At 54.1% G+C, this 55,631-nt stretch carries 58 protein-coding genes, 5 tRNA genes and 1 riboswitch (1 of these 64 only partly in view); of the genes, 21 read left to right on the top strand and 42 right to left on the bottom strand.

Annotated elements, in window-relative coordinates:
* Both pstC and BMZ81_RS00270 read right to left on the bottom strand, forming a co-directional pair.
* Positions 1–99: the 5' end (the start) of a phosphate ABC transporter permease subunit PstC gene (pstC, locus tag BMZ81_RS00265; protein WP_242942523.1), read on the bottom strand. Its footprint begins 900 nt before the window's first position; only the first 99 of its 999 coding nucleotides appear in the window; the start codon lies at positions 97–99; its stop codon lies off the left edge, out of view.
* An 89-nt stretch (positions 100–188) separates the two neighbouring features.
* Entirely contained in the window at positions 189–1,073 is an 885-nt protein-coding gene (locus BMZ81_RS00270) for a phosphate ABC transporter substrate-binding protein (RefSeq protein ID WP_091127604.1), read from the bottom strand.
* A gap of 1,000 nt (positions 1,074–2,073) precedes the next feature.
* Here BMZ81_RS00270 and BMZ81_RS14340 point away from each other — a divergent pair.
* Together BMZ81_RS14340 and BMZ81_RS14345 are read left to right on the top strand one after the other, a co-directional pair.
* Positions 2,074–2,247, top strand: a complete 174-nt coding sequence (locus BMZ81_RS14340; protein ID WP_278308856.1) for a peptide-methionine (S)-S-oxide reductase — start codon at positions 2,074–2,076, stop codon at positions 2,245–2,247.
* Positions 2,248–2,276: 29 nt separating this feature from the next.
* Positions 2,277–2,588: a peptide-methionine (S)-S-oxide reductase gene (locus BMZ81_RS14345; RefSeq protein ID WP_278308857.1), complete on the top strand. Its 312-nt coding sequence runs from the start codon at positions 2,277–2,279 to the stop codon at positions 2,586–2,588.
* A 123-nt stretch (positions 2,589–2,711) separates the two neighbouring features.
* Here the strand turns inward: BMZ81_RS14345 and BMZ81_RS00285 are convergent, their stop codons facing one another.
* Both BMZ81_RS00285 and BMZ81_RS00290 read right to left on the bottom strand, forming a co-directional pair.
* A complete protein-coding gene (locus BMZ81_RS00285) occupies positions 2,712–3,146 on the bottom strand; it encodes a hypothetical protein (RefSeq protein WP_091127606.1) in 435 nt (144 codons plus the stop codon).
* Positions 3,147–3,337: 191 nt separating this feature from the next.
* Positions 3,338–4,474 carry a DUF4062 domain-containing protein gene (locus tag BMZ81_RS00290; protein WP_091127607.1) on the bottom strand — a complete coding sequence of 379 codons (1,137 nt, stop codon included), beginning with the start codon at positions 4,472–4,474 and terminating at the stop codon, positions 3,338–3,340.
* A gap of 140 nt (positions 4,475–4,614) precedes the next feature.
* On the opposite strand from BMZ81_RS00290, the gene BMZ81_RS00295 reads away from it, so the two are divergent.
* The gene (locus tag BMZ81_RS00295; RefSeq protein WP_091127608.1) at positions 4,615–5,754 is read left to right on the top strand and encodes an IS3 family transposase; all 1,140 of its coding nucleotides are present in this window, start codon (positions 4,615–4,617) and stop codon (positions 5,752–5,754) included.
* A 612-nt stretch (positions 5,755–6,366) separates the two neighbouring features.
* On the opposite strand, the gene BMZ81_RS00300 is transcribed toward BMZ81_RS00295, so the two are convergent.
* From BMZ81_RS00300 to BMZ81_RS00315, 4 genes are all read right to left on the bottom strand, one after another.
* The gene (locus BMZ81_RS00300) at positions 6,367–6,828 is read right to left on the bottom strand and encodes a hypothetical protein (RefSeq protein WP_091127609.1); all 462 of its coding nucleotides are present in this window, start codon (positions 6,826–6,828) and stop codon (positions 6,367–6,369) included.
* Positions 6,829–6,831: 3 nt separating this feature from the next.
* On the bottom strand, positions 6,832–7,266 hold the full coding sequence (locus tag BMZ81_RS00305) for a Panacea domain-containing protein (RefSeq protein WP_091127610.1): 435 nt from the start codon (positions 7,264–7,266) through the stop codon (positions 6,832–6,834).
* A gap of 377 nt (positions 7,267–7,643) precedes the next feature.
* Complete coding sequence (locus BMZ81_RS00310; RefSeq protein WP_143072711.1) at positions 7,644–7,967, bottom strand: hypothetical protein; 324 nt, start codon at positions 7,965–7,967, stop codon at positions 7,644–7,646.
* A 4-nt stretch (positions 7,968–7,971) separates the two neighbouring features.
* Positions 7,972–8,262 carry a helix-turn-helix domain-containing protein gene (locus tag BMZ81_RS00315; RefSeq protein ID WP_347498042.1) on the bottom strand — a complete coding sequence of 97 codons (291 nt, stop codon included), beginning with the start codon at positions 8,260–8,262 and terminating at the stop codon, positions 7,972–7,974.
* 283 nt (positions 8,263–8,545) lie between these two features.
* Here BMZ81_RS00315 and BMZ81_RS00320 point away from each other — a divergent pair, with 283 nt between their 5' ends.
* From BMZ81_RS00320 to BMZ81_RS00325, 4 genes are all read left to right on the top strand, one after another.
* Entirely contained in the window at positions 8,546–8,815 is a 270-nt protein-coding gene (locus tag BMZ81_RS00320) for a hypothetical protein (RefSeq protein WP_091127613.1), read from the top strand.
* 210 nt (positions 8,816–9,025) lie between these two features.
* Complete coding sequence (locus tag BMZ81_RS13970) at positions 9,026–9,190, top strand: hypothetical protein (protein ID WP_177187136.1); 165 nt, start codon at positions 9,026–9,028, stop codon at positions 9,188–9,190.
* A gap of 5 nt (positions 9,191–9,195) precedes the next feature.
* A complete protein-coding gene (locus BMZ81_RS13975; protein WP_177187137.1) occupies positions 9,196–9,351 on the top strand; it encodes a hypothetical protein in 156 nt (51 codons plus the stop codon).
* Positions 9,348–9,536: a hypothetical protein gene (locus BMZ81_RS00325; RefSeq protein WP_091127614.1), complete on the top strand. Its 189-nt coding sequence runs from the start codon at positions 9,348–9,350 to the stop codon at positions 9,534–9,536. Before BMZ81_RS13975 ends, BMZ81_RS00325 begins: the two co-directional genes overlap by 4 nt.
* Positions 9,537–9,958: 422 nt before the next feature.
* Here BMZ81_RS00325 and BMZ81_RS00330 read toward each other — a convergent pair whose 3' ends face one another.
* From BMZ81_RS00330 to BMZ81_RS00340, 3 genes are all read right to left on the bottom strand, one after another.
* Positions 9,959–10,507 (bottom strand): hypothetical protein, encoded by a 549-nt coding sequence (locus BMZ81_RS00330; RefSeq protein ID WP_091127615.1) that lies wholly within the window; start codon positions 10,505–10,507, stop codon positions 9,959–9,961.
* Between the two features lie 303 nt (positions 10,508–10,810).
* Positions 10,811–11,410: a sigma factor gene (locus BMZ81_RS00335; RefSeq protein ID WP_091127616.1), complete on the bottom strand. Its 600-nt coding sequence runs from the start codon at positions 11,408–11,410 to the stop codon at positions 10,811–10,813.
* Positions 11,411–11,863: 453 nt separating this feature from the next.
* Positions 11,864–12,130, bottom strand: coding sequence for a hypothetical protein (locus BMZ81_RS00340; RefSeq protein ID WP_091127617.1), 267 nt, complete (start codon positions 12,128–12,130; stop codon positions 11,864–11,866).
* Between the two features lie 494 nt (positions 12,131–12,624).
* Here BMZ81_RS00340 and BMZ81_RS13980 point away from each other — a divergent pair, with 494 nt between their 5' ends.
* Complete coding sequence (locus tag BMZ81_RS13980) at positions 12,625–12,834, top strand: hypothetical protein (RefSeq protein ID WP_177187138.1); 210 nt, start codon at positions 12,625–12,627, stop codon at positions 12,832–12,834.
* A gap of 357 nt (positions 12,835–13,191) precedes the next feature.
* Here BMZ81_RS13980 and BMZ81_RS00350 read toward each other — a convergent pair whose 3' ends face one another.
* From BMZ81_RS00350 to BMZ81_RS00365, 3 genes are all read right to left on the bottom strand, one after another.
* The gene (locus tag BMZ81_RS00350; RefSeq protein WP_091127619.1) at positions 13,192–15,108 is read right to left on the bottom strand and encodes an AAA family ATPase; all 1,917 of its coding nucleotides are present in this window, start codon (positions 15,106–15,108) and stop codon (positions 13,192–13,194) included.
* A gap of 4 nt (positions 15,109–15,112) precedes the next feature.
* The gene (locus tag BMZ81_RS00355; protein WP_091127620.1) at positions 15,113–15,487 is read right to left on the bottom strand and encodes a hypothetical protein; all 375 of its coding nucleotides are present in this window, start codon (positions 15,485–15,487) and stop codon (positions 15,113–15,115) included.
* Between the two features lie 182 nt (positions 15,488–15,669).
* Positions 15,670–15,828, bottom strand: coding sequence for a phosphatase (locus BMZ81_RS00365; protein ID WP_091127622.1), 159 nt, complete (start codon positions 15,826–15,828; stop codon positions 15,670–15,672).
* A gap of 139 nt (positions 15,829–15,967) precedes the next feature.
* On the opposite strand from BMZ81_RS00365, the gene BMZ81_RS00370 reads away from it, so the two are divergent.
* Together BMZ81_RS00370 and BMZ81_RS00375 are read left to right on the top strand one after the other, a co-directional pair.
* Positions 15,968–16,675 carry a helix-turn-helix domain-containing protein gene (locus BMZ81_RS00370; protein WP_177187139.1) on the top strand — a complete coding sequence of 236 codons (708 nt, stop codon included), beginning with the start codon at positions 15,968–15,970 and terminating at the stop codon, positions 16,673–16,675.
* Between the two features lie 106 nt (positions 16,676–16,781).
* The gene (locus tag BMZ81_RS00375) at positions 16,782–18,032 is read left to right on the top strand and encodes a tyrosine-type recombinase/integrase (RefSeq protein ID WP_091127624.1); all 1,251 of its coding nucleotides are present in this window, start codon (positions 16,782–16,784) and stop codon (positions 18,030–18,032) included.
* A gap of 100 nt (positions 18,033–18,132) precedes the next feature.
* Here BMZ81_RS00375 and BMZ81_RS00380 read toward each other — a convergent pair.
* From BMZ81_RS00380 to BMZ81_RS00415, 8 genes are all read right to left on the bottom strand, one after another.
* Positions 18,133–18,207, bottom strand: a tRNA-Cys gene (locus tag BMZ81_RS00380).
* Positions 18,208–18,295: 88 nt separating this feature from the next.
* Positions 18,296–18,371, bottom strand: a tRNA-Gly gene (locus tag BMZ81_RS00385).
* 3 nt (positions 18,372–18,374) lie between these two features.
* Positions 18,375–18,450: transfer RNA gene (locus tag BMZ81_RS00390), tRNA-Phe, on the bottom strand.
* Between the two features lie 34 nt (positions 18,451–18,484).
* Positions 18,485–18,561, bottom strand: a tRNA-Asp gene (locus BMZ81_RS00395).
* A gap of 26 nt (positions 18,562–18,587) precedes the next feature.
* Positions 18,588–18,664: transfer RNA gene (locus BMZ81_RS00400), tRNA-Val, on the bottom strand.
* Between the two features lie 76 nt (positions 18,665–18,740).
* Positions 18,741–19,631 carry an Hsp33 family molecular chaperone HslO gene (hslO, locus tag BMZ81_RS00405; RefSeq protein ID WP_091127625.1) on the bottom strand — a complete coding sequence of 297 codons (891 nt, stop codon included), beginning with the start codon at positions 19,629–19,631 and terminating at the stop codon, positions 18,741–18,743.
* A gap of 25 nt (positions 19,632–19,656) precedes the next feature.
* Positions 19,657–20,412: a class I SAM-dependent DNA methyltransferase gene (locus tag BMZ81_RS00410; protein ID WP_091127626.1), complete on the bottom strand. Its 756-nt coding sequence runs from the start codon at positions 20,410–20,412 to the stop codon at positions 19,657–19,659.
* Complete coding sequence (locus tag BMZ81_RS00415) at positions 20,409–20,705, bottom strand: YerC/YecD family TrpR-related protein (RefSeq protein WP_091127627.1); 297 nt, start codon at positions 20,703–20,705, stop codon at positions 20,409–20,411. The genes BMZ81_RS00410 and BMZ81_RS00415 overlap by 4 nt, the downstream gene beginning before the upstream one ends.
* A 201-nt stretch (positions 20,706–20,906) precedes the next feature.
* On the opposite strand from BMZ81_RS00415, the gene BMZ81_RS00420 reads away from it, so the two are divergent.
* Complete coding sequence (locus tag BMZ81_RS00420; protein WP_177187140.1) at positions 20,907–21,626, top strand: RsiV family protein; 720 nt, start codon at positions 20,907–20,909, stop codon at positions 21,624–21,626.
* Positions 21,627–21,672: 46 nt separating this feature from the next.
* On the opposite strand, the gene BMZ81_RS00425 is transcribed toward BMZ81_RS00420, so the two are convergent.
* The 6 genes from BMZ81_RS00425 to BMZ81_RS00450 form a co-directional block, all read right to left on the bottom strand.
* Complete coding sequence (locus BMZ81_RS00425; protein WP_091127629.1) at positions 21,673–23,370, bottom strand: [FeFe] hydrogenase, group A; 1,698 nt, start codon at positions 23,368–23,370, stop codon at positions 21,673–21,675.
* 3 nt (positions 23,371–23,373) lie between these two features.
* A complete protein-coding gene (locus tag BMZ81_RS00430) occupies positions 23,374–25,278 on the bottom strand; it encodes a (2Fe-2S) ferredoxin domain-containing protein (RefSeq protein ID WP_091127630.1) in 1,905 nt (634 codons plus the stop codon).
* The gene (locus BMZ81_RS00435; protein WP_091127631.1) at positions 25,275–25,757 is read right to left on the bottom strand and encodes an NADH-quinone oxidoreductase subunit NuoE family protein; all 483 of its coding nucleotides are present in this window, start codon (positions 25,755–25,757) and stop codon (positions 25,275–25,277) included. The genes BMZ81_RS00430 and BMZ81_RS00435 overlap by 4 nt, the downstream gene beginning before the upstream one ends.
* Positions 25,758–26,027: 270 nt before the next feature.
* The gene (locus BMZ81_RS00440) at positions 26,028–27,461 is read right to left on the bottom strand and encodes an alanine/glycine:cation symporter family protein (protein ID WP_091127632.1); all 1,434 of its coding nucleotides are present in this window, start codon (positions 27,459–27,461) and stop codon (positions 26,028–26,030) included.
* Between the two features lie 90 nt (positions 27,462–27,551).
* Positions 27,552–27,647: riboswitch (glycine riboswitch) on the bottom strand.
* Between the two features lie 208 nt (positions 27,648–27,855).
* Positions 27,856–29,130, bottom strand: a complete 1,275-nt coding sequence (locus tag BMZ81_RS00445) for an L-cysteine desulfidase family protein (RefSeq protein ID WP_091127633.1) — start codon at positions 29,128–29,130, stop codon at positions 27,856–27,858.
* Between the two features lie 74 nt (positions 29,131–29,204).
* Positions 29,205–29,999 carry a ZIP family metal transporter gene (locus tag BMZ81_RS00450; protein ID WP_091127634.1) on the bottom strand — a complete coding sequence of 265 codons (795 nt, stop codon included), beginning with the start codon at positions 29,997–29,999 and terminating at the stop codon, positions 29,205–29,207.
* Positions 30,000–30,150: 151 nt separating this feature from the next.
* Between BMZ81_RS00450 and BMZ81_RS00455 the strand changes: the two genes are divergently transcribed.
* Positions 30,151–30,516 carry a CoA-binding protein gene (locus BMZ81_RS00455; protein ID WP_091127635.1) on the top strand — a complete coding sequence of 122 codons (366 nt, stop codon included), beginning with the start codon at positions 30,151–30,153 and terminating at the stop codon, positions 30,514–30,516.
* Between the two features lie 3 nt (positions 30,517–30,519).
* On the opposite strand, the gene BMZ81_RS00460 is transcribed toward BMZ81_RS00455, so the two are convergent.
* Positions 30,520–30,801, bottom strand: coding sequence for a hypothetical protein (locus BMZ81_RS00460; RefSeq protein WP_091127636.1), 282 nt, complete (start codon positions 30,799–30,801; stop codon positions 30,520–30,522).
* Between the two features lie 103 nt (positions 30,802–30,904).
* Here BMZ81_RS00460 and BMZ81_RS00465 point away from each other — a divergent pair, with 103 nt between their 5' ends.
* Entirely contained in the window at positions 30,905–31,075 is a 171-nt protein-coding gene (locus BMZ81_RS00465; protein WP_347498043.1) for a ribbon-helix-helix domain-containing protein, read from the top strand.
* Between the two features lie 206 nt (positions 31,076–31,281).
* Here BMZ81_RS00465 and asnS read toward each other — a convergent pair whose 3' ends face one another.
* The 6 genes from asnS to BMZ81_RS00495 form a co-directional block, all read right to left on the bottom strand.
* The gene (gene asnS / locus BMZ81_RS00470) at positions 31,282–32,676 is read right to left on the bottom strand and encodes an asparagine--tRNA ligase (protein ID WP_091127637.1); all 1,395 of its coding nucleotides are present in this window, start codon (positions 32,674–32,676) and stop codon (positions 31,282–31,284) included.
* 120 nt (positions 32,677–32,796) lie between these two features.
* Positions 32,797–33,708, bottom strand: coding sequence for a hypothetical protein (locus tag BMZ81_RS00475; RefSeq protein ID WP_091127638.1), 912 nt, complete (start codon positions 33,706–33,708; stop codon positions 32,797–32,799).
* A gap of 17 nt (positions 33,709–33,725) precedes the next feature.
* Positions 33,726–34,190: a hypothetical protein gene (locus tag BMZ81_RS00480; RefSeq protein WP_091127639.1), complete on the bottom strand. Its 465-nt coding sequence runs from the start codon at positions 34,188–34,190 to the stop codon at positions 33,726–33,728.
* Positions 34,191–34,268: 78 nt separating this feature from the next.
* Positions 34,269–34,766, bottom strand: a complete 498-nt coding sequence (locus BMZ81_RS00485) for a hypothetical protein (protein ID WP_091127640.1) — start codon at positions 34,764–34,766, stop codon at positions 34,269–34,271.
* Positions 34,741–35,622: a hypothetical protein gene (locus BMZ81_RS00490; RefSeq protein ID WP_091127641.1), complete on the bottom strand. Its 882-nt coding sequence runs from the start codon at positions 35,620–35,622 to the stop codon at positions 34,741–34,743. Before BMZ81_RS00490 ends, BMZ81_RS00485 begins: the two co-directional genes overlap by 26 nt.
* Positions 35,619–36,059 carry a LytTR family DNA-binding domain-containing protein gene (locus BMZ81_RS00495; RefSeq protein WP_091127642.1) on the bottom strand — a complete coding sequence of 147 codons (441 nt, stop codon included), beginning with the start codon at positions 36,057–36,059 and terminating at the stop codon, positions 35,619–35,621. The genes BMZ81_RS00490 and BMZ81_RS00495 overlap by 4 nt, the downstream gene beginning before the upstream one ends.
* Positions 36,060–36,240: 181 nt before the next feature.
* On the opposite strand from BMZ81_RS00495, the gene BMZ81_RS00500 reads away from it, so the two are divergent.
* From BMZ81_RS00500 to BMZ81_RS00510, 3 genes are all read left to right on the top strand, one after another.
* Positions 36,241–37,320: a PfkB family carbohydrate kinase gene (locus tag BMZ81_RS00500; RefSeq protein ID WP_091127643.1), complete on the top strand. Its 1,080-nt coding sequence runs from the start codon at positions 36,241–36,243 to the stop codon at positions 37,318–37,320.
* Between the two features lie 108 nt (positions 37,321–37,428).
* Positions 37,429–38,355: a pseudouridine-5'-phosphate glycosidase gene (locus BMZ81_RS00505; protein ID WP_091127644.1), complete on the top strand. Its 927-nt coding sequence runs from the start codon at positions 37,429–37,431 to the stop codon at positions 38,353–38,355.
* A 78-nt stretch (positions 38,356–38,433) separates the two neighbouring features.
* Positions 38,434–38,802: a DUF1294 domain-containing protein gene (locus BMZ81_RS00510; protein WP_347498044.1), complete on the top strand. Its 369-nt coding sequence runs from the start codon at positions 38,434–38,436 to the stop codon at positions 38,800–38,802.
* Positions 38,803–38,943: 141 nt separating this feature from the next.
* On the opposite strand, the gene BMZ81_RS00515 is transcribed toward BMZ81_RS00510, so the two are convergent.
* The 3 genes from BMZ81_RS00515 to BMZ81_RS00525 form a co-directional block, all read right to left on the bottom strand.
* Positions 38,944–39,501, bottom strand: coding sequence for a hypothetical protein (locus BMZ81_RS00515; RefSeq protein WP_091127645.1), 558 nt, complete (start codon positions 39,499–39,501; stop codon positions 38,944–38,946).
* Positions 39,502–39,707: 206 nt separating this feature from the next.
* Entirely contained in the window at positions 39,708–41,450 is a 1,743-nt protein-coding gene (gene pyk / locus BMZ81_RS00520; protein ID WP_091127646.1) for a pyruvate kinase, read from the bottom strand.
* 106 nt (positions 41,451–41,556) lie between these two features.
* Positions 41,557–42,177, bottom strand: coding sequence for a TetR/AcrR family transcriptional regulator (locus BMZ81_RS00525; protein ID WP_177187141.1), 621 nt, complete (start codon positions 42,175–42,177; stop codon positions 41,557–41,559).
* Between the two features lie 171 nt (positions 42,178–42,348).
* On the opposite strand from BMZ81_RS00525, the gene BMZ81_RS00530 reads away from it, so the two are divergent.
* The 4 genes from BMZ81_RS00530 (at position 42,349) to BMZ81_RS00545 (ending at position 50,038) form a co-directional block, all read left to right on the top strand.
* Positions 42,349–44,958 (top strand): hypothetical protein, encoded by a 2,610-nt coding sequence (locus BMZ81_RS00530; protein ID WP_091127648.1) that lies wholly within the window; start codon positions 42,349–42,351, stop codon positions 44,956–44,958.
* Between the two features lie 34 nt (positions 44,959–44,992).
* On the top strand, positions 44,993–47,233 hold the full coding sequence (locus BMZ81_RS00535) for an efflux RND transporter permease subunit (protein WP_091127649.1): 2,241 nt from the start codon (positions 44,993–44,995) through the stop codon (positions 47,231–47,233).
* A 102-nt stretch (positions 47,234–47,335) separates the two neighbouring features.
* Positions 47,336–49,174 (top strand): asparagine synthase (glutamine-hydrolyzing), encoded by a 1,839-nt coding sequence (asnB, locus tag BMZ81_RS00540; protein WP_091127650.1) that lies wholly within the window; start codon positions 47,336–47,338, stop codon positions 49,172–49,174.
* 99 nt (positions 49,175–49,273) lie between these two features.
* Complete coding sequence (locus tag BMZ81_RS00545; RefSeq protein WP_242942524.1) at positions 49,274–50,038, top strand: sulfite exporter TauE/SafE family protein; 765 nt, start codon at positions 49,274–49,276, stop codon at positions 50,036–50,038.
* Between the two features lie 48 nt (positions 50,039–50,086).
* Here BMZ81_RS00545 and BMZ81_RS00550 read toward each other — a convergent pair whose 3' ends face one another.
* Both BMZ81_RS00550 and BMZ81_RS00555 read right to left on the bottom strand, forming a co-directional pair.
* Positions 50,087–50,467, bottom strand: a complete 381-nt coding sequence (locus tag BMZ81_RS00550; RefSeq protein WP_091127651.1) for a hypothetical protein — start codon at positions 50,465–50,467, stop codon at positions 50,087–50,089.
* Positions 50,460–50,828 carry an RNA polymerase sigma factor gene (locus BMZ81_RS00555; protein ID WP_242942525.1) on the bottom strand — a complete coding sequence of 123 codons (369 nt, stop codon included), beginning with the start codon at positions 50,826–50,828 and terminating at the stop codon, positions 50,460–50,462. The genes BMZ81_RS00550 and BMZ81_RS00555 overlap by 8 nt, the downstream gene beginning before the upstream one ends.
* A gap of 342 nt (positions 50,829–51,170) precedes the next feature.
* Here BMZ81_RS00555 and BMZ81_RS00560 point away from each other — a divergent pair, with 342 nt between their 5' ends.
* Positions 51,171–52,472, top strand: a complete 1,302-nt coding sequence (locus tag BMZ81_RS00560) for a cation:proton antiporter (RefSeq protein WP_091127652.1) — start codon at positions 51,171–51,173, stop codon at positions 52,470–52,472.
* A gap of 45 nt (positions 52,473–52,517) precedes the next feature.
* On the opposite strand, the gene BMZ81_RS00565 is transcribed toward BMZ81_RS00560, so the two are convergent.
* Both BMZ81_RS00565 and BMZ81_RS00570 read right to left on the bottom strand, forming a co-directional pair.
* Positions 52,518–52,958, bottom strand: a complete 441-nt coding sequence (locus BMZ81_RS00565; protein ID WP_091127653.1) for a signal peptidase II — start codon at positions 52,956–52,958, stop codon at positions 52,518–52,520.
* Entirely contained in the window at positions 52,955–55,630 is a 2,676-nt protein-coding gene (locus tag BMZ81_RS00570; protein WP_091127654.1) for a translation factor GTPase family protein, read from the bottom strand. Before BMZ81_RS00570 ends, BMZ81_RS00565 begins: the two co-directional genes overlap by 4 nt.
* Position 55,631: the final 1 nt, after the last annotated feature.

Genomic DNA, 55,631 nt, shown 5'->3' on the forward strand with positions numbered 1-55,631 from the left:
AGGTTTCCGCTCCGTCTTTCGGGATGCGGATGCCCGTCCGTGCTTCGACTGAGTGCCGGCAGCAAAAAAGCCGCGGGTTAGTTTACGTTCCATTTCCATATTGCAGTCAAACTCCTTCTGTTTGCGGGAACAGCCTCCACCCGATGGTGGGGTGGAGGCTATCCCGGAGAGGGTTAGAAATCCGCGGCTTATTTCGCAACGGGCACAGCGCCGGCAGCCTTGATCAGGTCGTTGGCAGCGGTGGAGGTGGCGAAGTCGAAGAATGCCTGGGCCTGCTCACTGAGCGCCGCGCCGTCCTTGGTCACCAGGACAAAGGGACGCTGAATGGCATAGCTGCCGTCCAGAACGGTGTCTTCGGTGCAGGCCACGCCGCCCACCGTCAGGGCCTTGATGCCATCCTGGCCCTCAACAGAGGACAGGGAAGCATAGCCGATGGCATTGGCGTTGCCCTTGACGGCCTCGATGACTGCGCCGGTGGAAGTCAGTTCCTGTGCCAGCACGCAGGCGTCCTTGGTACCGGTGATGGACTCAAAACCGTCCCGGGTGCCGGAACCGGCCTCACGGCCAACGCAGGAGATGGCACTGGCATCGCCGCCAACCTCGCTCCAATCGGTCACCGCACCGGTGAAAATCTGTGCAATCTGCTCCACAGTCAGGTCGGCTACCTTGCTGTCGGCGTTGACAATCACGGCAATGCCGTCCAGGGCCACAGTCGTTCCCACCAGGCCGCCGGCTACTTCCTCGTCCTTCAGTGCACGGGAGGACAGGCCGATATCGCAGGTGCCGTTCTTGGCGGCCTCAATGCCCGTACCAGATCCGGTTGCGTCATAGGTAACGGTCACACTGCTGTTGTCCGTCATAAACTGCTCGGACAGGACGCCGATCACTTTTTCCATAGAGGTGGAACCGTTTGTGGAAACACTGCCGCTCAGTGTAGTTTCCACAGGCTCCTGCGTCTGGGTGTTGTTGGAATTGTCGGCGTTGGCATCGCCGGCGGCATTGTTGCTGCCGCAGCCGGCCAGCATTGCCATGACCATGGTCAGGGCAAGCAGAGTCGCAAATATTTTTTTCATCTTTCAAAAGTCCTTTCATTCATATGTCTGTTGCTTTGTGCATGGTCCTAGTATAAACAGTCCAACGTAAAATCCGTCACCACCGGAATGTAAAGTCTGTGTAAAACCGTATATTTTTTTGTAAAGCCCTGTGTAGATGCCGCCGAAAAAGCATAGATGGCAAGAAGCTTTCCCGCTGCCGGTGCGCGCGCATCCAGCTCGGCGGCAAGTTTGGACGCTGCCATTCGGCGGCCGCGCGAAGTCACGCTCCAGCTTGGAGCAGCGCAAAATATCCCCCAGGAGCAGGCTCCCATAAAAAGCGGCAAGGCAGGTCCACTGCAAAAGCCCAAATAAAAGAACCAGTCTTCCGACTGGTTCTTTTATTTGGAGCGGAGCTCCGAATTGGAATTAGGCGCGGGCTCTAAAATACCCTATGATGCAATCTCCATTTATTTTCAGTGACTCCCTCAAAAGCTGTAAGAGAGCGGAAAAACGTCCGGTTTCCCGGACGTTCTCTTGCTTATTCCGCCAACTCGGGCGTTCTTTTAAAATGCCACACAGCCATAAAGACAGCTGGCAGAATCAGAAACACATGGAACGGCGGGAACAATACAGCAGCCATTCCATATGAGATTATCCCATATAAGCTGGCTCTGCTTTGCTGATTCAATATTCCGACAACGGTGCATGCCACCGCAAGCACTGTGCAAAGAAGGTGCGGAACTATCACAAAAACCGATATTCCGGGCCATACTATGCCGCCGCTCCCCGCTATGTAATACGCAATCCACAATAAATACGTACCGCCTATTGTAGCCGATAACCACGGCAGCCTGCTTTTCTCTTTTTCACACATCATTGCATTCCCCGCCTTACACACTAATTTTAGGGTTTATTAACAATATACGGCATTCTCCAGCAGCTTTCAAGACACGTACAGCAATTACCAGAACTTACATAAAATGAAGGTGCTTCCATTTCCGGCCGCTTTCCTTGAATTGTGTTTTTAATTGGTGACATAATGGTTTATATCGAAGCGCACGGGAGAAAAAACGCTGCGGAAACAATATACTTCGCAGGTGGATGTCTGTGGGGCGTTCAAGAATTTATAAAAACTTTAAGCGGAGTTGTGCCAACAGAAGCTGGGCGTGCGAATGGAACATCAAGCACTTTAGGCGGCGAATACGATGTGTAAAAGCTGTATTTGACCCCAGGAAAGTCTCTGTGGATCAGCTAATGCAATATTTCTTGGAAATAATTGACCCATACAGTTTAAACAAGCAAGGAATGGACGTTGGTAAAAAATATCGGACTGGTGTATACAGCGAAAACCAGCTGCATTTGGAAGAGGCAAAAAACTATATTTCAAATAGAGAGGATTGCTCAAAAATTGTAGTAGAAGTACTTCCTCTTAGAAATTATGTAAAGAGCACCGATGAACATCAAGATAGACTTGAACGTTTTCCCGAGGATTATCGGTATTGTCACATTCCAAAAAGTATGATGTATAAGTACAAAGAAAGCCTTCGGGACTGATAGTCCCGAAGGCTTTCTCTATTTGTCCGCATTTACAGCCAATACACAGCAAATCACCGCCCATTTGCATCCACGGCAGGCTTTCGTTCCGGGCAGTCTTGTATCTGACTATCGCAATATTACTTACAAGTAATTTTTTAAACTCTCGCCCAGCTGTTCCTCAATGGCAATTAGCTGCTTGCAAATATTCTTTGACTTCTCGTCTGCTGCCGGATACTGGTTCAGATATTTGTTAAGAGATTTTACACCCATATTACAGCCGTCAGTCATCAGATCTGCAATGGTAGCGTCACTTTCATCCACGCCCATCTTCCAGTTGGTTTTCAGCCAAGACATGCCCTTTGCCATGGGATTTGGGTCTTTGTCATCACTGCCATGCTGTTCCAGCAGCGAATGGATTTCATTGCCCAGCTTTGTATGGTGCTGCTTACTCTCGGTTAGAAGCTCGTTTAACTTTGAATCCTGTGTCTTGTCAAGCACCTCATCGATGGCAGATACCGCCATCTTTGATCCAGCGTCACATTCCTGCAGTAATTTCACCGTATCTGCATTGGTCATAGCACAACCTCCACAATATATTTTGTAATAGTATGTGAAAAACGCTTGGCAAAATACGGTGCAAGGCCATATTTGCTGCACCTCATCCGCGCTTTCGAACAGTAAAGTGAAAAGCTGTTCCACGCCATGCGGTTCTAAAACAAAAAAGCACACCGAATGGTGTGTCTTTTCATCTGGACTTTCAGGTCATTTTAAATTCCGTCTTTCGCGTCTCCTGTCCCAACCCGCAGCAAAGCCCGGCGGAGCGGGTTTGTCGCGAAGGCAAAGAAAGTCCCTGCCCGACTAAGAAGCCTCGCCGCAGGCGGGGATTCGTTTGAAACGAGGAATTTCCGAGCTGCCTTGTCCAAACAGTATAGATGCCAGCCGGAACCGGGACCCCACACAGTGGGGCGGTGCTTTTGCGCTGTACGAGCGTTTTGCCTAGGCAAAGCCTCGGTGCAGGGCGAATTCATTTCGCCCGAGCATGTTAAAATCCCTAGGTATCCATAAAAATGACCACACCTGTTTTTATCTCTCCAGATAATCCCACCATTACTATTGATATTTAGTTTTGAATGGTGAAGTGAGTATTGACCGGGAATGAGTTGGCTTGGAAAAAACGGTATATCGGGGATTAGGCCAATACTTGTCGTTTTTCCCTCACTGGTCAACGCCTTAATTTCATAGTTTTCTCCTGAAGAGATTGCTATTTTGAAATTGGAGTCATCTTCTAAGAACAATGGTTGCTCTGTGTGCTGCATCCTTACGGATACAAAAGTCCCAGGCGGTTCGAATTGGTATACATCAGGAGATTGGAGAGTGTTAGACTCTGTTCTATGCGTGGTTGCCCACGAAGCACGTATCCACCCTTCTCTCGGGATGTCAGTTTTCGCTCTGTTGATAGATGTAGCAATTTTAGTCTTTAAGTCATCAACCGATGAATACATTTTTGCCATAGTGTTCTTCAGGGCCCTATTTCTAAACTCTCTAAGCTTCTGCCTTCCGGCATCTGTTCCTTCACATTTTGAAACTGGCAGTAAGTCTATGTTATTATGGCAAAAAACTAATATTGGGATGGAATGTTCTTGAGCACAGATAAACTCTTTTTCTGTAAAGCCAATGCCATCTGAATCTAAACTTCCGTACCGCCCTGCCAAAATCAGAATGTAGTAGTCGCAGTCAATGAGGGATTTTTCAATGTATTCCATTATGCCAAGACCAGAAGCAGGAAATTGTTCCATTCCAACTGAAATACAACCGTTATCTAAAAGAATATTAATTGCAGCCAAACGCTCTTCTTTTAAATCGTCATAAGTCGAACTGACAAATACTTGATACTTCTTTTCCATATGGAAAGCTCCCATCACACCTATGAACGGATCATTTCTGTTTTGAATTCTGTAGAATTTATTATATCAAATGTCCCGCAATATAACAAGAATACAGGAACTTCAGTTAAAATAACCGTATTACACACAGAGGTTCGGTTATGCCTATACAATACCCAAAAATATTTATACAAACAGTCATCCAGCGTTACGAAAAAGGCGAAGAAATCAAATGCCTAAGTCAAGAACTACACATCTCGCAAAGCACTATCTACCACTGGCGCAAACTATACTGCTCGCTCCAAACTCCACAACGCACATATACGCCAAAAGAATTCGATGCGATTTCCCGGCGGCTGCAAAAGCCGGAACATATACTTGAAATTATCCGCCTTTCAGGATACCTGACGGAAATTCCTTTGCTGGAAAAGCTTACGACCTTGGAAAGCATCTATCATCAACTGGATAATCAGTACAGTGTCTATGAGCTATGCGAGGCTCTGGATGTTGCCCGCGGCATCTTTTACAACCATATCTTCCGGCGTGTGGATCGAAGCAGCCGTAAAGCGGAACAGGCGCAGCTCATGCTGAAGGTGCAGCAGATTTTCGATAATAACGGGCAACGGTTTGGCTCTGAGAAAATTCGCGCCATCTTAGCCGGAAGCGGCATCCGTGTCAGCGCAAAACGTATCTCGGCCATTATGAAGGAACTGGACCTGCACAGCATCCGTCCAGACGCAAAGAAGCAATTGAAGAAGCGGCAGCAGTATGTAAAGCAGAACTTATTGGAACGGCAATTTTCCGCAGAGCACCCGAATCAGATCTGGGTCAGTGACATTACATATTTCAAGGTCAATCCTTATTGGGTTTATCTCTGCACTATTCTTGACCTTTACTCCCGCAAAATTGTAGGCTACCGCGTTTCCCGCAATGCCAGCACCAATCTGGTCACAACTACTTTTCAGAACGCCTATCAGGAGCGCGGCAGGCCGAAAAGCCTGACCTTTCACAGTGACCGCGGAAAGCAATATACTTCCGCCGCTCTTACACAGCTGCTTCAAAAGCATGGCATGAAGCAGTCCTTTTCAGCTACGGCCCGGCCACATGATAACGCGATTGCCGAGGCATTCTTCGCCTCATTCAAAAACGAAGAGGCGTATCGCCAGGAATACACCTCAGAACAGAACTTCCGTATAAGTGTGGAGCAATATATTCAGTTTTACAACGAAGTCAGGCCGCACCAAACGCTGAAATATCAGACACCGCAGGCTTTTGAAGATGCCTATCAAGCCGTTTTATAGAAAAGCTGTTTTCAAATAGCGGCTGTTCATAAAAATAATCGTTCGGCGTTTTTGAAGTTTCGATGAAACGCTCCGTAAAAAGGAAAATCGGAAAGCCCTGATCCCACAAGGCTTTCCGAAAAAAAGAAGTCCGTTTTTCAACAAAAATGTTTGAAAAACGGACTTCATTCACTTGTCTTGTCTGAACACTTTAGATGCCGCTGCCAGACCCTCAAACGGCCCTTCTGGGCCGCGCCGCGAGTGCGGCGTAAATTCGGAGTGCAGTGGAGAATTGCGCAGGGGCAGCTTTGCCGACCCCGAGCATTTTAAAATTCCCAGGAATCCAAAAAGAAACACCAGCCAAATGGCTGGTGTTTCTTTTTGGAGGTGACACCCGGATTTGAATTGAACCAGGCGTGTAAAATGCAGTAAAGGGCAATTAGAGGAAGCCTGTATTTTCAATGCTTACAGGGCTTATACGTAAAATGCCGTAAAATGTTGAAAAAGCTGTAAGGGGTAAAAGATGGGGTAAATTTCTAAACGCACCACAACTATCCACATCTTAACCAACAAAAAATCTGGGGAAGACTTGCTGCCTTCCCCAGACATCTTTTGTTATTCAGAAAAAACACATCAGCCTTTGTGGCTTGGACAAAACTCGTGTTGAGGGTCGAACCACACTGCATGAAATTTCTCATCTTCTCTATATCCTATTATTCGGAGCTTATTCTGTAATGCGAACGAGAAGATTGAGTCAGAACGTTCTTCTAAACGCTTTGCACGAATACGACATGTCGCATCGCTACTTAGCGATTCAATATCCAAAAAATGGTGCTTTGACTTTCCGTTGTCATGAGTTTGCCTTTTCACTTCACTCCATGTCATATTGCTATATGAAATAATTTTTTGGAGAACTTCCCTATGATTAAAGTCGATTCTAGCCAAATCAAATGCAAACGCTCCGGCAGTATCCAAGTTGTCAAAACACCAGATAACCTTACTGTTGTCCGTGCTATATTTCCTTCCGGAAACTTCTTTTTTCCCTCGACTAGTTCTCGAACCAACTACTGTTTTTTCGTGCTTACGCTTGCTCATACCTTATAGGTTCCCGTAGTATTCGCCCATGCTTTCCTGTGTGATTTCATTGGAGCATGGTGCGCCGGCCGGCGTATCTCCTCTCGCAAGTCTCCAGGGATCTTCACTATGAGTTTGTTCTCTTAGTTCATAAGGTTCCCAGTCACCGTAGTGTGCTAAAACTTTGTCAATAGTATCTTTCTGATCACTATTTAAGTTTTTGACACCTCCCAAAGTAATATCTTTAGCGGAAACCATAAACTGGCCTCTATGCTCTCGAAAAAGTGCCGGACATACTGGACCGTTTGCCCACGCCTCTATTCTTTCTTGGAAAAGTGGGTGTTCTGTCCACGCAAGGGACCATGCTTGTGAATAGTAGCATAATTTCTGTAATTTCCATGTGCTAATGCTACCCATAGACTCTAAAATATATTTTGCGACATCAAATACTGTGGCCATTTCTCTCACCACCTATTAAAATTTGCACTTTTTTACTATAAATGTATTTATATGTTTTCCGTCATTACAATAACTCATGCGCTTTGCATCACAATATTGTATGGACCACCTCGCGCGGAATTGCATAGTATAATAGAAAAGGCTGAAAAAGTCAAGGAAAATCTTTCTCAATGTGATTATATGCATGGAATGCATCATCCGTCAATGTTTTTTTCTTGTTTTTGCAAATTTGTAAATCTTAGCAGTCTCAAAAATAGTATGCACTTATAGTTGCAAACGGCCAAGAATTGCACGTTTGTGTGCAACAAACTCAAAAAATTTGCCGGGGATGCTACTCCCCGGCTTTTTCGTTGTCCCGTTCGCTGTTATCAGTAATGTTAATTTCCATCGCTCTTCACATTCAAGCATTCCTCAGTTCTATATTCTGGGAACTGCGTAAAGAATTTAGGCAAAAACTGGATAGCCAGTTCTTTTAATCCAGGCTCAAGGTCGTTGATGTTTCTGCATCTTGCAACCTTATGCACCCAATAGCCATCAAACGATGTGTCATCGAAAAGGCTGTCTGGGTTCGATATTTCATAGTCAACCTCATAGGATGGCTTAATGCCGAATTTTCCGCCGCCGCGAGTTTTAAGTAAATAGTTATCGACATATTCTGCGAGACATCCAGAAAATCTGTCCCACAACACATCTGAGCTCATACTCTCACTCATTAACAACTACATCGTCCTGGACGTACTCCAACAAGTCCCCAGGCTGGCAGTTAAGCATAGAGCAAATACGGGATATATTGGCCCAGGATACTAAATCACCTTTGCGGAGCTGCTGGATTGTCGATTCAGCAAGTAGCTTTTCTTTCCGTAGCCGCGTGGTATTATATCCCGCTTCTTTTAGTGCTGGTAGAACATCAATTTTATACTTTACAGGCATAAAAGCGCCCCCTTTCCTGTTGTGGAGGGGCCTTTTCGTATTCGCCCTCTTTTCCACTGTACACATTATACGTCAATAATACACGAAATGCAAGTGTAATATTGCATAGTATTTACACTGAAAATATGTGTAATATGCCAATTGAATTACACCGAAATTTGATGTAATATATAATCACAGCAAGGGACAAGAGAGCTGCGACGGACGGGCCGAGGACGAATCGGATATTCCATCTACAATCTCTCAAGTCCAAAAGAAGCGCGGCGGGCCTGCCAAGTGAGGGCCGGTGACGTTCCGGAAAGTACCTGTACCGCCGCCGCACTTCCAAAATACGAAAGGAGCAAATGAAATGAGTATCAACGAAATCGAAGCGAAAGCCCGGGAGCTGCGCCAGCTCCAAGCCCTGATCGAGGAAGCACAGGCGGAAGCCGAGACCATCAAGGACGCCATAAAGGCCGCTATGGGCGATTCTGAGAGCATCCAGGCCGGGGAGTATAAAATCACATGGAAGGCCGTCACCTCCTCCAGAATCGACACCACGGCCCTTAAAAAGGCCCTGCCGGATGTGGCGGAGCGGTTCACGAAGGAAACCACCACCCGCCGTTTCTGCGTGGCATGATGGGGATGATAACATCCATCGCCGGAGCGATTTATCTCACTGGGCTGCTGTTCCGGCTGGTGGACTTCATCGAGCAGCCAAAAAGAAAGGCCCCTTGTGCTCACGCCGACCAAAGCAAAGCACAAGAGACCATCTAACCAGGCCACAGGGGGGCCGGGTGCTTACATTGTACCACGGCCCCTAGAAAATGTACAGAGAGAGTTGAAACACATGGAATATATAATTGAACGAATTCCTTTCCCTTATGATACCATCCCGGCCGTGGCGGCCATTAACAAGGATGGATCATACACCATCTACGAAAACGCCCTGTGCTCTGAAGCACGGTGCGAGAGGGCCGTCCGCCTGTTGGTGGATGAGATTACAAAGGAGTGAGCAAGTTGAAATTCCCGATTGATCAAGATGTTTTCCTCAAGATTGTCCGCAAAAATGGCGGAGATGACAATATGGTCGAGATTGCGCTTGCAATTGTTTCCATCGCAAACCGCGCTTATAAGCAGGGCGTTAAGGACGGCAAGAAGGAGGCGGCGGTATGAGCAATGAGAATCCGTTGCAGGCCGTTGAATCTGTCGATGTGCCGTATATCTATCAAATGGACTGGAATACGGCGCTGGCCATTCACAAATCTTCTGATGATGTGATGGAACGCATGCTGATGGCCTTTAAATATGGTTTTCTGCAAGGCCAGAGAGCCGCCGCCGGAAAGAGCGGCATTTGTTGATATACCAACCAGATGCACCATCGCCACACTGCGGACTTCTTTCAAGAATCGCTTGACTATTTTGGCATTTTTGCATATACTATTAACGAGGGAACTTGTTCCCGGAACGTGAGCCGAACCTCCGCCCGTTTTGGTGGGGGGGCGGCTCATTTTTTGTATTTTCGCGCAAACAAAACACGCTCACAGAGCGATTATATGCGAAAAGGGAGCTACCCCGTCGGGCGGCTCCCCTTTCTATGTTATGAGAACGACATGAGTTTGGCACTTCTCGCAAATCACCGGCACAGTACCTCGGACGGTGGCCCGGTAAGCTGCTTTATACCGGGGCTTTGGCGGCTGGGTTGGTAGCCCTGCCATATCGCGCCCAGGCTTTCCCTGGGGTGTTGACCTGCATATCACCTCACGTTGCATATCCCTCCATATCATTCTCCACGGATGGCGTCCGTCTGGATTTTGTCAAAATATTTGTCATCCGTAATAAACGATGCTCTCCAGGGGTCATCAAGGGCGCCCTCTGCGTAAAGGGCAAGCCTTTCAGCCGCAGTAATACGATCCTGCTCAGAGAAAAACGCGCGGGAAAAATCATTTACGCCGTGCTGTCTGGCGTATTCGCTTACAAGCCGCTGCATAGTCACGTTTCCCGGGTGTTTGTCGAAAATGCGCTCAAGATCGGTCTTGTCCAGCTTCATGCCAGAAGTCAAAACAGCGGCGTCCGGCGTGAGTTCGTCTCCGTTCGGCGTGTATCGGGCAATAACGTCATCCCGATACTGCTCAAGAAGATACTTAACAGCTTTCTTTCCGGCGTCCACGATGTCGGAACGCTTGCTTTTCAATGGCGCAATTCTCGCCTTGAAATATTCATCGGAATAGCAATGCTTCTCGCGGTTACAGGCTTCCAGTACCTCGTCAACCTCTGCAAGGTCTCCCAAGTGCTTTAAAGTGGTGGTTCTGAGAGTGTTTACAAAATACATTTTTGCTTCCTTTCTGCGTGTTTCCACGTCATAAAATAAAATGAGCCTACCAAAATCGGAATGGAAATCCGATTCGATAGGCTCACAGGCACACAACAATATTTTTTATTATATCACTTTTCTACCCCGAAATCAACACCTTTTTGCCGCTTATTGCAAGAAATTTTAACTTCAAAAACCCTTTTACATTGTTTGCAGGTGACAAAAATGCCATGACAAGCAGCATCGGGCGAAACAGGGAAAAACTTCTTGCCGCAATGCGGGCAGCAATACCATAATCTCCCATCGAAAAGATGAATCATATCATAAAAACCCCCGTAACCCTTTTGATATGCTCGGATGCCGGAGCGCCCGCAAGGCAGCGTTAAGGGCCTTACTGTCGGCTTTTTCATCCATGTAATATCTTTTCACAATGGCTGTTTTCTGCAGCTCTGGAAGCGTCTCAAGGGCAGTTTCAAGCGCTTCATGAAGCCGCTGCGCCATGTCTGCCGCCGCCACATCATCAAATGCCAATTCCTCCGCCGGGTCTATTATCAAATCTCCCAGAACATCGCCGTCTTCCTCGTCTGTGAGCGGTGTTTCAAGGCTAATCGAGTTATCTAAAGGCTCGTTGAATGCGCGTGCTGTGCGGCATCCTGTGGCCTCTGCAAAGCCTGTTTTCAATGACATAGAAAGCTGCCCGATAAATGAGCCGCCCTTTGCAGCATCGAATCTGTTAAGCGCTTCCAGCATTGAAACAAACCCGACCTGAGCAAGGTCAAAAACATCTACTCCGCGTTTACCATCAAGGGACGCGATTTTTCTCCTTGCCATCTTCCACACAAAACGCTCAACAGCCCGCCATAATTCAAGAATGTCAGCTTCCCCGGCCTGTACCGCCGCCGCGATCTCGTCCGTTGTCATTGCAATAGCACCCTCCCCGTGATAGAATGTGTTTGACAATAGCACATTACAGAAAGGGAATCACCTCACGCGGCGGAGGTGGTTCTTTTTTTATGTTCACACTTTCTTGCATTTTCAAGGAATTCGTGGTATATAATAATTACTGGAGCACATCGTTGTCGTCTGCGATCCTCTTAAATGGGGTGTGATGGCGGTAGGCTCCTTTTTTCATGTCATGGCCTACAATTATTTTTGTTACTTGCATTTTATTGTGATTTATGGTATGTCATAATCAGAGAGCCGGTCGCTGTCCAAGACCCCTTCTTTGAAGGGCGAGACGGTGTGTCGACTCTCTTTTTGTGCCACTTTCCTCAAATCGGCAAAACGCTTGAATCCATCCAGAAAATGTGGTATATAATAGGCATGGAGCTGGTCGTGTCCGCCATAGTCTCAGAAATGAGGCTCGGAATCGTGTCAGCTCTTTTCTTTTGGCATTTTCAGCCGTGCCGCCTTCTTCCGCTCCTCATTCACATACCGCTTGATAGCCGCGCGGTATTCCTCCCTGGTCTCCCGCGCCAGATCGGCCCCGGCCAGAGTCTCCACCATAGAAAGCCGCAGATCAGCCAGATACCTCCGACGCTCTCCGCTGGCGATACCGCCGCGGCGGGACAGCTCCCGGTGTTCCTCCGGCGAAAGCGTATTGAATGGGCGTAGATTTTCCTTCGTTCCTCCGTGGTTCAATCACGGTTCACAACCTCTCTTTTTAGGGCCTCGGAAATCTCCGATTTGGCGATTTCGGGTAAATTTACATTCTGGTCTCCTCCAGGGGATGTCGATTTGACCGACCCCCCTTTTCGGCTGTTTTTCCGAATAGGCACGTCGTGTTTTACGACACCCCGGATGAAGCAGTAATGCGGCAAGGGGACGGTAATTTACAGACCCCTTGTCCCAGATAGCAACTTGCTCAAAAAAGAGCGGGTTGCATCCGCCGCGCAGTTTCGGACAAAATAGTCCGTCACCAGTAAACGAACGCGGTCATTTTTGCACGTGTTGGAGTGGGGGTATAACGTTTCGTTAGGCACCTGCAGTGATGGGACGGAATCAGATTACGACCCTTTTCATCGGTGATGTGAGCCTAACTCACCCCACTGGTACATCTTCATCCAGTCCCGCAAATCCATCACAACTAACCACGGGCAGCGGTTCTTCCTCCAGAATACTGCCGGGAGGCCATCGTGGAATTTATCAGCATCGCGGCGGGCCTGTTCCAACCACCCATAAAGGCTTTGCTGCTGCGCCCTCTTACACTCGATATGTATTCCGGGGAGGCCGGTCAAGTCCGGCGTGGCCCCATAGCTTACAGCCTGCCCCGGTTCAACCGGGTATCCGTAGCCCTGGAGAATACGGGACAGCTCCAGCTCTCCGGCGCGGCCTTTTCTCTGTGATCTTTTACCGCTCATACAAGGCATCCGCCACACTCTCGATGTCACCCGTATTCATTGAGATAGATTGAACGGAGCAACAATTCCCACTCCACCACGCACAATTAGCACCACGGCATTCAGGGTATTCGTAGTTCGCCATCATAAGCAAAGGGCAATCCGCCCCGGTTCCATATCTTGAATGTTGTTTGTTCTCCATGTTTTTCCTTTCTGCGGTACATGATTTTCGCCGTTGTTTTGCTTGAGCATAATTTCATGTACTTCATGTACTTTGGTACGCTTCGGATACGAAGTACATAAAGTACATAAAAACATATCCTAACAAAAACCATGTACCGCTTCATTATTTTTGTGTACCGCTCAAATCATTGATTGCTCTGCAACGGTGGTATCAATTCGCTGCACCATGAATCCATTTCCCTTTGAGCCGTTCTTCTTTACCTGTATCCCGGTCTTTAAGAAATACCCATCATCGGAAAGCCTTTCCTTCACAGAATCAAGCGCCCGTTTCGGCTGCAATCCTCCAAAAATCAAATCACCATGATCTTTCTTGAATTCATCGTAAGAATACCGCGATGCAACGAATTGATTTGCGGACTGCTCCAGAGCAACCACCAAAGCATTGTTGACGGTCTCCTGCTCCTCTGTTTTCTGCATGATCTCCCAGGGTGTTGACTTCCGCCGCGCTGCTGCTTCAAGCGTCTGCCTTGTAATATCGGAAAAACCGGCCCACTCTACGCCACCGTCAACAATTCGATAGCGGATAGATTGACCGTAGGCCGCATAGTTGGTTTTCGTATGTACCATGATTCTACAGTCTTCATCCATTTCATCGAAAATAACACGGACAGCGGAACGAGCTGCATTTATAAAATCACTTGATCCTGTGGCTGCATTGTTGACATTTTCTCCCTGTGCACGCTTGTTCACATGAGAAATCAAAATCATTGCGCAATCACATGTTTTTGCCAAATTTGCCAGCTTCTGGAACACCGGGCGAATAGCATTTACACGGTTAATGTCAATGTTTTCTCCAAGAAATCCATGCCACGGGTCAACGATTACGAGTGCAGGCTTGCAGCTTTTCACGGTGCTCTCAAATTCAGAATACCCATCAGAAAAATTCATGCCGATGGAATCAGAGCGGTCAATAATAAAAACCCTATTCAAATCTGCGCCGGATAGCTTCAGACGCCGTTTTAGCTGCTCTCCGCTATCCTCTGCTGAAATAATCAGAACGTTTTCACTTTTGCCGCCAAATTCATCCCCTGGAAGCCGTCTGCCTGTGCTAACATCGGCGGCAATTTTGCAGCAAAGCACGGTTTTCCCGGTTCCGCCGTCTGCCATCATAACAGAGTAATCACCGATAGGAAGATACGGATACCATAGAAAACTTGTGTTGTCTTCTCCGAAATCCGCCGCCGCTTTCACTGTTCTTCCAGCCGCCAAATCTTCCACTGGCTCCCATTCCGGCGTTTCCTGTGCGAGTTTGAGGATTGCCATCAATCCGGCTTCATCGCCCATAGCCTCAATCAAATCTGTGGTATCACCCTTTTCCGGGATTTCTTTCCACGCATTTGATAAATCAAGCACTTTGACGGCGGATGCAATGGGTTTTAGTGTGGCGGCCATCCTCTGGGCGTATTTCTTGCCGGGTGTGTCATGATCTTCAATGATGTATACGCTCTTTCCCTCGAACGCTGGCATATATTCTTGATACCATTTACTGTTACTTCCGTTAGGAAGGCTAACAGCAGACTTTCCAAGCCGCCGCCATGTATCAACGTCCTTTTCTCCTTCAGTCAAAAAAATGTGTGAAGCCAAATTATCAGAAGACGGATACAGCGGTGGTATGCCTTCGCCACGTCCCTTTAACCATTTTCCGTTTTCCAAGTGATACCATTCGCCGTATTTTGACTTGTCAGCGCGGCGGTACATGCATTTTTTAATCGTTCCGCCTGGGTAGATATGCTCCCGCTCTAATTTCCCGTAATCATTCTTTCGACTTGGCGGCTGCTGCACGTTAAATTCTCTCCCTATCCATTCCGCCGCATCGCTTTTTGATATACCGAGATACTGCGACACAAGGTCAAGCTGATCTCCGCTTGCTCCGTCACGAAAACACTTAAAGCCATCAGGATAAATTTGCAAGCTGGGGTTTGCATCGCCAGGAGAGTGAAAGCACCTTGTTTTCCCGCTCCTGTCAACTTCCATTCCGAGACGGCGGGCAACTTCGCGGCAATCTATTCTTTTAAATTCTTTGAAGTCGATTGACACAAAATCACCCTTTCGCTTTTTCTATGGCCTCCGCCGCGCGCTCGATTTCCTTCGCCCTGTGCTTCATGCTGCGGATAAACTGCACCTTTTCAGCATCATCACCTGGCAAATAATAACCCGTTGAATTATCAGCCAGGATGGGCACTCCGGCCAACCGCTCCGCCGCGATCATGGCGCGCACTGCACGCCCGTCAAGTTTGGTCATGGCGGTAAGGTGTCGGAGGGGAATCGCGTTTTCCCTGCCGTGAGATAGAAGCCTTGAAATGGGGCCTGTGCCCGTTGTATAATCGTCCTGGGGAATTTTGCACCCTGCATTGTTCTCCGCCGCCTGTCCTGCTGTGCCACCAGCAGGGCGGGCATTTTCTTTTCTATCATTCATTGTCAATCACCCCCGCTTGCTTGTTCACCCAGTGTTCAGCCGCCTTTACAGGAATCCTTGTGCAGCCTCCAATTCTCAGAGCCGGAAATCCGGGAATTTTCATCCATTTGTAAACCGTAGGTCGAGAGACATTCATTGCCTTTGCAAATCCTGTAACCGTAAATGCCAACTTTTCCAAATTGTCACCCATTTTCTTTCTCCGCCGCCTTTCTCGCAAGCGCTTTTCGCTCCCAATAGCGGCGGTTGTTTGCGGCGACCTTGTCTCTGTTTTTCGCCCGCCACTCTCGCTGATACTCCCGCCGCATTTTTACGGCTTCCTCATGCAGTTCTTTCTCGCTCATATTTCATTCTCCTTTCTCTTGACAGTCTCGCTTTGTTAGATTACAATCAGATTATAGCAAACAAAAAGAGAAAAATCCACAGATAGAGAAAACTATCTGCTTATGTTTACAAATGCAGATTATTTTGGAGGGAATGGATATGAGCAGAGCAAAAAAAGAAGAAGCGCCACGATTCCCGGAGTTCCGGGCGGCGTTTCTCGATCTGATGGGCGATATGACGTTGCAAGAATTTGCTGATAAGCTGGGAATGTCCAGGGCAACCGTTGGATTTTATGCAGCAGGAAAGAGAATCCCGGATGCGCTAGGCGTAAAAACAATTGCAGAGAAATGCAGCGTTTCAGCTGATTGGCTGCTTGGCCTATCAGAGTATAAAGACTCTAAAGTTAATGGAATCACAGCATCCGATCTCTGTATGAGCGAAGATGCTGCAAAAATGCAATCTGAATTATGGGGACGATTAAAAGAAAACGCCAATTGCCTTCGAAATGGGCAAATACGAAACGGCGGATTATGGCAGTTTTATATTCCAATATGGAATGATTTCCTTTCCTCAAGATTTTTCTTCGAGTTTTTAAGGTCAATAGGAAACTATATAAGTATGAATATCAGAGACTCGTTTATTGAAAAAGCACCTTTGCCAATCAATTATGAAAAAATCGGAATTTCGCATCGGATTAAAATTGAAACAGAGGATGAACGTCAAAAATACTTGAAAAACCGCCGTCCCATTTCAGAAAGTTATAGTGCATGGGAAATTGAAAAAAGCGTTATGAGATGGGTTGAATCATGCGCAAATAAAATCACTGAAGAAAAAATAGAAGAATACTTTGAAAAGATAAAAAGTTAAAAAACCGCCCTCTGGTGCTGGAACACCAAAGAGCGGTATAAGGGGCAGTAAACTTGAACGGCCTACTGCTCCTCCATAATACACAAAATTAGGAGGAAAATCAACTATGGCACGAACAAAGAATAGCCGTGCAGCGGCTGGAGCCGGGAGCATCCGGCAGAGGTCAGACGGCACATGGGAAGCCCGCTTTGTTGTGGGCCACGATCCAGGAACAGGAAAACCTATCAGAAAATCAGTCTACGCCAAAACGCAAAAGGAAGTCCGGCAAAAGCTGGCCCAGGCCGTTGCCGCCGTTGATAACAAGGCATATATTGAGCCTTGCAAAATGACGCTGGGTGAATGGCTGGACATCTGGGCAGTCACCTATCTGGAGGGCGTAAAGCCTCGCACGGTCAAAATTTATAAGGACGATATACGCCTACACATCAAGCCTTATCTTGCTGCTGTGAAGCTGGACGAACTGGACACGCACACCGTACAGAAATATTTCAATACCCTGTTGAAAAGCGGGAAGAAGGTTCCGAAGAAAGACAAAGACGGGAACACCGTAAAAAAGGACGGAAAGACAGTTTATGAGGGCGCTCCGCTCTCTGCAAAAACGGTGAAGAATGTCCACGGCGTTCTGCATGGCGCTCTCCGGCAAGCTGTCATAAATCGTTATATCCCTCTCAATCCCGCTGACGGCGATTTCTGCAAGCTGCCAAAGGCGAAAAAGCAGGAAATCAAGCCATTGGATGAAACGCAGATTGCAGAATTTCTAAAGGCTATCCGTGGCAATGATTACGAGGATATTTTCATCGTAACACTATTCACGGGAATGCGTGAAGGTGAAGTAATGGGTCTCACATGGGATTGCGTGGACTTTGAAAACGGCATCCTAACCGTCAATAAGCAAATGCAGCTTCACCAGGAAAGCGGCATGGTGGCATATCAGCTTGTTCCAACCAAAAACAGCAAAGCCCGCACGATTACCGCCGCCCCCTTCGTCATGGCGCAGTTGAAGCAGCACAAAGTCACACAGGCAAAGCAACGGCTCCTTGCTGGCAAGTTATGGCATCGTAGCGACCTTGTATTTACGGACGCACTTGGGAACCACCTGACAAAGCCGACACTGTACAGAGCCTTTAAAAAGGCCGCTGCGACCATTGGACGGCCTGACGCACGGTTCCACGATCTCCGGCACAGTTACGCCGTGGCCGCTATCCGCTCCGGGGACGATATTAAGACCGTGCAAGGCAATCTTGGACACGCCACAGCCGCCTTTACTCTTGACGTTTACGGACACGTTACCGACCAAATGAAGCAGGCCAGCGCCAACCGCATGGAGGCATTTATCAAGAGCGTTTCCGGCTCCTGAAATGGGGTATAAAATCCTGTAAGGGGTAAACGAAGGGGTAAACGGCTCAAAACAGGCAAAAGAAAAGCCCTGTAACCATTGCAGTTACAGGGTTTCTTTCTGGAGGTGACACCCGGATTTGAACCGGGGAATCAGGGTTTTGCAGACCCTTGCCTTACCACTTGGCTATGTCACCAAATATATACTATTATATGCAGCCTTCTCAAAAAGACTCCACCAAATTTTGAGCTGTGATGCCCACACTCTCGTGTGGGCATCAGGCTTGGAGCGGGCAACGAGGCTCGAACTCGCTACCTCCACCTTGGCAAGGTGGCGCTCTACCAGATGAGCTATGCCCGCAAATGGTGCCCAGAGCCGGAATCGAACCAGCGACACGGGGATTTTCAGTCCCCTGCTCTACCAACTGAGCTATCTGGGCAAATTCCCATAAAATGCTTCCATTTTATGGGAGATGGCGACCCGGAACGGGCTCGAACCGTCGACCTCTAGCGTGACAGGCTAGCGTTCTAACCAACTGAACTACCGGGCCATCTCTGACATACATCTGAGCAAAAATGGTGGGAACAACTGGACTCGAACCAGTGACCCCCTGCTTGTAAGGCAGGTGCTCTAACCAGCTGAGCTATGCTCCCCGATTGCCGCTCTGTCAGACGGCAGAGTTTATTATACCCGAGCTCTCCCTATCTGTCAACAGTATTTTCGAATTTTTCACGATTTTTTCTGCATATTCTGTAGCAGCAACTCCAGCTCCTCACGCGAGAAGTGCTGCACGTTATCGCAGAAGCGGCAGGTCAGTTCTGCCTTGCCCTGTTCGTCAATAATCCCCTTCAGTTCCTCCGGCCCAAGACTGATAAGCGCCCGCTCCATTCGTTCCCTGCTGCAGTAACAGCGGTACGCAATTGGGCGTTTCTCCAGCACCTCCAGTTCAAAATCTGAAAGGGCTGTCCGGAGCAGTGTCTCCGGATCATCGTCCTTCGCCAGCAACCCCGTGACCGGTCCCGCTGCCATCAAGCTGCCTTCCACCTTGGAAATCGTGTCCTCCCCTGCGCCGGGCAGCAGTTGAATGAGATAGCCCCCCGCAGCCAGCACACTTTGATCCCTATCCACCAGAACACCCAGACCGCAGGCAGTCGGAATCTGCTCGGACTCCACAAAATAGGCCGCCAAATCTTCAGCGATTTCACCGCCCAGTAAGCCCACGCTCCCGATATAGGGTTCTTTCATGTTCAAATCCCGGATCACCGTCAGTGTACCTTCACACCCGACAGCGCCGCCCACGTCCAGCTTTCCGTCTGTCCGCAAAGGAATTTCCACAGCCGGGTTCTCCACTGTCCCACGGACATTCCCCTCGTTATCCGACACCGCCAAAATCGTCCCCAACGGCCCGCCTCCCTTGATTTGCAAGGTTAGGCTGCTTCCGTCCTCTTTCAGGGCGTTGCCCATCATGGAGGCCGCCGCCAGCGTGCGGCCCAGAGCTGCAGTAGCCACCGGCAGAGTTTTATGAATCTGGCGGGCACGCTCTGTCAGCCCGCGGGTAGAAACCGCCGCCGCTTTTACAAGGCCATCCTTCGTAATGGCCCGAATCAATTGATCGCTCATAGTAAATTATCCCTCTGTGTGTTTCTTATGATGCAGAAGGCCGGAATGCCCGGAAAATCCACCGGTCCTCCTCCTGCTTCGGCGGAGACATTCGTAAATCGCCGCTGAGTGTAATATCCGTGAATCCAGCCTCCACCAGGTATTGCCGCAGCTCTGCTTCTTCCCAGGCACGCTCCCGGTGCTCCTCAAAGTCCCGTTCCCATGCACCGTCCGGTTGCAGGTGGAACAAATCCACCTGATAGGTACAGATCCGACTTTTTTCAGAGAAAAACGTCCGCCAGACACAGTAACTGTCCTCTGTCTCATCCATATAGATCTGCCTGTCCATCCGGCGAAACTTGTATGGTGTGTTGACATCAAAGATAAACTGTCCACCGGGCCGCAGCCAGCGGTATACCCTCTGGAAGGTCTCCCGGATATCCCTTGTGCGTGTCAGGTAATTCAGGGCGTCCAGCGTTGAAATGGCCGCATCTACTGGCTTCAGCAGTCGCAAGTGCGGCATATCCTGCTGCAAAAACAGCGGTGGATCCAGCTCAGCAGAAGCAGCCTTTTCCATGGCCTGGGTCAGCATCTCCTCCGATCCGTCCACTGCGATAACTTGATATCCCCGCGCTGTCAGCAAATATGCCATTGTTCCGGTTCCGCAGCCCAAATCCAGCACTGTCCGAACCGGAACAGGTCCTTTGCGAAGCAGGCGTTCCAAATAGTCTGCCCGCCGGCAATACGCCGCATCCACAGTCAGCGCATCGTAACTGGCAGCCAGTGCATCATAGCTGCTCATTTCTCTTTGTTCTTTTCCCGCTCAAAAATTTGGGCATAGGCGCCGGTTCCATAACTCAAAGAGCGGTTGACCCGGCTGATGGTGGCGCTGGACGCACCTGTTCGTTCCAGAATATCATTGTAAATCATGCCATCATACAGCAACGACGCCACCTCGAATCTCTGCTCCATGGATCGCAACTCAGAAATAGTGCACAGATCCTGAAAAAAGTCATAACACTCCTGCTCGTCCTTTAGCTGCAGGATCGCCTTGTACAGCGCATCATTCTTTTCCTTCTTCCCAATCTTGACCATTTAAAACACCCTTTCTGGGATTTCTCCAACGAATTGCCGGCAACCGCCGCCTTTTTAAATTTTAGCATTGTACTGCGTGAAAGTAAAGGGTCTTTCTGACAAAATTTTTCGCACATTAAAGTATTACTCCCGCTCTCACCTCTTCCGCCCGCTCCGCATAGGCTAAAGCAGATCAAAGCTATGGAAGGGAGCATCAACCGCATGAGACAAAGCCTGACCCAGCTGCATACAGAGCCCTTTGCGGCAGAGCGGGAATGGACGGTGGATGGAATCCCAGTTCTCTCCGCCGCCGTTTCACTGCCTCAGCCAGTTCCGGCGGCAGATAAGGTATCCCGCAGAATCCACCGGTACTATCAACTGCAAGCCCGCTCCTTTCTCCGCTATTGCGATCGCTGGCTCTTTCCCCAAGCCGTGGCGGAGTACAGAGCCGCTCTGGCCTCCAGTGCGCCGCTTCCCTCGCTGAAAGCAGAACTTTCTTATCGCGTTACATACAATAATGATAGTTTTTGGAGCCTATATACCCAATCCCGGGAATCCGGTCTGCCAGGACCCGCGCTGCTGACCCGGTGGGGAGATACTTGGGATCTGTCGTCTGGTTATCCAGTTCCGCTATCCTCCTTTTTCCCTTCCAAAAGCAGCTGGAAGCGGCAGCTACTGCACCAGGCAGAGGCCGAGATTACACGGCAGGAAAAAGCCGGTGTTTCCCGATATCATGAAAGTTGGCGTCGGGAACTGCGCCGCCGCTTCAATCCCCGGCACTTCTACTTATCAGAGGAGGGAATTGTCTGGTTTTATTCCATGTATGCCATTGCTCCCGCCACCGAGGGGATTCCATCCTTTGTTCTGCCCTTTGAGGCCGTCAGAAACTGGCAGCCGTCTGGTGCAGTTTCCACTGTGGATACGCAGCAAGAAAAAGCCTGACGTGTAAACATCAGGCTTTTTCAAAGAGTATTCAAAAATGCTTGCGTTAATCTTTTTTGTAATGGACGTGCAACAACTCATGGGTCCGGCCCTTCAGAGAACCGTCCAGCATTTCCATCACGATGGGGTTCCGCTCAGAGCGCTTAATCAGGGCGGCGCGATCGGCTTCATACAGACCCGCACCGCGCTGCTGCTTGATAGGAATCAGTCCGTAGGGCTGGCCCGCTCCACCAACACAACCGGTTTTGCAGGTCATCACTTCGACCAGATCATAGTACTCTTTGCCCTCTTCAATGTCCCGCAGCAGCTTCTGGGCATTGACCAATCCGTGGACCACGGCAATACGCAGGGCCCGATCCCCAACCGGCAGTGTCACGGAACGGATGGTCTCGCTGCCCCGCACGCCGGAGAATTGGATAGCTTGGAGTGTGTTCTTGGATTTATCCTCCACCACACGACGGGCTACAGCTTCCGCCACGCCTCCAGTAGTGCCGAAGATCGTGGCAGCACCAGTGCCCATGCCAAAGGGCAGATCCGGGGATTCTCCTTCCAGCTCTGCAAAGCGGATGCCGGATTCCTTGATCATCATGATAACCTCTTGCGTGGTCAGCACCAAATCCACATCCGGCTTGCCGTCATGCGTGAACTCTTCGCGCCGGGCCTCCATTTTCTTGGCTGTACAGGGCATAATGGCAATGTGATAGGTAGTCTTGCCATCATCCGCATCCTTTTTGGCATACTGGTCCTTCAGCACTGCTGCAAACATTTCCATAGGAGACTTGCAGCTGGAGATATTTTTCAGATACTTTGGATTCTCCTCCTCCAGATACTTGATCCACGCCGGGCAGCAGGAGGTGAACATGGGGAAGGGGCCGCCCTTCTTCAGCCGCTCCAGGAACTCTGCAGACTCCTCCATGACAGTCAGGTCCGCACCAAAGTTGGTGTCGTATACCTCGTCTGCGCCCATCATTTTCAGGGCAGACACCAGCTTATCAATGGCATTGACGCCGGGGGCCATCCCAAAGGACTCGCCCACAGCCACCCGCACGGCAGGTGCGATTTGGAACACCACCCGCTTTTTGGGGTCATGCAGTGCCCGCCAGGCAGGACCGATTTCATTGCGCACCGTGATCGCTCCGGTGGGGCAGGCAGCAGCACACTGTCCGCAGCTGATGCAGCTGGTTTGGGACAGTTTCCGGTCAAAAGCCGGCATCACCTGCAAGTCACTGCCGCGATGGGCGAAGTTCAAAATTCCCATGCCCTGCATCTCTTCACAAATACGGATGCAGTCGCCGCAGAGAATGCACTTGTTGGGGTCCCGGACAATCGCGGGAGAGGACTCGTCCTTGTCATACACCGGGCGGGTATCCTCAAACCGGACATGCCGCACGCCAAACCGCAGCGCCAGCTCCTGCAGGCGGCAGTTGCCGCTCTTTTCGCAGGTGGTGCAGTCCCTGCAGTGGGAAGAGAGCATCAGCTCCAAAATCATCCGGCGGTGTTTCAAAAGCTTTGCAGTATTGGTGCGGATCTTCATGCCATCCCGGGGCTCCATGGAGCAGGAGGCGTCGATCTTCCCCTTCTCATCCTCCACCACGCACATCCGGCATGCGCCGTAAACAGACAGTTCCGAATAGTAGCAGAAGGTCGGCATCTCAATTCCCGCCTTCCGGATCACCGCCAGGACGTTCTTTTCCCCATCGAAGGGCACGCGCTGGCCGTCGATATACATAATTCCCTTTGCCATTGCTTAACCCTCCTTTGCAGCGGTAATCGCGCCGAACGGGCAGTTCGTCACGCAAGCGCCGCAGTTAATACATTTTTCAGAATTGATGATATGCACCTGCTTCGTTGTCCCGGAGATCGCCTCCATGGGGCAGTTCTTCCGGCACTTGCCGCAGCCCTTACACTTGTCCGCGTCAATGGTGGGATGGGGCTTTTCCTTATTGCAGATGGGGCAGTGGTGATCCACCACATGGGCCAGGTATTCCTCCCGGAAATACTTCAGCGTGCTCTGCACAGGCTTGCAGGCGCTCTGTCCCAAGCCGCACAGGGCCGTGTGGGAGATGGTGTCTGCCAACTCCTCCAGCAGATCCAAGTCCTCCAGCGTGCCCTTGTTGTCCACAATGCGGTTCAAGATCTCCAGCATACGCTTGGTACCCTCCCGGCAGGGAACACATTTGCCGCAGGATTCCTTCTGCGTAAACTCCATGAAGAAGCGGGCGGTTTCCACCATGCAGGTATCCTCATCCATCACTACCAAACCGCCGGAGCCAATCATAGCTCCAATACTTTTCAGGGAGTCGAAATCCAGGGGCAGATCCAGATGCTCCCGGCTGGCGGTGGTGGCGCCGCCGGAGGGTCCGCCAATCTGTACGGCCTTGAACTTCTTTCCGTTTCGAATGCCGCCGCCGATGTCAAACACCACCTCCCGGATCGTGGTGCCCATAGGCACCTCAATGAGTCCAGTGTTCTCCACATTGCCGGTGAGTGCAAATGCCTTGGTGCCAGGGCTGTTCTTTGTACCGATGGAGCGGTACCAGTCCACGCCATTACGCACAATCAGAGGAACATTGGCAAAAGTCTCCACATTGTTCAGCACCGTGGGTTCTGCCCAGAGGCCGTGCTCAATGGTGCGCGGCGGCTTGACGCGGGGCATGCCCCGGTTTCCCTCAATGGAAGCGGTCAAGGCACTGCCCTCGCCGCAGACAAAGGCTCCCGCGCCCTTGTTGACATGGATATGGAAGGAAAAGTCCGTTCCCATAATGTGATCGCCCAGAAGGCCATACGCCTCCGCTTTTGCAATGGCGGTCTTCAGACGGTTGACTGCCAGTGGGTACTCCGCGCGCACATAGATATACCCCGAATCGCTGCCAACGGCGAGACCTGCAATCATCATGCCTTCCAGCACGCTGTGGGGGTTGCCCTCCATGACGGAGCGATCCATAAACGCACCGGGGTCGCCCTCGTCGCCGTTGCAGACGATATACTTCTGGGGCGCGTTCTGCTTCCGGGCGCCCTCCCATTTGCGGCCGGCGGGGAATCCGCCGCCGCCGCGGCCCCGGAGTCCGGAATCGATGACTGTTTTGCAGATTTCTTCTCCCGTCATCTCAAAGAGTGCTTTTTCAAACGCCTCGTAGCCGCCCTTGGCAATGTACTCCTCAATATCCTCCGCGTCGCTGCGGCCGCAGTTCTCCAGCACCACCCGATGCTGGCGCTTGTAAAAAGGAATATCCTCCTGCCGGGGATAGGCCACGCCGTCCAGATGGTATACCAGCCGGTCAATGATCTCGCCGCCCAGAACGGTTTTCTCAATGATCTCGTGGCAGTCCTCCGGCTTCACGTGAATGTACATGACACCCATGGGCTCAATATGAACCAGGGGACCCATCTCGCAGAAGCCGTGGCAGCCGCTCATTTTCACATGAAGGCTCTTCTCCTCATCCGTGTCGTGTTTAAGCCCCACGTAGACGGCAAGGCCCCGTTTTTCGCACTCTGCCTTGATATTTTCATAGATCTTCATGGATCCGCCGGCAATACATCCAGTGCCTGCGCAGATCAAAACGGAGGTTACCTGTTCGCTCTGCTTCAAGGCGTTTTTCGCGTTGGCCTGGAATACGTGAAAGCTCTCCCGTGTCAGTTTGGTGCGGTTCATGCCTCAGCCGCCTCCTTTCCGCGAATCTCCTCCAGAAGCGCCAACGCTGCCTCGGGGGTCATTTTTGCGTGTACCTCGCCGTCAATGGTCATGACAGGGGACAAGCCGCAGGCGCCGAGACATGCCACCGTCTCCAGCGTAAACAGGCCGTCTGCAGAGGTTTTTTTCTTTCCACTCAGCCCCAAATACTCGTAGATGGCATCATAAATAGGCTGAGATTTGCGCACGTGGCAAGCCGTGCCCGCACAGACCTTGATGACATGCCGGCCTTTTGCCTCCAGAGAAAAATTCTCATAGAAAGTGGCTACGCTGTACACCTTTGCTGTGCCGATGTTCAATTTTTCTGCAATCAGAGTCAAAACCTCTTCGCTCAGATACTTGTACGCCGCTTGGATCTCCTGCATAATCGCAATGAGGTTGGACTGGTCGCAGTCATAGCTTTCAATGATTTCGCTTGCCCGGGACAGTTCGTTGCTCATGAACAGTTCTCCTTTTTCGTAATTGATCTGTGCTACAGACATGGAAAAGGCACGATGACCACAGGGGCCAACGCGCCTTGGGCTTCCGCCCGAGGTACAAACTTATTGGATTCAAATACTTTGGATGTTAAATATTATACAATGTACAATGTTAACCTGTCAAAACAAATTTCAATTTTGTCGAAAGCACCCGTTCCGTCCCCTCTAATTTATGGAAAAAGACGGAGACCTTGGTTCAAAACCAAAGTCTCCGTTCAAATCTCATAAAAATTATTTACGAAGCGTTTCTTTTCCCAGTGCAACCTTTGTCACAACGCTTGTCAATGCAAACAGCGCGATGGCGTTTGGAATGACCATCAGGTTGTTGAACATATCCGTCAGCTCCCACACCAGATCGTTGGACATCACTGTGCCAAGGAAAATAAACACCAGTGCAATCAGCGTATAAATCACCGTGGCATTCTTTGCCCCCAGCTTTTTCCCAAACAGATAGATCATGTTGATTTTGCCGAACAGATTCCAGCCCAGGATGGTGGAAAATGCAAAGAAAAACAGGCAGACAGCCACGAACATGGCGCCCAGGCTCTCGCCAAATACGGTGCCGAACGCCGTCTGTGCCAGGTTTGCCTTACCGATGGTCTCGGTAACAGCACCGGTATAACCGCCGGCCAGAATACCGTCCTGCGTGTACAGAGTGGAGATGATTACCAGCGCATTCAGCGTCAGAACCACGAAGGTATCGATAAATACACCGATAATGGCCACCACACCCTGATCATGGGGATCCTTCACATTGGCCTGGGCATGTGCATGGGGAGTTGAGCCCATACCGGCCTCGTTGGAAAACAGGCCGCGCTTTGCACCTTGGCTGACGGCAGTCTTGATGGCATAGCCGAAGCCGCCTCCGATGATAGCCTGGGGCTGGAAGGCATACTTAAAAATCATGCCAAAGGTTGCGGGAATATACTGGATTCTGCATACCAAAACCACCAGGCCGCCTAACAGGAAGATGGCTGCCATGATGGGAACAACCTTTTCCGTGACAGAGGCCAGCCGCTGAACGCCGCCCAGGAAAATGACCGCGCAGATGACCACCAACACAGCGCCCACGATCCAAGACGGGATTCCAAAGGCGGTCTGGAAGGTAGAGCCGATAGAGTTGGACTGCACCATGCAGCCCATAAAGCCAAGGGCCAGGATAATGGCCACCGCGAAGAAACCTGCCAGGAATTTGCCAAAGCCGCCCTGGAACGCAGTGGTGATGTAGTATACAGGACCGCCGTGAACCGTACCGTCCTTGTCCACTTTACGGGTTTTCAGCGCCAGGGTGGCCTCTGCATAAATGGTCGCCATACCGAAGAAGGCAATGACCCACATCCAGAAAATGGCACCGGGACCGCCGGTGAGGATGGCGCCGCTGGCGCCCACGATATTGCCGGTACCCACCTGCGCTGCGATGGCAGTAGCCAGAGCCTGGAAGGAGCTCATGCCGCTCTCCTGCCGGCCGCCCCGCAGGGAGAGGTTTCCAAAGACCTTCCGCATACCCTCGCCAAAGCAGCGTATCTGAACAAACTGGGTCTTAATAGAATACCACAGGCCAACCGCGATCAGCAGGAAGACCAGGATATAGCTGGACAGGTAATTGTTGATGTTGCATACAACTGGATACAGGGCGCTTTCCAATGAATTGAATGTTTCAAGCATGTTTTCTTTCCCTCCTGAAAAAATAACGGAACGGCTGATGATAGCCGCTCCGGAAAAGAAAGCACAGACGCACGGGTACCCATCCCCGCGTTTCTCTACTCTGTCCTTTTACCTGAGAGATTCAGCGCGGCACACCGCGCCTTGCACCTTCGGTACTCATCATTGAGCTTCTCCAGAGCCACATCCATTCTTAGTCCCTATCCCCGGAGGGGACGCCTGAGAGTTTCACTCCTTCGGCAGGCCTTCGCCGTTTCCCTAAGAACTTCATTTGCCGTTATCACATTGTAGGCGTTATCATAGCATGTCCGCCGCAGAAAGTCAACTGTACGTTTGCACAAGGGTTCTTCTCCGGCTGCGGCTAAATTTGCCGCAGCCGGAGAACGGCTCCCGCTTCTCAGTTTCCAACCATAATGTCCAGAATCTCCTCATCCGTGCGGCGCATTCCCTGACGGGCCAAGCGGCCTATATTATCGATGGTCTTCTCTACGCCCTTGCGGATAATCCCCTCTCCGTCCACAAACTCATGCCCGCCATGGAGGTACATCTCATATCCCAGCAGACCGGCATCCACGGCAGAGGCAATCTTCGCCGCGCAGGACGGCTTTGCGCCGTCGCAGACCATACCGGAGCATATCGCCAGGGTATTGGCAATCGTGTGGGCGATGACCTCAAACCTTCCGCCGTAAAGATAGGCAATGCCGGCAGCGGCGCCGCACCCGGCACTGACAGCCCCGCAGAAAGCGGAAAGGCGCCCGATCACGCTCTTCTGGCGGATAGTCACCAAGTCAGCCACCGCAAGCGCCCGAAAAAGTTCCTCCTCCGCGGCGCCCATATCCCGGGCGTATTCAATCACCGGCAGGGAGGCCGTCATTCCCTGGTTGCCGCTGCCGGAGACAATGACCACCGGCATTTCACAGCCGCTCATCCGGGCGTCGGATCCGGCGGCGGCCGCCGCCTTGGCCCGGACTGCCACCCGGTCCCCGTAAACCTGCAGGAGGGTCTTGCCCACCTCTGCACCCCAGCCGCCCCGCAGGCCCTCCTGGGAGATGGCGGTGTTATAGGCGACCTGCCGGCGGAGCAGCTCCGCCACGTCCTGCGTGTCCAGGCAGTCGGCAAAGCGGACAATTTCCTCCACCGTCAGAACGGATCGATCCGTCTCCTTCTTCTGGCCGCCCACGGCGCCGCCCCGGAACAGCACCGCCTCATCCCGCCGGATACAGGTGATATTGGTGTGGAAGTCCACAATCTCGCAGGAAGCGATGTGTTCTCCCGCCTGTACGGTCACCCGGATGTAAAATACCCGGTCTCCCTGGGCCGGGATCACCTCCACCGGGCAGCCCGCCAGGAACTCCCGCATCCGGGCAATCTCCGCCCCGCTCACCTTGGAGAGCACCTCCAGCTCCAGCTCCGGCCGCCCGGCCACAATACCCGCCGCCGCAGCGGCCTCAATGCCCTTCAGGCCGCCGGTGTTTGGCACCGTGACAGCCTTTACATTTTTGATGATATTTCCGCTGACCTCCACCCGGCACGCCTCCGGCTGTGTGCCCAGCGCCTCCCGCGCCCTGGCGGCGGCCAGAGCCACCGCGATGGGTTCCGTGCACCCCATGGCGGGGATCAGCTCCTCCTCCAGAATCTTCAGATAGCTCTCATAATGCGGCGTCTTTTCCATCGTTCTCCCTCCCTGCACAGTTCCGTGCGCATTCAGCCCCGGCAATATTTCTGTTCAAGCCGGAGAAACCGCCCTCATCCCAGCACCACGTCCAGCAGCATCATGATGAGAAAGCCCGTCATGACGCTGATGGTGCCCGCGTGGGAGTGCTCCCCCAGCTGCGCCTCCGGAATCAGTTCTTCCACCACCACATAGATCATCGCGCCCGCGGCAAAGGACAATACCCACGGCATGATGCCGGTGACGCTGCCGGCGATCAAAACCGTCAGAAGCCCGAAGATGGGCTCCACCACGCCGCTGGCCGCGCCGCAGAGAAAGGCCTTTCCGCTTCCGACGCCCTGGGCCTTCATGGGCAGGGACACGGCGGCTCCCTCCGGAAAGTTCTGCAGCCCCATACCGATGGCCAGGGCCACCGCCCCCGCCAGCGCCCCGGGCGCCGGATCCTGCGCGGCCACGGAAAAGCTCAACCCGACGGCCATCCCCTCCGGGATGTTGTGCAGCGTCACCGCCAGGACAATCATGGTGGTGCGCTTCCAGTGGGCGGCCAGTCCTTCCGGCCGGTCGCTGCCGATATGCAGATGGGGCAGCAGTCCGTCCAGCAGCATCAGGCACGCGCCGCCCAGCACAAAGCCGCCGCCCACCGGCAATAAAATGCCCCCGCCTGCGGCTTCCGCCATCTCCATGGCGGGGATCAGCAGCGACCACACCGCCGCAGCAGTCATCACCCCCGCCGCAAAGCCCAGAAAGACCTTCTGGGTCAGGTGGGACATATCCTTTCGAAAGCAAAAAACCATCGCCGCGCCCAGCACCGTGGCAAGGCAGGTAAAGCCCGTACCCATGGCGGCGTACAGCAGCTCCCGCTGAAGCATCGTGTTCCATCCCCTCCGTTTGTTCTCTTTTCTCCATCATAGTGTCTCCCGCCAGCATCTGTCAAATACAATCTTTGTCTGTTGCTTATATCATAGCCATCCCGCCGCCGGTATGCTATGATAAAACAAAATACAACACGGGAGGGATTCCATGGAACTGAAGGAAATTATGGACCAGCAGGTATTCGCAGTGGCCGGCAACACCCAGAACCCGGAGAAGTTCGCCGCCAAAATCAAAAGCGGCCTCACCCGGCAGGGCTATACCGCCTATGGCATCGGGAAGGAGCTGGCGTCCTTAAACGATGTGCCCGGTGATGTGGACATCATCGACCTGTGCATCCGGCCGGAGGAGGGCCTGCGGCTGCTGCAGGAAAACCAAAAGCCCTGCAAATGCGTGGTGCTCCAGCCCGGCGCGGAGAGCCCGGAGCTGATTGCATGGCTGGAGGAGCACCAAGTGCCCTATGTGCAGAACTGTCTGCTGGTGGGCATGGAGACCTACCCCAGAAAGGCAGAGTGACGTTCACTCTGCCTTTTTCAGTACCCGCAGGCTTCCCAGCTCCAGCCCCATCTGCAATCCCAGGAGGAAGCTGCCGTCGCTTTCAAGCTCCGCCAGCGCCCCCCGGGCGTCCAGCAGGTCGTTGACGGCGCAAAGCAGCCCGTGGTTGCGGCGGTGGCGGCTGCAAAACGCCCGGTACAGTGTTTCCTTTTGTCTTTCCGCCTCCTGCCAGTCCGGGCTTCGCCGCAGCTGATCCCGCCGCATCCGCCAGGCCAAATCGCTGATCAGCCGTATGGTATCATTCATGAAAATCGCCTCCTTACACTATTATGCACTATCTATATGCTATTTTCAACCAGTTGTTTTAAAAAAAAATATATGTATACTATATAGCATAAGGTGGTGCATAATGATGGCTGAACCAATGTTGGTAAACAGGACTCGATTTACATCCTCTCTGGCAAATGAATTGGTGGAGCCTCTCAATGACTTGGCAAAGAAAACCCGGGTTCCAAAATCCCGGCTTCTGGACGAAGCGGTTGAAGATCTATTAAAAAAGCACGCAAAAAAGGACGGCTGAACAGCCGTCCTTTTCTGATTCAATGATGTTTGCCGCGGCGCTCTCCAGTGGCCACTTGGGGCCTCCGCCAAAACCAAAGGTTTTGGTGGGGAGAGGAGGAACGGCCGGAGCGGGGCAAGCCCTGTCCGCAGGCGGGGCGAGTGAAGCGCAGGTTGTTCCGACGAGGTGGGGGAGATCAAGGGAGAGCCTGCTCCCCTTCGAAGGAATTAAAACTCCGCGTTGCCCACGGTTCTCGGGTGGGGCAGCACGTCCCGGATGTTGGAGACGCCGGTGAGGTACATCACCAGCCGCTCAAAGCCCAGGCCGAAGCCCGCGTGCTTGCAGCTGCCGTAACGCCGCAGATCCAGATACCACCAGTAATCCTCCGGATTCATGCCCAGCTCCCGGATGCGGCCCTCCAGCAGATCCAGCCGCTCCTCACGCTGGCTGCCGCCGATGATCTCGCCGATGCCCGGCACCAGGCAGTCCGCCGCCGCCACGGTCTTTCCGTCGTCGTTCATGCGCATGTAGAACGCCTTGATCTCCTTGGGATAATCCGTGACGAACACGGGCTTCTTGTACACCTGCTCGGTGAGGTAGCGCTCATGCTCCGTCTGCAGATCGCAGCCCCAGAATACCTTATAGTCAAACTTGTCGTTGCACTTTTCCAGGATTTCCACAGCCTCGGTATAGGTCACGCGGCCAAAATCGGAATTCGCCACATGCTCCAGCCGCTCGATCAGGCCCTTGTCCACGAAGCTGTTGAAAAATGCCAGCTCGTCCGGGCATTTGCGCATGACCTCCCGGATGACGAACTTGATCATGGCCTCCGCCACGTCCATGTCGCCCTTCAGATCCGTAAAGGCCATCTCCGGCTCAATCATCCAGAACTCCGCCGCGTGGCGCTGGGTATTGGAGTTCTCCGCCCGGAAGGTGGGGCCGAAGGTATACACATCGCCGAAGGCCATGGCAAAGTTCTCCGCGTTCAGCTGGCCGGAGACGGTCAGGTTCGCGGGCTTGCCGAAAAAGTCCTGGCTGAAGTCCACCTGGCCATCCTCGGTCAGGGGCGGATCCTTGGGATCCAGGGTGGTGACCCGGAACATCTCGCCGGCGCCCTCGCAGTCGCTGGCGGTGATGATGGGGGTATGGACATAGACGAAGCCCTGCTCCTGGAAGAACTCGTGAATGGCATAGGCCGCCACGCTCCGCACCCGGAAGGCCGCGGAGAACAGGTTTGTCCGGGGGCGCAGGTGCTGGATCGTCCGCAAAAACTCCACGCTGTGGCGCTTTTTCTGCAGGGGGTAGTCCGGGGCGGAAACGCCCTCAACCTCCACCTTCGCGGCCTTCAGCTCCAGGGGCTGCTTGGCCTCCGGCGTCAGCACCACAGTGCCGGTGATCACCAGGGCCGCGCCCACATTCTGGGCAGCGATGTCCTTATAGTTGGCCAGGGACTCCGCCTCCATCACCACCTGGAGGTTTTTGAAGCAGGAGCCGTCGTTCAGCTCAATGAAGCCGAAGCCCTTCAGGTCCCGGATGGTGCGGACCCAGCCGCCCACCGTGACAGTCTGCCCGGCCAGCGTTTCGCTGTCGGCAAAAATGGCCGCGATCTTTGTGTAACTCATGAATATTCACCCGTTTTCTCGTTTTTTCGGAAAGACGCATAATAATGGGATATTATATGCCTTTTTTCCGCTCTTTACAAGAGGGAGCGGGAGATTTTGGCACGCTGTCTCCCGGCGAATTTACGAGATGGCCTGGCTGCCCACCGTATACCCGCTCCATACCCCATCGGCGGACTGGGACGCCGTGCAGTCCACGAAATAGTACGCCCCGGTGCCGCTGCGCCATTTCTGGGCGTCGAAGCAAACGGCGTTCACCAGGCCGTTTTCTGCGTCAGGCATCCCCATAGCGGGCAGACTGAAGGCGGCGTCCTCCTTTTCCCGGATGGAAAACAGGCATCCGTCCTCCCAGTACCACAACTTCGCGTCGCTGCCCTCCAGAGGCTCGGCGGTGAAATAGCCCTGCTCCGCCAGCTCCTCATAGGTGCCCTCCACCAGCTCTGCGCCGTGGGCCTGGGCGAAGGCCCAGGCCACCGCCGAGCGCTCACTTGCAAACAGGCTGGTCTGACTGAGGTCCACACCCACATAGGTCATCCCATCGCTGTTGAGGCCGCTGTCCACCTCCCACAGGTCGTTCAGCACATCCAGATACAGGCGGCAGCGGTCGTCGAAGCCGTCAGGCAGCACCGTGACGGCCGTGACTCCGCCGAGCTGGGCGGGGTAGGTCTCCATGATGTCGCCGCCAAAAGCAATCTCCACCAGCGCGCCTTCCAGCGTCCCGTTGGGCAGGGACTGATACGCCCCCGGCTCCGTCAGGTCTATAGCAGCTCCCCCGCTTTGCAGCAGACCTGCGGCGTTCAGGGAATACACGTCTCCACTGCCGCCTTCAGCCTCCGCCAGCAGAAGCTGGCTTCCATCGGCCGTCACGATGCGGCAGACCACAGCAGCCGCGGCGGGCTGGGTCGTTTCGCCGCCGCTCTGTTCCTCTCCGGCGGGTGTGCCGCCGGGCGCCGGGACACCGTTGCCGGAGGCGGCACAGGCCGCCAGCAGGCAAAGGGAGAAATACAGGCTCAGGAATAACGTCCACTTTTTCATCTCATCCACCTCTTTTTTCAAATTCCGGACGGCGACGCCGGCCGTTGGTCATAAACCGCCAAGGCAATTTTCACCGCCGCCTCCCGGCCGTTTCCCAGATCCAGAAAGCAATTGCAGCCCGTTTTGTTCCCATCCAGCGGAGCCTGCAAAAAGAGCACTGCCCGGTTCCAGGCTCCAGCCACGCTGACACCGGTAACAGCTCCGCCTCCGGTCAGGCTGTGCTCCCCTCCCGGCAGCGGTGAGGAAATCTTCATGGGTACGCCGTCATCGATGGTCAAAGTCCCGGAAAAACTACCGCGTCCCAACAGGTTCCGCCGATCCGTTCCCTGTATAAAAACCACATGCGGTACTGCCACACCGGCATCAGAAAAAGCATACTCCATCGCTTCTATCCGGATATCCACCGTGCGCTCCCGGGGCGTCAGGGCCAACGCTCCCGCCAGTGCAAGCCCCAGCAGCAAAAACAGCATTCTGGCCTTCATATGCAAACCGCCTCCTTTGCTCATTTAGTCGGCAAAGGAGGCGGTTTGGTTCCGCTGTCTTTCAATTTTTTCCACCGGTCAATAAACAGGGATGAAAAACGTCCAGGGAGCCGTGACAATGGCCATAGTCAGGGCAATCACATGCTGCTCCCGGTCCTTGAGGCCCTCCGCCTCTTTCAGCGCCTTCCGGTCAAAGCGATAGATGCACACGGCGGCAATTATCACTGCGGTCAGCGTCCAGCAAAAGGCGGCGGGATGCCCGAAGGGGTTGTGCATGGTGTACTCCAGTCCCGTCTGCCACCAGCCGTCCCGGGGCAGGAAGGCTGCCAGCAGCGCCCCCAGGAACATCCAGGCCGCTCCCACAAAGTCAGCCGCAAAGCCCCGGATCCAGAATTTCCAAATCAGGGCTTTCACCAGGGCCTTTTTGTCCCGCCGCTTCAGCGCCAGCAGCGTCAGCAGCAGCACCAGACCGTCCACCAGCAGGTTGCCCGGCAGCACAATCAGCCACACCTGTGGAAACAGCCACAAAAGCCAGACGGGCAAAATCACATTATAGAGACGAATCTCCCGTTTCATGGGCACGCTCCTTTCCCCATCGCACCGCCGCGCCCAGCAGGTTGCCCAGCAGGGCAAACAGCACAGCCACGCCCGCGTGGAACAGTGCGGAAGAATTATACAGCAAAAACACATGGGGCACTGCCAGCAATCCGCAGGCCGCAGGGTACAGCAGGGCAACTCCAAAGCGCCGCCCGGCGCTCCACCCGGTGCAGACGCAGAAAAAGGGCAGCAGCAAATAGGGGTACAGCAGGCCGGTGAGCACAGGGATGCTGTCGCTCCGCTCCAGCAGCCGCAGCAGGGGTGGGAGCCCCAACTCCACTGCCGCTGCCAGCAGCAGATAAACCCGGAGAGACCGCAGCTGAAACATGCCGCCGCTTTTTTTCGCCGGCGCAAGGCCCAGCCCCTCCCGGATCTGCTCCAGTTCCGCCCGCCAGACAAGATACCGCAGCAGCCACACTACGGCATAGGCAAACCAGTACAGTCCCAGCAGCACCAGCCATCCCTGCCAAGCGGCGGGCAGCAGCCCGCACACGGCACACAACCCCGCAAACAGGAGAGAGGATCCCAGCAGGTGGGCCGCGGTCCGCACCGTCACCGCCCGCCCGCTGCCCTCCATGGGCGGTACCGCCACGCCCACTGTGGCGCCGAAGGCAAAGGCCAGCACCACTTCCAGAGCCAGCAGTGCCTGCCAGGGCCAGCCAGTTGCGTCCAACACTGCCTGCCGGACAACGAGGGGTGCCGTCCACTCCGGCATGACACTGAGGCTGTTCAGCCAGATGACGAACAGCGGCACCAGAATCATGCCGCACAGCCCCCCGAAAAGTGCCCACAGCAGCTGCCGGCGCAGCAGCCCGGGTTCGTAGAATTCTTTCACAGCCCCAGCGCCTCCTTGATTTTTTTCACATACCGGCGGGAAACATAGGTGACAATGCCGCCGGTCAGCGTCATGCGAATGGTACCCGTCAGACTTAGATCCAGGCCTGTGACCTGCCGGAGATTTACGATCTCCGAATGGGAGATGCGGACGAACTGGTGCCTGTCCAGCCGTGTTTCCAGTTCATAGAGCCGCTGGCGCACCGTGTAGCTTCCCTCCGCTGTCTGTGCGCAGATCTCCTTCTCCTCTCCGTAAAACCGGAGGATCTGATTCGGATCCAGCGGAACCACCTCTGTCCCCCGAAAGCCGGGGAGCAGGCCAGGCCCTTCCGCCGAAAGCCGGGCCGCCAACTCTGTCACGTCCGGCGTCATAGCCGGCGCATGGATGACCACCCGCACATCCCTCCGGTTCGGCTCCAATACGACTTCCACCTTCACAGTTCTCCCTCCTTTTTTATCAGTATACGGGTGTTTTTCCCACCCGTCCAGAGATTTCCGACCTTCGGCTGTTTTGGGCGGACAACTGGTTTTAAATTGGGGGTTGACATTTTTAAAAAAACTCGTAATATAAACATTAGATTAGTTATCTTAATTTTTGCTTAGAATGGAGGTGCCGTTTATGACCCAACGGGAACGCCAATTGCTGAACTGGATTGAGGAAAATCCCTTAATCTCCCAGCAGGAACTGGCGGAAAAGGCAGGAATTACCCGGTCGTCTGTGGCAGTGCATATCTCCAACCTGATGAAAAAGGGGCTGATTGCCGGAAAGGGCTACATTGTCTGCACTGCACCTTATGTGACGGTGGTGGGCGGCGTAAATATGGATATCGGCGGCCACCCATCGGAAGATCTGGTGCCGCAGGATTCCAATCCCGGCACTGTGCGGATGAGCCTTGGAGGCGTGGGGCGGAATATTGCCCACAATATGAGCCTTTTGGGGGTGGATACCCGGATGCTGACGGTGTTCGGCGATGATCTGAACGCCCAGAAAATCGCCGCCAGCTGCGGAGAACTGGGCATCGACATTTCCCAGTCCCCGGTGATTCCAGGCGGGCGCACCTCCACATACCTTTTTATCAATGACCCGCAAGGAGACATGGCGCTGGCTGTCAGCGACATGGAAATCTACCGCCATCTGACGCCTCGGGTGCTGGCCGCACGGCAAAAGCTGCTCTCCGCCAGTCAGGTGATTGTCATCGATACCAATATTCCCCCGGAGAGCATTCAGTGGCTGGCAGACAACGCCGGGGTGCCCATCTTTGCGGATCCCGTGTCCACCGCCAAGGCAGTCAAATTAAAACCAGCGCTGGGAAAGCTCCATACCCTGAAGCCAAACCGCCTGGAAGCGGAATTGCTCTCCGGCGTGGCCATTACCGATGAGGAGAGCCTCCACCGGGCGGCAGATGCGCTGCTGTCCACCGGGCTGCGGCGGGTATTCATCTCCCTGGGCGGAGACGGCGTATTTGCCGCGGATCACACCGGGCGCCTCCATCTGCCGGTGCTGTCGGCGGATATGGTAAATACCACCGGCTGCGGCGACGCCTTTATGGCGGCTATCGTCTGGGCCTATCTTCAGGGCACAAACCTGGAGGGCACGGCGAGAGCCGGCCTGGCGGCCTCCGCCATTGCCATGGAGGGGGCGGAAACCATCAACCCTGTGATGAGCGCCAAAAACCTGCGAATCCGCGCGGGACTATGATCCTGTTTTCCGGTTGCAATGCCATTCCCTGATACATCTTTCGGATGTTATAGAAGCTTCATTTTGCTATTATATTAATATTTTTTGATGATATATTGGAGGTTTTTTATGTTGAACAAGTATCTTGATATTGCCCCTGAGGTTCAGAAGGCTTTGGCTGAGGGCCGCCCCGTGGTAGCGCTGGAGTCCACCATCATCTCCCACGGCATGCCCTATCCCCAGAATGTGGAGACCGCGCTGAACGTGGAGAAGCTCATTCGGGAAAACGGTGCCACCCCTGCTACGATTGCCATTATCGGCGGACGACTGAAGGCCGGCCTCAGCCCGGAGGAAATTGACTACCTGGGCAAGACCGGCACAAAGGTGGCCAAGGCCTCCCGCCGGGATCTGCCCGTACTGGTGGCTGAGGGCCGGGATGGCGCCACTACCGTCACCACCACGATGATCATCGCCCACATGGCCGGCATCTCCGTGTTCGCCACCGGCGGCATCGGCGGCGTGCACCGGGGCGCTGAAACCACTATGGACATCTCCGCCGATTTGGAGGAACTGGCGCACACCCCCGTCATGGTGGTCTGCGCCGGCGCCAAGTCCATTCTGGACCTGGGGCTGACGCTGGAGTATCTGGAGACCCACGGCGTGCCTGTGATCGGCTACGGCACGGAGGAGCTGCCCGCCTTCTACACCCGCAAATCCGGCTTCCGGGTGGACTATCGCATCGACACCCCAGCGGAACTGGCAAAGACCTTCTTCGTGAAGCAGGACATGGGCCTTGGCGGCGGCATGCTGGTGACCAACCCCATCCCCGAGGAATTTTCCATGGACGCCGACGTCATCAACAACGCCATTGACGAGGCTGTGGCCGAGGCCAAGAAGCTGGGCATCCACGGCAAGGAGACCACCCCCTTCCTGTTGGCCAAGATCAAGGATCTGACCGGCGGCGACTCCCTGGCCTCCAACATCCAACTGGTGTACAACAACGCACGGCTGGCCGCCAAGACCGCTGTGGAACTCAGCAAGCTTGCAAACGTCTGAGCAATTTGATAAAATGGGCTGGTCGGAAAAAATCCGGCCAGCCTGTTTTTTAGCGCCGGGAGGCGCGTGGAGGTTTATATGGAGAAGAAAGCGCTGTATTTGCCGGAGGCGACCAACGACACCCTTTGGGCGGTGGTCATGACCGGCAGCCCTTGGGTACCCCTGGCAATGTACCTGCTGGTCATCAACCTAGTGACGTTTTTCATCTTCGGCCTGGACAAGTGGAAGGCAAAGCGGAAGACAAAAAACGACGCCGTCCGCCGGGTGCCGGAAAAGACGCTGTTCCTGCTCTCCGCCCTGGGAGGCAGTATCGGCGCACTGTTGGGCATGAAGGTATGGCATCACAAAACACTGCATAAGTCCTTCCGGTTCGGCATCCCAGTCATCTTAATCCTGCAGGTTCTTATTCCCGCCGGCCTGTATTTGTATTGGAATTTCATTCGATAATCCTATCTGCTGCATAGAATTCCCCGGCCCGTCTGCCTACGGCAGACGGGCCGGGGAATTCTCATATCAGTTTTTCTCTGCTGCAAATCCAGTAAAACGGTTTGCTGAGAAATCCACAAAATTTCTGCCAGCCGTGTCTGTTCAGTTCCAGGGCACTTGCTCCGTGATGTCCTTCCCCTCCCGGTCATAGAAGGAAATGTCCTCCGGAAGGGCATGTGTCTCCTCTATTGCCGCATCCACCTCTACAGATACGAAAAAGCGCTCCCCCTCAGGGACATCCAGCCGGTACGTCCTGCCATCCAGTACAACGGCAATTTCCGCAATTCCAAAATACGTATTCCGTCCGCCAATCAAACAGTAATTTTTTTCACTGTCCCGGACAAGTTCCTCCCGAAAGTTACCGCCCCCGTATCCAATGGAATCAATTCGGTATCGTCCATTCAGGCCGCAGGTCAGGCGAATTTCTCCCAAATCGCCGTTGAGTTCCATCAAGGTAAATTTTTTCTTCCCAATGACAACGGAATCATAGAGCTTGATGTGATTTTCCATTGGGACGCTGCTTCCCCGGTTCAGATGCTGGCTTGCATATTCCGCGAGATTGCCGCCGTCTGGCTGAATGGGAAATGCGCGGGAATACAAGACCGCGGTCACCAGCGCAAGGAGCAGCACGGCAGCTCCCGTATACACACGTTTTTTCACCAGCGCTTTCTCCCCCTCCCAAAATTCCCCAAGTGCCAGTCTATTCCTGGTCTTTTATGGTATCATACGAAAAGTCTGCCTGCAAGTACGGCGTTTCACGGGCCGTCCTGTCCTTTGGAACCGACTAGAAAAGCAGCGGCGGAACTTCCTCCGCCACTGCAAGTCTGTTTTATCACCAGCCGCACGGGCAGGTTGCCTTTCGCCGCTTATTGGGGCATGGTCTGAACTACACCCCGGGTGCAGTCCACAGACACCAGCGTGCCGTCCCGCAGGTTCGCGGTAGCTCCCCCGGCTCCCACAATCACCGCCTTGTTCAGCGTCAGTCCCACTGTCGCCGCATGGCTGTTGACGCCGGATTCCTCGCTGATGACTGCCGCTGCCTGTCGAATCTGCGGCAGGATCTCATTGGAGGTGTAGGGAACCACCAGTACATCGCCGGGCCGGAACTTGGCATGCACCTCTTCCAGGGAGCGGCAGACGCACAGGGGACCAGAGGCGTTGCTCTCCCCGATACCAACTGCGTTCAAAAGCGCTCCTCCCACCAGATGGACCTTAATCATATTCGTGGTGCCTGGTACGCCAACCGGTACGCCGGCGGTCACCACCACCAGATCTCCCTGCTTCACCAGCCCTGCCTGTTCCGACGCCTGGACTGCGAATTCAATCAGCTCGTCAGTATTGCTGGCGTAGGGCATCAGCAGCGGCGTCACGCCCCAGTAAAGGGCCATCTGCCGCTGGACCTGCTCGTTCAGCAGGCAGGCCACCACCGTGGTACCGGGGCGGAACCGGCTCACCAGGCGCGCTGTGGTACCGCTCTGGCTGACCGTCAGGATGGCATCGGCACCAATGTCCATCGCCGTGGTGCAGGCGGCGTGGGCGGTTGCGGCGGCAATAGACATGCGGTTTTTTCCCGCTACAGCCCGCATCCGCTTGGCATAGTTGATGTCGCTTTCCGTCCGCAGGGCAATGGCATCCATGGTTTTGACCGCTTCCACCGGATATTTGCCAGCCGCCGTCTCACCGGAGAGCATAATGGCGGAGGTCCCGTCATAAATGGCATTGGCCACATCCGTGATCTCGGCCCGGGTTGGCCGCGGATTTTCAATCATGGAATCCAGCATCTGCGTGGCGGTGATGACTGGCTTGCCAAGGGCCACGCACTGGGCAATCATGTCTTTTTGGATCACGGGAATCTCTGTAAAGTCAATCTCCACTCCCATGTCGCCCCGGGCCACCATCACCCCATCGGCCACGGACAGGATCTCCGAGAGATTGCTGACACCCTCCCGGTTCTCAATTTTCGCGATAATACGAATGTTGGATCCCGCCTTGTCCAGCAGACGGCGAATTTCCCGTACATCTGCCGCGGTGCGGACAAAGCTGGCCGCAATATAGTCAAAGCCCTGCTCCACGCCAAAGAGAATATCCTCCCGGTCCCGCTGGCTCATATAGGGCATGGAAAGCCGCACGCCGGGGATATTGACGCCCTTGTTGTTTTTCATGACGCCGTCGTTTTCCACCCGGCAGCGAACCGCGGAGGCCGTGGTCTCCTCCACCGTCAGCCGTACCAGGCCGTCGTCCAGCAAAATGGTGTCTCCGGCCTTCACATCCTGCGGCAGTTCCGCATAGGTCACTGCGCAGCGGGTCTCATCACCGACGGTATCCTCCGTGGTCAGGGTAAACGAATTGCCCGCCCGCAGCATCACAGAGCCCGCCGCAAAGGACTTCAGGCGGATTTCCGGTCCCTTGGTATCCAGCATGGCCGCCACGGGCAGATTCATCTCCGTCCGAAGCGCCTTCAGCTGATCCAGCCGTGACTTATGCTCGGTATGACTGCCGTGAGAAAAATTGAATCGCGCGACATTCATCCCCGCCTGCAACATCTTCTTTAAAATGCCGTTTTGATCTGTGGCCGGCCCCAGGGTACAGACAATTTTTGTTTTTCTCATTGAATAACCACCTTTCAAAAAGGATATTCTTCACCAAATAACAGTTTACCACAAATACCGGGAATGCAACAGCATCTCTTGGAAAAAACAGAGCGGCGCCGCCGCTCTATTTTGGAAAAATGTTTTGAAATGGAGCAGGCTTTTTTTCACCCAGCAGACATTCTGATGCGCCGTTTACCAGCCGGTCAGCTGCGGCAATCAGTTCTTTTTTCGGCAGATCCATCTCCCGGTCAAACCACTCTTTCATCAGTCCAATCAGGCCGTAGGTAATGAAACCGAGCAAATACTCCAGTTGTGCCTGGGAGGCTGGGGCAAAGCGGGCCCGAATGATATTGGTGCCGTTGCGGCGGATAACCTCATGCAGCCGATCGGTAAAATTGCTGCTGGAATTATTGGCAAACAGTATGGTACAGATCTCCCGGTTGGACACCACGTAATCCAAAATCGGCTCAAACACCGGCTGCAGCGTTCCACAGGCTACGGTTTCCTGCAGATGTGCATCAATTAAATCCTGGGCTTCCGCCAGCATGTCTGCTTCAATGCTCCTGAGCAGAGCGGTGGTATTCGGATAGTGCAGATAAAACGTTCCCCGGTTCAGATCCATACGCTCTGTCACATCCCGGACGGAGATCTCCGGGAACCGCTTCTCCTGCATCAATTCCAAAAGTCCCTGCTTCAGCAGCTTCCGGGAGCGCCGCGACCGCCGGTCTTCCACATACTCCCCCATATTCTCTGCCTCCTTCCCTTCGGTTTGCCACAGCATATATCAAATGCGTTAGACAAAACCGACTATGTGTCCATTGTGTTTTTCTTTTGTGAGTATTATAATCTCCCTTGAAAAATAAATCAACAATATTTTATTATTCAACACTTGTTGATTCACGAGAGGAGTTTCTTTATGAAGTCCCATTTCCACTCCGCTTCTCATCATCGTCTACCGGCCATGCTGCTGGCGGGCGCTATGGCGGCTGCATGTATCCCAGCTTCCGCTGCAGAGCCCATCGGAGATGGCGTGGCCCCCACCTATGATGAGGCCTATTACGCCACAATGGACTACTACGGCAACCTGAAAGAGGGCAGCGTGGTAAAGAGCTATACGCTGAATGGCACCACGGCTCTGACAGACTACGGTACATACGACGAGGTCATCAATCTGACAGACGGCACCATGCCCACCGTGCGGGATGGCGTGACCTCCTTTCGCTTTGACGGCGAAACGGCACCCTCCCATTTTTATTTTGAGGGGAAGACTACCCAGCCCTTCCAGAACCTGCCCTGGACGCTGTCCATGCACTATACGCTCAACGGCGTGCCTACGAAGGCAGAGGATTTAGCAGGAAAAACCGGCGTAGTGGAAATCACCACGGATGTCATTCCAAATGAGAATGCCAGCCAATACGCCCGGTACAACTATACCTTAGAAGCCATGGCACTCTTTAACCAGGACAACCTCCTGTCTCTGGAGGCTCCCGGCGCCCAGGTGCAGCTGATTGGCAACCTGCGGGCCGTGCTGTTTCTTGCCCTGCCCGGCGAAGAGCAGCACTTCACCATTCGGGTGGGTGCCGAGGACTTTGCCTTTGACGGCATGACATTTCTGATGGTGCCCGCCACCCTCTCACAACTGGAGGAAATCGCCAAGCTCAGCGAGCGAAAGGATGACCTGGAGGACGATTACCACAAGCTCTCCGGCAGTCTGGATGATTTGCTCAGCGCCATGAGCAATATGACCGGCAGTTTGAATGCCGCTGCCGGCGGCCTGGATCAGCTGAACCAGGCCAGGGGAACCTTCTCCGACGGGAAGGATGTTCTTTATAGCGGAACCGATGTTCTTCGTAGTGACCTGAGCAATCTGGCAGATCTTCTGGATCCGGTGGCAGAGCAGGTGCGATCCCTGAGCCAGACGGTCACAGACTCCAAGGCAGCTTTGAATTCCATTATGGATACCACGGTTTCTTTAAAAGGCCAGCTGTCCGACATGGAAAACGCGCTGGAGAACCTGGAGGGCGGCCACGATGACCTAAAGCGTCTGGCTCAAAGCGCCGCAGACATGGAGGGCAGTCTTCGCACGCTGAAGTCCGCGCTGAATAAGATCTCCAACGGTTCCTCCGGCGGAGATGAGGACATTTCCACTTCCAGCCGGGAGACCGTCAAGCAGGTGAAAACCATTCACAGTGCCTATGAGGAAGCGGATCTGGAACGGTTTATGGCAAAAATGCTGGTGATCAACGGAACAGCCAGCACCAGTGCCGAGGCGGAGGCGATGGCGGGCCAGTTGATGCTGCTGGTCAACATTCCCGCAGAGCTGGTCGGGGATCTCTCCGCAGAGCAGCAGGCTTACTGGAAGTCCGCCCAGCAGCTGAAGGCCCTTCACAGCCTGGCCATGTCCGGTGCTTCCTTCCAGACCTTCTGTGAGCAGCTGCCCGGGATCAGCAAGGAGCAGGCCAAGCAGATGAACGATCTTTGGATCGTGTATTCCAGCGGAGATCTGGAAAGCAGTGACTCCGCAAATGCTGCGGAAGATGCCAGCGGGGAGAGCACTGCCGCAGAATCTGGCAGCAATCCGCTGACTGCCTCCCTGCTGCTGAATGATCCGGCCGATGGCAGCAATCCGGACGCCGGTTCGAGTGATGCCGGTTCGAGTGATGCCGGTTCGGAAGGCAGTGCCGGCGCCGCCGAAGGAGAAGGCGGACAGACGGATGACACTTCTGATGAGAGCAGTACGGTTGGCGGTGCCGCAGTCGATTTGATTACCAGCGGGCTGGACAGCACCACCAAAAGCCTCAATCAGCTGAAAAGCCAGCTCACCTCCACACTGAAAGGGATTGCGGGTCCCACCGCCAGTGTGGTTGGGGATTTGGCGGATGTGTGTGACCAGTTGGACGATGTCGTGGATCTGCTGGACGACGCCGATAACCTGACTGCCGCCCTGCGCCGTTCCGCTGACAAGCTGCAGGATATCGTGGATGGCGCAGACTCTCTGCGAAAAACACTGAACGATTATGAGCCTACACTGCAGTCCACGTTGAATACGGTGGAAAATCTCAGCACCAGCGCAGCTTCCACTGTTCGGGATACTGAGTCTTTGATCGCCGCAGCGGAAGACCTGCTGCAGCGTTCCGGAACCCAGCTGGATGCCGGCACGCAGAAAACGCTGGACAGTCTTGCCTCTGTGCTCCGCCGCACCGCCGATGTCATGGCCACCTCCGGCAGCATCAAGGCCTCCAAGGATGCGATGAGTGATATCATCGAGGATACCTGGAATGAACACACCGGAGACATTGACAACCTGCTGAACATGGACGCCACAGCCGAAGCCATCTCTCTTACCGATCAGAGGAATCCTTCTCCGCAGAGCATTCAGGTGCTTATCCGTTCCCAGGAAATCAAAGTTGAGGAGCCCGAGGAGGAAGCGCATACCGCAGCGGCAGCGGATAACGGCACCTTCTGGAGCCGTGTCGCCCAAATGTTCAAGGATTTCTGGAACGCCATCACCGGAATTTTCCGTTGAACCGCCGGAATCTTGAAATGGAAGGTGCGTTCATATGATTGAAAAAATTGCACGCGGGTTGACGCGGAAGCCAAAATTGGTGGCCCTGATTGCCGTCCTGATGCTGATTCCCTCGGTGCTTGGCTATGCCGCCACCCGCATCAATTACGATATTCTCTCCTATCTGCCGCAGGATCTGCCCTCTTCCCAAGGGGAAAAGCTCTTGGAGGACCCCTTTAAAATGGCTGCCACCAGTATGCTTATCGTGGAGGATATGCCTGCTGGGTACAGCAATGATTTGATCCATACCATCCAGGACATTCCCGGAGTCTCCAACGCCGTTTGGATCAGCAACATGGTGGGCATCCAGATTCCAACCGACATGATTCCCTCCAATTTCCGGGATATGTTCTTCTCCGGCGACGCGACCATGATGATCATTCAATATGATCAACCCGGCGCCTCCGACGAAACCATGGATGCTATCCAGCAGGTACGGAACGTCTGTAATGAGAAGTGTTTTCTTGCTGGCTTCTCCGTGGTAATTAAGGATACCCGGGATCTGATGGACAGCGAGCTGCCTATCTTCGTTGGGCTGGCAGTGGTGCTGGCCCTGGCAGCCATGCTGCTGACGCTGGAGTCCACTGTCCTGCCGTTCGTATTTCTCGCCAGCATCGGCCTTGCCATTGTCTACAACTTTGGAACCAACATCTTTCTGGGGGAAATTTCCTATATCACCAAGGCGATCGCAGCCGTGCTGCAGCTGGGCGTTACCATGGACTACTCCATCTTTCTCTACCACCGGTTTGAGGAGGAGCGGGGAAATTATGACGACAAGCGGGACGCCATGGCCGCCGCCATTGTTGCGGCATTCCGCTCCCTGTCCGGATCCAGCCTCACCACCATCGCCGGGTTTCTGGCCTTGTGTGCCATGCGGCTGACGCTGGGCCGGAATATCGGCATTGTCATGGCCAAGGGCGTTGTGCTGGGCGTGGCCACTGTGATTCTGGTGCTGCCCAGCCTGGTCCTGATTTTTGACAGACAGATCACACGGCATATGCACAAGCCGCTGATTCCCAGCTTTGACAAGGTCAACGACTTTATTCTCCGCCATCGCCGCGCCTTTCTGGTGCTGTTCATTGTTCTGTTTCTCCCAGCCTACTACGCGCAGGACCATGCCGGCATATACTACAAGCTGGACGAGTCCCTGCCCCGGGATCTGCCTTCCATCATTTCCAATGAGAAACTGAAAGATGATTTCGATATGGCCACCTCCCATTTTGTAGTGCTGCGGGACGATATTCCCGCCACAGATATGAACGAGCTGGAAAACCAGATTGAGGCGGTACCCGGTGTCACTTCCACCCTTTCTTATCACGGCATGCTGGGCACCGGTATTCCGGACTTCTTTATTCCTGACGAGGTAAAGGATATGCTGAGGCAGAACGGATATCAGCTGATGATGATCAACTCCAGCTATGATCCCGCCACTGAGGAGGTAGCCGCCCAGCTGGAAACCCTGGGCAGTATTCTTCACACGTACGATCCGGACGCCATGATCACCGGCGAGGGCGCTATGTATCAGGATTTGATTGACACCACTGCCGTGGACTTTGTAGTGTCCAACGACATCTCTATTCTGGCCATCTTCCTCATCGTCGCATGGGTGTTTAAATCTCTGTCCGTGCCCGTAATCCTGGTTGCCACCATTGAGCTGGCCATTTTCATCAACCAGGGCTTTTGCTATTTTACCGGCGCGTCCATCCCCTTCATTGCCCCCACCATCATCAGCTGCGTTCAGTTGGGTGCCACCGTGGACTACGCCATTTTGATGACCTCCCGTTTTCAGGAAGAGCTGCGCAGCGGCAAGGACCGTATGCACGCCATCCGGATTGCCGCAGACTCTTCTGACGCCGCAATTGTCACCAGTGCCCTGGTGCTGTTTTGCGCCACATTAGGCGTGTCCTTTGTATCCTCCATCGATCTGATCGGATCCATGTGCATCATGCTGGCCCGGGGTGCACTGATTTCCGCTGCTGTCAGCCTGTTTATCATGCCCTCGGTTTTATGTGCGTGTGAACCGCTGTTTAACAAAACCAGTCTTTCCTGGCGGACAAATCCGCCTGTGAAGCCTTCCCGGGCCGGAAAGGTTCTGAAAGCCATGGGTGCCAAACCGCATTCCAAAAAAGGCTGCCTTCCGTCTGAGACCTCAGGCAACACAGCAGATCCGGCGACAGCAGTTTCTTCCGAAACGTCGCTTGAAGACAAGGAGCATGCGCCATCAAAGACCCATTAATCCGATCGGATGCACATGGGCAAGCATTTCCGCATATTCTGAAAAAGGGCAAAGGAGCTCACGATACCGTGGGCTCCTTCATTTTTTAGGAGGTGTTTTCAGATGTGCGGCATTGCCGGGCAAATTGATTATGATCAGAACCTGCAGACGCAGGTGGAAACGTTGAAACAGATGCAGGCGGTGCTTCGGCGGCGGGGGCCGGATCAAGAAGGCGTATTTTTGGCAGAGCATGCGGCGCTGTCTCACACGCGCCTTTGTGTGATCGACGCAGAGCGCGGCCGGCAGCCCATGACCGTCTGCCAAGGCAGCCGGGCGTGTACACTGGTATACAACGGGGAGCTCTATAACACGGAGGAGCTGCGGTCGGCATTGAGCCGCCTGGGCTGGACCTTTTCCGGCCACTCCGACACAGAGGTGCTGCTGAAATCGTATATGGAGTGGGGAACAGACTGCGTAAGCCGCTTCAACGGCATCTTCGCCTTCGCTATATGGGAAGCAGCGGCGGAAACCCTCTTCCTGGCCCGGGATCGCATGGGGGTAAAGCCTCTGTTCTTTTCCTTGCTGTCCGGCGGCGGGTTGGTGTTTGCTTCGGAACTGAAGGCACTGCTGCGGCATCCGGCCGTCCCCGTCGAACTTGACGGCAACGGCGTGGCGGAACTGGTGCTGATCGGTCCCGGCCGGACACCGGGCTGCGGCGTATTCCGGGGTGTTCGTGAGCTGCTGCCGGGACAGTGCGGCACCTTCTCCCGGGAGGGCGGCCTGCGGCTTTGGAAATACTGGTCCCTGCAGGCCCGGGCACATACGGAGTGTGAGGCGGACACCATCGAACACGTGCGTTTTCTCGTGGAGGACGCCATTCGGCGGCAGCTGGTCAGCGATATGCCGGTGGGTACCTTTCTTTCCGGGGGGCTGGACTCCAGCATTATCAGTGCTGTAGCCGCCAGGGCACTGGCGGAAAAGGGGGAGGTACTGCAAACCTTTTCTGTGGATTATCAAGACAACGATCTCTACTTTACATCCGGCAAATTTCAGCCCTCCTCTGACAATCCCTACATTGCCAGCATGGCGGCGTTTTTGGGCAGCCGCCACACCAATGTGGTGCTGGAGCCGCCCCAGGTGGCCCGCGCCCTGTTTGACGCTGCGGAAGCCCGGGATCTTCCTGGCATGGCCGATATTGACTCCTCTTTGCTTCTATTCTGCCAAGCCGTCAAGGAGCAGGTGACAGTGGCCATCTCCGGCGAGTGTGCCGATGAGATTTTTGGGGGCTATCCCTGGTTCCGGGATCCTTCCGTGCGGCCGGAAAACGGGTTTCCCTGGGCCCAGTCCACCGCTTGGCGCGCCTCTTTTCTGACACCGGAATATGCCGCCCGGCTGGATGCGGAGGAAATCGTCCGCCAGCGGTACCGGGGCACCCTTCGGCAGGTGGACTGCCTGGACACTGACACGCCGGAGCAGCGCCGCAGCCGTCAACTGATGCGGCTGAATATGGATTGGTTCATGCAAACGCTGCTGGACCGGAAAGACCGCATGAGCATGTGGAGCGCTTTGGAGGTTCGGGTTCCCTTCTGCGACTGGCGGATAGCAGAGTATCTATATAATGTTCCCGGCGAACTGCGGAATCTGGGCGGACAGGAGAAAGGACTGCTGCGCGCCGCCATGGCGGAATGGCTTCCGGAGGAAGTGCTGCGCCGGAAAAAAAGCCCTTATCCCAAAACTGTACACCCCGCTTATCTCCGCCTGGTATCCCAACGGCTGCAGCGGCTGCTGGACGAGGGGACGTCTCCCATGTTTGCCTTTATCCGGCGTGAGGCGTTGGAGGCCCTCCTGACCCACGATGATCCCCAGCCCTGGTACGGTCAGCTGATGACCGCGCCCCAGACCATTGCCTATTTTCTGCAGCTGGACCGCTGGCTGCATCTCTACCGTCCCCGCCTGATATAAGAGTCCAGCAACTTTCAAGATACCACCTTGCCTCCTTCGCCCAAGTGTGCTACACTAGTGCGGTATTTTGGCATTTGGTGCAGGAATGAGGCGAATTTGGTGGAGCTCTGCGTATATCTGGTGATCTGCCCCATGTTGTTTTTGGCGGGATTTGTAGACTCTGTGGCCGGCGGCGGCGGGCTCATCTCCCTGCCCGCGTATCTGTTTGTCGGAATTCCAGTCCATCTTGCCTCCGGCACCAATAAGCTGGTCAATTCCATCGGCACAGGCGTTGCTACCCTCAGCTACATCCGCAGTGGAAAAGTCCATCTTCAGGCAGCTCTGTTGGCGGCGGCCGGTGCCTTGGCAGGCGGTGCTTTAGGGGTGCGTTTGGCTCTATGGTGTTCTGAGCAGGTACTGCAGGGTTGTATTCTGGCCGCGCTGCCGGCAGTGGCAGTGATCATGGCGGTCAAGAAGGATTTGGGCACTGCGCCTGTTCAGCGCCGCTGGACGCCGCACCAGCAGATGGCCCTGAGTCTGGCCATCGGTTTGATCATCGGCCTTTATGACGGTCTGGTGGGACCAGGTACCGGTACCTTTCTGATCATGGCCTTTACCCTGGTGCTGGGCATGGATCTGCTGACAGCCTCCGGCTGTGCAAAGGTTGCCAATCTGGCCTCCAATGTGGCAGCCGCCATTTCCTGGGCGGTGAGCGGCAAGGTATTGTGGAGTCTGGTGTTTCCCGCTGCCGTGTGCTGTGTACTTGGCAATTGGTTCGGCGCCCGGTACGCAATTCGCGGCGGATCCAAACGGGTCCGCGGGATGATTTTTTTGGTGCTGGCCCTGTTGTTTTTGAAGCTGGGCTGGCAGCTGCTGTTTTCATGATCCACGAAAAAGCAGGGCGGAGCGGGGTCTTCCTCTCCGCCCTGCTTTTTATCCTCTGTTCATTGTATATTCTCTTTCAGAATGACAGTTTTTTTCGCCGCTCTCCTCCAACTGGGAAACGTCCGGATCCTTCTCCCCGGAAAGTGCCGCCAATTCCGCGTCGGTCATAGGTGTGCGGTCAGCCTCCGCGTCCTGACACCACTTGGAAATCCCCCGGCCCGAAACCAGCCCTGCCAGGGTGATGGTATAATCCCCGCTCTGGACAGTCTCGTCCAGAAGCAGTGCGCCCTCACTTTCAAATGCCGCCAACAGCGGGTCCTCCTGTTTCATGGCCTGCCGGTGCTTTTGCAGCAGTTCCTCCGTCCGCACCTGAAAGTCCGGTGAGAAGGAGACGTGGTCTATGGCTCTGCGATATTCCTCTTTATTCATTTGTGTCCTCCTTCAAAAGTTCTCTCAGCCGGGCTCTTCCCCGGGCGAGGCGGGTCCCCACCGTCGGTGTGGGCAGGCCCATCAAATGTGCGACCTCTTTTATGGAATACCCTTCATAATAGTAAAAGTGAATGACCGCGCCGCATTTCTCCGGCAAAGCCTGTACGGCGGAAAGGATCTGGGTGTCCCGCTCTGTTAAGGCCATCTGCGGTGCTTCTTCCAGCGAAATCGTCCCGTGTCCCGCCTTCCGGCAAATGTCGCTGGCCCGCCGAAGTGTGACACGTATCAGCCACGCTTTTTCGTGCTGGGAATCCCGGAAGTCGGGGCGAGCAGTCAGCAGGCGCAGAAATGTCTCCTGCACAGCGTCCTCCGCATCCGCTGCAGCGCCCGCCCATACACAGGAATTCGCAGCAGCATGGGACTGTACTGGGACACTATGCGGCGAATGTCTTCATCGGTACCAAATGAATCCAAGTGCTCAGCTCCTTTCACTTTCAACACGTGAATTCCCCTTTTCCTTTTTCAAAAATGACCCCGCTTTAAGTTTTTGTCTATATAGACTATTTCTCCCATATTTTATTGTTTATTTTTAACATACCCTTAGCGTTTTTCCTCTTGCAAATGCCGGAAAAGGGACTATGATAAGGTACACTGAACGATTGCGTCCACTGTTTGGGCGCCAAATTCCCAAGGAGGAGCTTTTATGTCCTATCATTTTTTAATGGATTTAGCCCTGATTTTGTTGAGCACCAAGCTGTTGGGGCTGTTTACCCAGCGCTTTCAGATGCCCCAGGTGGTCGGCGCCCTGCTGGCAGGACTGTTGTTGGGCCCCGCAGGGCTGAACATTCTGGCGGAGACTGGATTTCTTTCCCAGCTCTCGGAACTGGGCGTGATTGTGCTGATGTTCTCTGCTGGTATGGGCACCAACATTCAAGAGCTGAAGAACAGCGGAAAAGCTGGTTTTTCAGTGGCACTCTGCGGTGTTGTGGTTCCTCTGGTCATGGGGACGGCCCTGGCCTGGGGTGCTGCAAAATCCGGAATGGTTTCTGACGGTGGTTTTTTGGAGGATGTTTTCGTGGGCACCATTCTCACTGCCACCTCTGTCAGCATCACGGTAGAAACCCTGAAGGAGATGGGAAAGCTGGACACCAAAGTGGGCAATACCATTCTGGCTGCAGCCCTCATCGACGATGTTCTGGGCCTGATTGCCCTGACCATTGTCAGCAGCGTGGCTGGCGGAGGGGAAAGCCTTCTTCTTGTCCTTATCAAAATTGCGCTGTTTTTCGCATTTGCCCTGGCAGCGGGATATGCGGCGCTCCGGCTGTTCCGCTGGATGATGGAGCGCAATCATGAGCAGAACCTCCGCCGCTATCCGGTGCTGGCGTTTGTCTTATGTCTGGTGATGGCCTACTGCGCGGAAGAGTTCTTTGGTGTGGCGGACATTACCGGCGCTTATGCCGCCGGGTTGGTCATCTCCTGCACCCCAAAAGCCACCTATATTCAGTCAAAATACGAACCACTCAGCTATCTTTTGCTGACCCCGGTGTTTTTTGCCAGCATCGGCATTAATGTCACCGTGGGAACCCTTAACGGCACGCTGGTGCTGTTCTCCATCCTGCTGCTGGTGATCTCCGTCATCTCCAAAATGGTGGGCTGCGGTCTGGGCGCTAAATTCTGCGGCTTTGACGGGCGGGAATCCCTGCAGGTCGGCGTGGGCATGGCATGCCGCGGCGAAGTCGCTCTGATTGTCGCCAATCAGGGGCTTGCCTTGGGCGTACTCTCCAGTGCCATGATGACACCGGTCATTATCACGGTGATCGGCGGCACGATCCTGACGCCCATTCTGCTGAAGCTGGTATTTAAAAACGCGCCAAAGCCGGAAGCCAGCGTCCTTGTGGATCACTATCGGGAGACAGCGCAGTTGGATATTGTGGCCGACCGTCTGCTGGATGAAAACCGGAAGCTGATGGAGCAGGGCGGCAGTTCCTCCCATCCTGAAAAATAAAACGAAACGCCCTGCAGGGATCCATTCTGCAGGGCGTTTTTCTGTTTACTTTTTTCTGCGCAGACTGCCAAGCAGCAAACATCCGATGCCAATAAAAATGAAGAAATCTGCCAGGTTGAATACCCACTGTCTCAGGCACCCGGGTGCCTTTGGAAACCGGATATAATCAAAAACGCGCCCATACCGGATCCGTTCCCACAGGTTGCCGATTCCGCCGCCAAGCGCTATTCCGCCACCAAGCTTCGCCAAAACGCCCCGGTGATGCCGGATTTCCCACAGCAGTGCCGCCAAAGCGGCGGCTGATCCTGCAAGCAGCCCCCGCCCCCACAGCCAGCCACAGCCAAAGCCCGCTCCTTCATTGTACAGGGGCTGGAGCACGGCACGGCCTCCCCTTCCCGTGGTTCGTAGACTGCTGCGCTCCAGATACCAGCGCGCCAGTGTACACAATCCTGCGGCAATCCCCGCAGCGAGGCCCGCTATGATCATGGCGTTTCCTCCTCCCCATTCTCCCCATGCTTATGCGCCCGTTCCAAGGCAGTCCGGACAGCTCCGGTCTTCTGCTTCTGATTATTGGCAGAGAGAATCCCTGCAATCTGTTCCCGCACTTGATCTACCTCCTCCCGGAAAGCACTGGCAGAAAGGCGCAGCGCCCCGTGTCCCAGGATGATCAGCTGCTCCGGGCCGTCTGAGGTGGCCACCCTTACCCGGTGCTGCCGTCCGATCTCATATGTGGCCTTTTCAATGTAGGCATCTGCCGTCTCCGCCTCCTTTGTGTAGACCACATAGATATTGTGATAGCGGCTGACGGATCCCGGGTTCCCTTTGACCTTATAGGCGTCAAACACCACAATGACCACACACTTTTTAAAGCCCTGGTAATTGCTTAAGAGATCACACAGCTGTTTTCTGGCGGCATCTAAACTGTCCCTGGCCACAGCCTTCAGCTCGTCCCAGGCAAAGATAATGTTATAGCCGTCCACCAGCAGATATTCCGGTCCCCGGCTCTGTTGCCGGATCACCCTTCGCTCCTCTGAAAGGCCTTCCGGAGCGCGTTTCGGTTCTTTTGGCGGAAGAAAGCCTCTGCGCTTTACCGGGCCATAGGTTTTTTCAAAAATTTCCTGAAGTTCCTTATCCTGGGCCAAAGTCCCTGCATAATCCGCCGGTACGCGGCGGGCCGCCGGCCGGGTAGTCTCCTGCTCTCTGCGCTCTTCCGCTGGCCGCCAGCCGCTGTCCACATGCATGTGGCTGCGGACCTCATCCCACTTGACAATCACGCCCGCTCCATGCGCGCAGAAAACGGAATCTGCCGGGTTTTCGGTATCCCGCTCCGGGTCGTATCCCGCAGCGGCCAATACCGCCTCCTGATTGTGGCAAGGTGCATATCCCCGCAGCATACAGGTAAGCCGCCCCCGGCCCCGGGTATAGGCCGCCACCTCCCGGGCATAGTCCCGCAGTTCTGAAACCGGAGCCATACCGGTGAGCACCGTCCCGTCCCCGGTGGTCTCCGGTGAAGAGACCTCCCCACTCATCCGCTGCAGGTCACTCATCGCCCGCCCCACCTGTTCATCGGGCAGCTCCAGGCGAAAATCGTACCAGGGCTCCAGCAGGATGCTCTCCGCCTGCATCAATCCCTGCCGCACCGCCCGGTAGGTAGCCTGGCGGAAATCACCACCCTCTGTGTGCTTGACGTGGGCCCGGCCCGCCAGCAGGGTGATTTTTACATCCGTCAGCGGAGCGCCAGTCAGCACACCGGGATGATCCCGCTCCGCCAGATGGGTCAAAATCAAGTGCTGCCAATTACGATCCAGCTGATCCTCCGGACAGGCTGTAGCCAACTGAACGCCGCTGCCGGGATCACCCGGTTCCAACAGAAGATGCACCTCCGCATAGTGCCGCAGCGGCTCGAAATGGCCCACACCCTCGGCAGTACGGGTGATGGTCTCCCGGTAGACGATGCCGCCCTCTCCAAAGGTGACCGCCAGGCCAAACCGCCCTTGAAGCACACGCTGTAAAATTTCCAGCTGTACCTCTCCCATCAGTTGGAGATGGATCTCCCGCAAAGACTCCTGCCAGGCGATGTGAAGCTGTGGATCCTCCTCCTCCAGCAGCCGCAGCTTCTGCAGTGCCGTGTGTGGGTCGCAGCCGTCCGGCAGCTGCACCTGATAGGACAGTACCGGCTCCAGCAGCGGCGCTGTCCAGTCCGTTTCAAACCCCAGTCCCTCTCCGGGATACGTATGACTCAGCCCCGTCACCGCGCAGACTGTACCGGCGCGGGCCTCTTCCACAGGCTGAAATTTACTCCCGGAATAAATCCGAATCTGATCACTCTTCTCTTCCCAGGGCGCGCCATCCCCCTGGCAGTGCCCTGCAAGGGGCTCCTTTACCCGCAGACGGCCTCCAGTGACCTTCAAATAAGTCAAGCGGTTTCCCTGAGCGTCTCTGGCGATCTTATAGACCCGCGCACCAAACTCTACCGGATAAGCCGGGGACGGCGCATAGCTGGAAAGCCCTTCCAAAAATGCATCTACACCCTCCAGCTTCAACGCTGAGCCGAAAAAGCAGGGAAACAATTTTCGCGCTGCCACCAGCGCCGCGATGTCTCTGTCTTCTACCGGACTTCCCTCCAAAAAGCGGGACAGCAGCTCCTCATCGCAAAGGGCAGCCTCCTCCTGAATGTGTCCCTTCTCTGCCTGGGCATCCACACAGCCGCTGCTCAGCTGGCTTTTCAGCCCCTGCATCAGGGCCGTGCGTTCCGCACCTGCCAGATCCATTTTATTGACAAATAAAAACACAGGGACATGATACTGCTCCAAAAGTCTCCACAACGTCCGGGTGTGGCCTTGAACTCCATCGGTGCCGCTGATCACCAGAATGGCACAGTCCAGCACGCGCAGCGTCCGCTCCATCTCTGCGGAAAAATCCACATGGCCAGGCGTATCCAGCAGCGTTATCTCTGCCGAGGGCAGCGGCAGCACGGCCTGCTTGGAGAAAATCGTGATGCCCCGCTCCCGCTCAATCGCATCGGTATCCAGAAAGGCGTCCTGGTGATCCACCCGGCCAAGTTTCCGCAGACAGCCGCCCCGGTAGAGCATCGCCTCCGATAATGTGGTTTTTCCCGCATCCACATGGGCTAGAATCCCAGCAACCAGTTTTTTCATG

Source organism: Oscillibacter sp. PC13 (genome assembly GCF_900115635.1).
Lineage (GTDB): Bacteria > Bacillota > Clostridia > Oscillospirales > Oscillospiraceae > Oscillibacter.

Coding starts and splice junctions, on each gene's coding strand:
- BMZ81_RS00295 (WP_091127608.1), top strand. CDS start 4,615: ATGCCTATACAATACCCAAAAATATTTATACAAACAGTCATCCAGCGT.
- BMZ81_RS00310 (WP_143072711.1), bottom strand. CDS start 7,967: ATGAGCTCAGATGTGTTGTGGGACAGATTTTCTGGATGTCTCGCAGAA.
- pyk (WP_091127646.1), bottom strand. CDS start 41,450: ATGAGAAAAACAAAAATTGTCTGTACCCTGGGGCCGGCCACAGATCAA.
- BMZ81_RS00530 (WP_091127648.1), top strand. CDS start 42,349: ATGAAGTCCCATTTCCACTCCGCTTCTCATCATCGTCTACCGGCCATG.
- BMZ81_RS00410 (WP_091127626.1), bottom strand. CDS start 20,412: ATGAGCAGCTATGATGCACTGGCTGCCAGTTACGATGCGCTGACTGTG.
- BMZ81_RS00480 (WP_091127639.1), bottom strand. CDS start 34,190: ATGAAGGCCAGAATGCTGTTTTTGCTGCTGGGGCTTGCACTGGCGGGA.
- BMZ81_RS00305 (WP_091127610.1), bottom strand. CDS start 7,266: ATGGCCACAGTATTTGATGTCGCAAAATATATTTTAGAGTCTATGGGT.
- BMZ81_RS00320 (WP_091127613.1), top strand. CDS start 8,546: ATGAGTATCAACGAAATCGAAGCGAAAGCCCGGGAGCTGCGCCAGCTC.
- asnS (WP_091127637.1), bottom strand. CDS start 32,676: ATGAGTTACACAAAGATCGCGGCCATTTTTGCCGACAGCGAAACGCTG.
- BMZ81_RS00430 (WP_091127630.1), bottom strand. CDS start 25,278: ATGAACCGCACCAAACTGACACGGGAGAGCTTTCACGTATTCCAGGCC.
- BMZ81_RS00525 (WP_177187141.1), bottom strand. CDS start 42,177: ATGGGGGAGTATGTGGAAGACCGGCGGTCGCGGCGCTCCCGGAAGCTG.
- BMZ81_RS00365 (WP_091127622.1), bottom strand. CDS start 15,828: ATGAGCGAGAAAGAACTGCATGAGGAAGCCGTAAAAATGCGGCGGGAG.
- BMZ81_RS00325 (WP_091127614.1), top strand. CDS start 9,348: ATGAGCAATGAGAATCCGTTGCAGGCCGTTGAATCTGTCGATGTGCCG.
- BMZ81_RS00440 (WP_091127632.1), bottom strand. CDS start 27,461: ATGCTTGAAACATTCAATTCATTGGAAAGCGCCCTGTATCCAGTTGTA.
- BMZ81_RS00445 (WP_091127633.1), bottom strand. CDS start 29,130: ATGGAAAAGACGCCGCATTATGAGAGCTATCTGAAGATTCTGGAGGAG.
- BMZ81_RS00420 (WP_177187140.1), top strand. CDS start 20,907: ATGAGACAAAGCCTGACCCAGCTGCATACAGAGCCCTTTGCGGCAGAG.
- BMZ81_RS00270 (WP_091127604.1), bottom strand. CDS start 1,073: ATGAAAAAAATATTTGCGACTCTGCTTGCCCTGACCATGGTCATGGCA.
- asnB (WP_091127650.1), top strand. CDS start 47,336: ATGTGCGGCATTGCCGGGCAAATTGATTATGATCAGAACCTGCAGACG.
- BMZ81_RS00285 (WP_091127606.1), bottom strand. CDS start 3,146: ATGACCAATGCAGATACGGTGAAATTACTGCAGGAATGTGACGCTGGA.
- BMZ81_RS00425 (WP_091127629.1), bottom strand. CDS start 23,370: ATGGCAAAGGGAATTATGTATATCGACGGCCAGCGCGTGCCCTTCGAT.
- BMZ81_RS00375 (WP_091127624.1), top strand. CDS start 16,782: ATGGCACGAACAAAGAATAGCCGTGCAGCGGCTGGAGCCGGGAGCATC.
- BMZ81_RS00290 (WP_091127607.1), bottom strand. CDS start 4,474: ATGGAAAAGAAGTATCAAGTATTTGTCAGTTCGACTTATGACGATTTA.
- BMZ81_RS00465 (WP_347498043.1), top strand. CDS start 30,905: ATGATGGCTGAACCAATGTTGGTAAACAGGACTCGATTTACATCCTCT.
- BMZ81_RS13970 (WP_177187136.1), top strand. CDS start 9,026: ATGGAATATATAATTGAACGAATTCCTTTCCCTTATGATACCATCCCG.
- BMZ81_RS00475 (WP_091127638.1), bottom strand. CDS start 33,708: ATGAAAAAGTGGACGTTATTCCTGAGCCTGTATTTCTCCCTTTGCCTG.
- BMZ81_RS00455 (WP_091127635.1), top strand. CDS start 30,151: ATGGAACTGAAGGAAATTATGGACCAGCAGGTATTCGCAGTGGCCGGC.
- BMZ81_RS00435 (WP_091127631.1), bottom strand. CDS start 25,757: ATGAGCAACGAACTGTCCCGGGCAAGCGAAATCATTGAAAGCTATGAC.
- BMZ81_RS00535 (WP_091127649.1), top strand. CDS start 44,993: ATGATTGAAAAAATTGCACGCGGGTTGACGCGGAAGCCAAAATTGGTG.
- BMZ81_RS00550 (WP_091127651.1), bottom strand. CDS start 50,467: ATGAATAAAGAGGAATATCGCAGAGCCATAGACCACGTCTCCTTCTCA.
- BMZ81_RS00460 (WP_091127636.1), bottom strand. CDS start 30,801: ATGAATGATACCATACGGCTGATCAGCGATTTGGCCTGGCGGATGCGG.
- BMZ81_RS00450 (WP_091127634.1), bottom strand. CDS start 29,999: ATGCTTCAGCGGGAGCTGCTGTACGCCGCCATGGGTACGGGCTTTACC.
- BMZ81_RS00570 (WP_091127654.1), bottom strand. CDS start 55,630: ATGAAAAAACTGGTTGCTGGGATTCTAGCCCATGTGGATGCGGGAAAA.
- BMZ81_RS00500 (WP_091127643.1), top strand. CDS start 36,241: ATGACCCAACGGGAACGCCAATTGCTGAACTGGATTGAGGAAAATCCC.
- BMZ81_RS00330 (WP_091127615.1), bottom strand. CDS start 10,507: ATGTATTTTGTAAACACTCTCAGAACCACCACTTTAAAGCACTTGGGA.
- BMZ81_RS00335 (WP_091127616.1), bottom strand. CDS start 11,410: ATGACAACGGACGAGATCGCGGCGGCGGTACAGGCCGGGGAAGCTGAC.
- BMZ81_RS00505 (WP_091127644.1), top strand. CDS start 37,429: ATGTTGAACAAGTATCTTGATATTGCCCCTGAGGTTCAGAAGGCTTTG.
- BMZ81_RS00355 (WP_091127620.1), bottom strand. CDS start 15,487: ATGAATGATAGAAAAGAAAATGCCCGCCCTGCTGGTGGCACAGCAGGA.
- BMZ81_RS00510 (WP_347498044.1), top strand. CDS start 38,434: ATGGAGAAGAAAGCGCTGTATTTGCCGGAGGCGACCAACGACACCCTT.
- BMZ81_RS00300 (WP_091127609.1), bottom strand. CDS start 6,828: ATGAGCAAGCGTAAGCACGAAAAAACAGTAGTTGGTTCGAGAACTAGT.
- BMZ81_RS00560 (WP_091127652.1), top strand. CDS start 51,171: ATGTCCTATCATTTTTTAATGGATTTAGCCCTGATTTTGTTGAGCACC.
- hslO (WP_091127625.1), bottom strand. CDS start 19,631: ATGAGCGATCAATTGATTCGGGCCATTACGAAGGATGGCCTTGTAAAA.
- BMZ81_RS00415 (WP_091127627.1), bottom strand. CDS start 20,705: ATGGTCAAGATTGGGAAGAAGGAAAAGAATGATGCGCTGTACAAGGCG.
- BMZ81_RS00485 (WP_091127640.1), bottom strand. CDS start 34,766: ATGAAACGGGAGATTCGTCTCTATAATGTGATTTTGCCCGTCTGGCTT.
- BMZ81_RS14340 (WP_278308856.1), top strand. CDS start 2,074: ATGGTTTATATCGAAGCGCACGGGAGAAAAAACGCTGCGGAAACAATA.
- BMZ81_RS00370 (WP_177187139.1), top strand. CDS start 15,968: ATGAGCAGAGCAAAAAAAGAAGAAGCGCCACGATTCCCGGAGTTCCGG.
- BMZ81_RS00315 (WP_347498042.1), bottom strand. CDS start 8,262: ATGTGTACAGTGGAAAAGAGGGCGAATACGAAAAGGCCCCTCCACAAC.
- BMZ81_RS00565 (WP_091127653.1), bottom strand. CDS start 52,958: ATGATCATAGCGGGCCTCGCTGCGGGGATTGCCGCAGGATTGTGTACA.